General features: G+C 35.4%; 58 protein-coding genes and 2 tRNA genes. 59 read left to right on the forward strand and 1 reads right to left on the reverse strand.

Going from position 1 to position 55,825, the window contains the following annotated elements; all coding sequences use genetic code 11:
• Positions 1-173: 173 nt before the first annotated feature.
• The 12 genes from BFA01S_RS07005 (at position 174) to rsmI (ending at position 8,164) form a co-directional block, all read left to right on the forward strand.
• Positions 174-518 carry a DUF805 domain-containing protein gene (locus tag BFA01S_RS07005; protein ID WP_066227523.1) on the forward strand — a complete coding sequence of 115 codons (345 nt, stop codon included), beginning with the start codon at positions 174-176 and terminating at the stop codon, positions 516-518.
• A gap of 212 nt (positions 519-730) precedes the next feature.
• Positions 731-934, forward strand: coding sequence for a sigma factor G inhibitor Gin (locus BFA01S_RS07010; RefSeq protein WP_066227526.1), 204 nt, complete (start codon positions 731-733; stop codon positions 932-934).
• A gap of 125 nt (positions 935-1,059) precedes the next feature.
• Entirely contained in the window at positions 1,060-2,484 is a 1,425-nt protein-coding gene (locus BFA01S_RS07015; protein ID WP_066227531.1) for an aminotransferase class I/II-fold pyridoxal phosphate-dependent enzyme, read from the forward strand.
• An 11-nt stretch (positions 2,485-2,495) separates the two neighbouring features.
• Positions 2,496-3,119, forward strand: a complete 624-nt coding sequence (tmk, locus tag BFA01S_RS07020) for a dTMP kinase (RefSeq protein ID WP_066227534.1) — start codon at positions 2,496-2,498, stop codon at positions 3,117-3,119.
• Positions 3,120-3,216: 97 nt separating this feature from the next.
• A complete protein-coding gene (locus BFA01S_RS07025; protein WP_066227540.1) occupies positions 3,217-3,543 on the forward strand; it encodes a cyclic-di-AMP receptor in 327 nt (108 codons plus the stop codon).
• Positions 3,544-3,555: 12 nt separating this feature from the next.
• A complete protein-coding gene (locus BFA01S_RS07030; RefSeq protein ID WP_066227547.1) occupies positions 3,556-3,996 on the forward strand; it encodes a YaaR family protein in 441 nt (146 codons plus the stop codon).
• Between the two features lie 14 nt (positions 3,997-4,010).
• A complete protein-coding gene (gene holB / locus BFA01S_RS07035; RefSeq protein ID WP_066227550.1) occupies positions 4,011-5,003 on the forward strand; it encodes a DNA polymerase III subunit delta' in 993 nt (330 codons plus the stop codon).
• Between the two features lie 2 nt (positions 5,004-5,005).
• Complete coding sequence (locus tag BFA01S_RS07040; RefSeq protein ID WP_066227556.1) at positions 5,006-5,833, forward strand: PSP1 domain-containing protein; 828 nt, start codon at positions 5,006-5,008, stop codon at positions 5,831-5,833.
• A 13-nt stretch (positions 5,834-5,846) separates the two neighbouring features.
• Positions 5,847-6,212, forward strand: a complete 366-nt coding sequence (gene yabA, locus BFA01S_RS07045; RefSeq protein ID WP_066227558.1) for a DNA replication initiation control protein YabA — start codon at positions 5,847-5,849, stop codon at positions 6,210-6,212.
• Between the two features lie 68 nt (positions 6,213-6,280).
• Positions 6,281-7,024 (forward strand): tRNA1(Val) (adenine(37)-N6)-methyltransferase, encoded by a 744-nt coding sequence (locus BFA01S_RS07050; RefSeq protein ID WP_066227561.1) that lies wholly within the window; start codon positions 6,281-6,283, stop codon positions 7,022-7,024.
• Complete coding sequence (locus tag BFA01S_RS07055) at positions 7,011-7,286, forward strand: GIY-YIG nuclease family protein (protein WP_066227563.1); 276 nt, start codon at positions 7,011-7,013, stop codon at positions 7,284-7,286. The genes BFA01S_RS07050 and BFA01S_RS07055 overlap by 14 nt, the downstream gene beginning before the upstream one ends.
• Positions 7,283-8,164, forward strand: coding sequence for a 16S rRNA (cytidine(1402)-2'-O)-methyltransferase (gene rsmI, locus BFA01S_RS07060; protein ID WP_066227566.1), 882 nt, complete (start codon positions 7,283-7,285; stop codon positions 8,162-8,164). Before BFA01S_RS07055 ends, rsmI begins: the two co-directional genes overlap by 4 nt.
• A gap of 25 nt (positions 8,165-8,189) precedes the next feature.
• On the opposite strand, the gene abrB is transcribed toward rsmI, so the two are convergent.
• Positions 8,190-8,471 (reverse strand): transition state genes transcriptional regulator AbrB, encoded by a 282-nt coding sequence (gene abrB, locus BFA01S_RS07065; protein WP_066227569.1) that lies wholly within the window; start codon positions 8,469-8,471, stop codon positions 8,190-8,192.
• 646 nt (positions 8,472-9,117) lie between these two features.
• Here abrB and metG point away from each other — a divergent pair.
• The 47 genes from metG to lysS all read left to right on the forward strand — a co-directional run bounded on the left by metG (position 9,118) and on the right by lysS (position 55,635).
• Positions 9,118-11,100: a methionine--tRNA ligase gene (gene metG / locus BFA01S_RS07070; RefSeq protein ID WP_156483554.1), complete on the forward strand. Its 1,983-nt coding sequence runs from the start codon at positions 9,118-9,120 to the stop codon at positions 11,098-11,100.
• Positions 11,101-11,198: 98 nt separating this feature from the next.
• The gene (locus BFA01S_RS07075) at positions 11,199-11,966 is read left to right on the forward strand and encodes a TatD family hydrolase (RefSeq protein WP_066227575.1); all 768 of its coding nucleotides are present in this window, start codon (positions 11,199-11,201) and stop codon (positions 11,964-11,966) included.
• A gap of 246 nt (positions 11,967-12,212) precedes the next feature.
• A complete protein-coding gene (locus BFA01S_RS07080) occupies positions 12,213-13,403 on the forward strand; it encodes a G5 and 3D domain-containing protein (RefSeq protein WP_066227578.1) in 1,191 nt (396 codons plus the stop codon).
• Between the two features lie 298 nt (positions 13,404-13,701).
• Entirely contained in the window at positions 13,702-14,262 is a 561-nt protein-coding gene (rnmV, locus tag BFA01S_RS07085; RefSeq protein ID WP_066227581.1) for a ribonuclease M5, read from the forward strand.
• Entirely contained in the window at positions 14,259-15,146 is an 888-nt protein-coding gene (gene rsmA / locus BFA01S_RS07090; protein WP_066227584.1) for a 16S rRNA (adenine(1518)-N(6)/adenine(1519)-N(6))-dimethyltransferase RsmA, read from the forward strand. The genes rnmV and rsmA overlap by 4 nt, the downstream gene beginning before the upstream one ends.
• Before the next feature lie 109 nt (positions 15,147-15,255).
• On the forward strand, positions 15,256-16,140 hold the full coding sequence (yabG, locus tag BFA01S_RS07095; protein WP_066227587.1) for a sporulation peptidase YabG: 885 nt from the start codon (positions 15,256-15,258) through the stop codon (positions 16,138-16,140).
• A 383-nt stretch (positions 16,141-16,523) separates the two neighbouring features.
• Entirely contained in the window at positions 16,524-16,793 is a 270-nt protein-coding gene (gene veg, locus BFA01S_RS07100; protein ID WP_066227589.1) for a biofilm formation stimulator Veg, read from the forward strand.
• A 114-nt stretch (positions 16,794-16,907) separates the two neighbouring features.
• The gene (locus tag BFA01S_RS07105; RefSeq protein WP_066227592.1) at positions 16,908-17,081 is read left to right on the forward strand and encodes a small, acid-soluble spore protein, alpha/beta type; all 174 of its coding nucleotides are present in this window, start codon (positions 16,908-16,910) and stop codon (positions 17,079-17,081) included.
• 250 nt (positions 17,082-17,331) lie between these two features.
• Positions 17,332-18,201, forward strand: a complete 870-nt coding sequence (gene ispE, locus BFA01S_RS07110) for a 4-(cytidine 5'-diphospho)-2-C-methyl-D-erythritol kinase (RefSeq protein ID WP_066227595.1) — start codon at positions 17,332-17,334, stop codon at positions 18,199-18,201.
• Positions 18,202-18,257: 56 nt separating this feature from the next.
• Complete coding sequence (purR, locus tag BFA01S_RS07115) at positions 18,258-19,112, forward strand: pur operon repressor (RefSeq protein WP_066227601.1); 855 nt, start codon at positions 18,258-18,260, stop codon at positions 19,110-19,112.
• 1 nt (position 19,113) lies between these two features.
• The gene (locus BFA01S_RS07120) at positions 19,114-19,488 is read left to right on the forward strand and encodes a RidA family protein (RefSeq protein WP_066227604.1); all 375 of its coding nucleotides are present in this window, start codon (positions 19,114-19,116) and stop codon (positions 19,486-19,488) included.
• A 169-nt stretch (positions 19,489-19,657) separates the two neighbouring features.
• On the forward strand, positions 19,658-19,948 hold the full coding sequence (spoVG, locus tag BFA01S_RS07125) for a septation regulator SpoVG (RefSeq protein ID WP_066227607.1): 291 nt from the start codon (positions 19,658-19,660) through the stop codon (positions 19,946-19,948).
• Between the two features lie 317 nt (positions 19,949-20,265).
• Entirely contained in the window at positions 20,266-21,642 is a 1,377-nt protein-coding gene (gene glmU, locus BFA01S_RS07130; RefSeq protein WP_066227609.1) for a bifunctional UDP-N-acetylglucosamine diphosphorylase/glucosamine-1-phosphate N-acetyltransferase GlmU, read from the forward strand.
• A 19-nt stretch (positions 21,643-21,661) separates the two neighbouring features.
• Positions 21,662-22,615 (forward strand): ribose-phosphate diphosphokinase, encoded by a 954-nt coding sequence (locus BFA01S_RS07135; protein WP_066227612.1) that lies wholly within the window; start codon positions 21,662-21,664, stop codon positions 22,613-22,615.
• A 90-nt stretch (positions 22,616-22,705) separates the two neighbouring features.
• Positions 22,706-23,314 (forward strand): 50S ribosomal protein L25/general stress protein Ctc, encoded by a 609-nt coding sequence (locus BFA01S_RS07140; protein ID WP_066227615.1) that lies wholly within the window; start codon positions 22,706-22,708, stop codon positions 23,312-23,314.
• 310 nt (positions 23,315-23,624) lie between these two features.
• On the forward strand, positions 23,625-24,182 hold the full coding sequence (pth, locus tag BFA01S_RS07145; RefSeq protein ID WP_066227618.1) for an aminoacyl-tRNA hydrolase: 558 nt from the start codon (positions 23,625-23,627) through the stop codon (positions 24,180-24,182).
• A gap of 70 nt (positions 24,183-24,252) precedes the next feature.
• Complete coding sequence (gene fin / locus BFA01S_RS07150; RefSeq protein WP_066227621.1) at positions 24,253-24,483, forward strand: anti-sigma-F factor Fin; 231 nt, start codon at positions 24,253-24,255, stop codon at positions 24,481-24,483.
• A 416-nt stretch (positions 24,484-24,899) separates the two neighbouring features.
• Positions 24,900-28,430: a transcription-repair coupling factor gene (gene mfd, locus BFA01S_RS07155; protein WP_066227623.1), complete on the forward strand. Its 3,531-nt coding sequence runs from the start codon at positions 24,900-24,902 to the stop codon at positions 28,428-28,430.
• Between the two features lie 192 nt (positions 28,431-28,622).
• Positions 28,623-29,159, forward strand: coding sequence for a stage V sporulation protein T (gene spoVT, locus BFA01S_RS07160; protein ID WP_066227626.1), 537 nt, complete (start codon positions 28,623-28,625; stop codon positions 29,157-29,159).
• A 523-nt stretch (positions 29,160-29,682) separates the two neighbouring features.
• Positions 29,683-31,278, forward strand: coding sequence for a putative polysaccharide biosynthesis protein (locus BFA01S_RS07165; protein ID WP_066227630.1), 1,596 nt, complete (start codon positions 29,683-29,685; stop codon positions 31,276-31,278).
• A 9-nt stretch (positions 31,279-31,287) separates the two neighbouring features.
• A complete protein-coding gene (gene yabN / locus BFA01S_RS07170; protein ID WP_066227632.1) occupies positions 31,288-32,751 on the forward strand; it encodes a bifunctional methyltransferase/pyrophosphohydrolase YabN in 1,464 nt (487 codons plus the stop codon).
• Entirely contained in the window at positions 32,752-33,018 is a 267-nt protein-coding gene (locus tag BFA01S_RS07175; RefSeq protein WP_066227633.1) for an RNA-binding S4 domain-containing protein, read from the forward strand. It abuts the gene before it with no gap.
• A 115-nt stretch (positions 33,019-33,133) separates the two neighbouring features.
• Complete coding sequence (gene yabP / locus BFA01S_RS07180; protein WP_066227636.1) at positions 33,134-33,442, forward strand: sporulation protein YabP; 309 nt, start codon at positions 33,134-33,136, stop codon at positions 33,440-33,442.
• A complete protein-coding gene (yabQ, locus tag BFA01S_RS07185) occupies positions 33,439-34,074 on the forward strand; it encodes a spore cortex biosynthesis protein YabQ (RefSeq protein ID WP_066227640.1) in 636 nt (211 codons plus the stop codon). Before yabP ends, yabQ begins: the two co-directional genes overlap by 4 nt.
• A gap of 15 nt (positions 34,075-34,089) precedes the next feature.
• The gene (locus BFA01S_RS07190) at positions 34,090-34,464 is read left to right on the forward strand and encodes an FtsB family cell division protein (RefSeq protein ID WP_066227644.1); all 375 of its coding nucleotides are present in this window, start codon (positions 34,090-34,092) and stop codon (positions 34,462-34,464) included.
• Positions 34,465-34,565: 101 nt separating this feature from the next.
• The gene (locus BFA01S_RS07195; protein ID WP_066227647.1) at positions 34,566-35,000 is read left to right on the forward strand and encodes a S1 domain-containing RNA-binding protein; all 435 of its coding nucleotides are present in this window, start codon (positions 34,566-34,568) and stop codon (positions 34,998-35,000) included.
• Between the two features lie 216 nt (positions 35,001-35,216).
• Positions 35,217-35,290 (forward strand) — tRNA-Met (locus BFA01S_RS07200).
• Between the two features lie 41 nt (positions 35,291-35,331).
• A tRNA-Glu gene (locus BFA01S_RS07205) sits at positions 35,332-35,403 on the forward strand.
• A gap of 244 nt (positions 35,404-35,647) precedes the next feature.
• Positions 35,648-38,128: a stage II sporulation protein E gene (gene spoIIE, locus BFA01S_RS07210; RefSeq protein ID WP_066227650.1), complete on the forward strand. Its 2,481-nt coding sequence runs from the start codon at positions 35,648-35,650 to the stop codon at positions 38,126-38,128.
• 138 nt (positions 38,129-38,266) lie between these two features.
• Positions 38,267-39,004 (forward strand): VWA domain-containing protein, encoded by a 738-nt coding sequence (locus tag BFA01S_RS07215; protein ID WP_066227652.1) that lies wholly within the window; start codon positions 38,267-38,269, stop codon positions 39,002-39,004.
• Positions 38,973-39,992: a protein kinase domain-containing protein gene (locus BFA01S_RS07220; protein ID WP_235842982.1), complete on the forward strand. Its 1,020-nt coding sequence runs from the start codon at positions 38,973-38,975 to the stop codon at positions 39,990-39,992. Before BFA01S_RS07215 ends, BFA01S_RS07220 begins: the two co-directional genes overlap by 32 nt.
• Positions 39,993-40,107: 115 nt before the next feature.
• A complete protein-coding gene (gene tilS, locus BFA01S_RS07225; RefSeq protein ID WP_066227654.1) occupies positions 40,108-41,484 on the forward strand; it encodes a tRNA lysidine(34) synthetase TilS in 1,377 nt (458 codons plus the stop codon).
• Between the two features lie 21 nt (positions 41,485-41,505).
• A complete protein-coding gene (gene hpt / locus BFA01S_RS07230) occupies positions 41,506-42,051 on the forward strand; it encodes a hypoxanthine phosphoribosyltransferase (RefSeq protein WP_066227657.1) in 546 nt (181 codons plus the stop codon).
• A 98-nt stretch (positions 42,052-42,149) separates the two neighbouring features.
• On the forward strand, positions 42,150-44,066 hold the full coding sequence (ftsH, locus tag BFA01S_RS07235; protein WP_066227659.1) for an ATP-dependent zinc metalloprotease FtsH: 1,917 nt from the start codon (positions 42,150-42,152) through the stop codon (positions 44,064-44,066).
• A gap of 372 nt (positions 44,067-44,438) precedes the next feature.
• Positions 44,439-45,209: a type III pantothenate kinase gene (locus BFA01S_RS07240; protein ID WP_066227662.1), complete on the forward strand. Its 771-nt coding sequence runs from the start codon at positions 44,439-44,441 to the stop codon at positions 45,207-45,209.
• 14 nt (positions 45,210-45,223) lie between these two features.
• On the forward strand, positions 45,224-46,105 hold the full coding sequence (gene hslO / locus BFA01S_RS07245; RefSeq protein ID WP_066227667.1) for an Hsp33 family molecular chaperone HslO: 882 nt from the start codon (positions 45,224-45,226) through the stop codon (positions 46,103-46,105).
• Positions 46,106-46,129: 24 nt separating this feature from the next.
• Positions 46,130-47,029: a peptidyl-prolyl cis-trans isomerase gene (locus BFA01S_RS07250; RefSeq protein ID WP_066227670.1), complete on the forward strand. Its 900-nt coding sequence runs from the start codon at positions 46,130-46,132 to the stop codon at positions 47,027-47,029.
• Positions 47,030-47,115: 86 nt separating this feature from the next.
• Entirely contained in the window at positions 47,116-48,039 is a 924-nt protein-coding gene (gene cysK, locus BFA01S_RS07255; protein ID WP_066227672.1) for a cysteine synthase A, read from the forward strand.
• A gap of 224 nt (positions 48,040-48,263) precedes the next feature.
• A complete protein-coding gene (pabB, locus tag BFA01S_RS07260) occupies positions 48,264-49,676 on the forward strand; it encodes an aminodeoxychorismate synthase, component I (protein WP_066227674.1) in 1,413 nt (470 codons plus the stop codon).
• A 10-nt stretch (positions 49,677-49,686) separates the two neighbouring features.
• A complete protein-coding gene (pabA, locus tag BFA01S_RS07265) occupies positions 49,687-50,274 on the forward strand; it encodes an aminodeoxychorismate/anthranilate synthase component II (protein ID WP_066227677.1) in 588 nt (195 codons plus the stop codon).
• Position 50,275: 1 nt separating this feature from the next.
• Positions 50,276-51,136: an aminodeoxychorismate lyase gene (pabC, locus tag BFA01S_RS07270; protein WP_066227679.1), complete on the forward strand. Its 861-nt coding sequence runs from the start codon at positions 50,276-50,278 to the stop codon at positions 51,134-51,136.
• A gap of 12 nt (positions 51,137-51,148) precedes the next feature.
• Positions 51,149-52,003: a dihydropteroate synthase gene (folP, locus tag BFA01S_RS07275; protein WP_066227682.1), complete on the forward strand. Its 855-nt coding sequence runs from the start codon at positions 51,149-51,151 to the stop codon at positions 52,001-52,003.
• The gene (folB, locus tag BFA01S_RS07280; protein WP_066227694.1) at positions 51,996-52,358 is read left to right on the forward strand and encodes a dihydroneopterin aldolase; all 363 of its coding nucleotides are present in this window, start codon (positions 51,996-51,998) and stop codon (positions 52,356-52,358) included. The genes folP and folB overlap by 8 nt, the downstream gene beginning before the upstream one ends.
• Positions 52,355-52,882 (forward strand): 2-amino-4-hydroxy-6-hydroxymethyldihydropteridine diphosphokinase, encoded by a 528-nt coding sequence (gene folK, locus BFA01S_RS07285; protein ID WP_066227685.1) that lies wholly within the window; start codon positions 52,355-52,357, stop codon positions 52,880-52,882. The genes folB and folK overlap by 4 nt, the downstream gene beginning before the upstream one ends.
• A complete protein-coding gene (locus tag BFA01S_RS07290; RefSeq protein ID WP_066227686.1) occupies positions 52,834-53,043 on the forward strand; it encodes a helix-turn-helix domain-containing protein in 210 nt (69 codons plus the stop codon). The genes folK and BFA01S_RS07290 overlap by 49 nt, the downstream gene beginning before the upstream one ends.
• A gap of 26 nt (positions 53,044-53,069) precedes the next feature.
• Entirely contained in the window at positions 53,070-54,071 is a 1,002-nt protein-coding gene (gene dusB / locus BFA01S_RS07295; protein ID WP_066227689.1) for a tRNA dihydrouridine synthase DusB, read from the forward strand.
• A 64-nt stretch (positions 54,072-54,135) separates the two neighbouring features.
• On the forward strand, positions 54,136-55,635 hold the full coding sequence (gene lysS / locus BFA01S_RS07300) for a lysine--tRNA ligase (RefSeq protein WP_174521586.1): 1,500 nt from the start codon (positions 54,136-54,138) through the stop codon (positions 55,633-55,635).
• Positions 55,636-55,825: the final 190 nt, after the last annotated feature.

Here is a 55,825-nt window from a genome sequence, read left to right on the forward strand (position 1 = left end):
TCTTTTTATTTAACCTTTTTAGCTTAGAAACTTTAAAATGATAAGTCTTTCGATGTATATAAATTGTAAATTTATATATAAAAATGGTAATACAGGACCATTATTTGGATTTATATACATGATATACTAAATCCATTAATGTAATTATTATTTATTCTATTGGAGGACTAGAAATGAAATGGTATTTAAAAGCATTCCAGAAGTATGCGATATTTCAGGGAAGAGCAAGACGGAAAGAATATTGGATGTTTTTCCTTATTCATTATATTATTCTGCTAGCACTTATAATAATACAAGAAGTTGCAGATATTTCTTTCTTATTTGTAGTATATTTTTTAGCTACTATATTACCAACCTTAGCTCTTTCAGTTCGTAGATTGCATGATATTGGAAGGAGTGGATGGTGGATTTTAATATATTATGTTCCATTCGGTACTATTGTTCTACTCGTATTTGCTTGCCTGGATAGTCAGGAAGGCGACAATCAATATGGTCTAAATGCTAAAGTTCCAGCTTAAAAATAATCGTCCTATTAATGGGACGATTATTTTTTATTAAAACAGAATACATTAATTCATTTAATATAAAATTAATTTTAAAATGATTTGAAATAGACATACACGGATAGTTATTAGTCACATAAAATATGAAATATGTAATTAATTAATCTTAGAATTCTGTATAAGGTTCACCTTTTTGGGCAGACTTTAAATATGGAGGTGGAGAGAAAGTGAATTCTAATAATCTAATAAAACAAACTAGGGAAGTATGTATTATTTGTGAGAAGAAAAAGGAAAAGGGGATTCATCTTTACACAAGCTTTATCTGTACGGATTGTGAAAGAGAAATGTTAGCAACAGAAACATTTGATCCAAAATATAAGTTTTACTTAGAAAAATTAAAAAGGGTAAATACCCCTCCTCTTTATTCCTAAGATCTGTGATAAACAGGTCTATTTTTTATAGTTATCATGACTCTGTACTGTTTATCGATATAACTATTGTTATAATATATATTAAGGAAAGAAAATGCAGTTAATTTAAGAAAGGTAAGTTTGACATGGAAACTCCACTATTCTCTGCTTTAATAAAACATAAAAGTAGATATCCTGTTTCTTATCATGTGCCTGGACATAAAAATGGTGAAGTTTTTATTAATGAGGCAAGAGAAGTATTTCAGGAAATTTTAAAGATAGATGTGACAGAGCTTAATGGCTTAGATGATTTACATGATCCACAAGAAGCAATTGCGGAGGCACAAAGTCTGGCAGCAGCTTTATATGAGGTAGATAAGACATTTTTTTTAGTTAACGGTTCTACTGTCGGAAATCTTGCGATGATTATGGCTTGTTGTAGCGAAGGTGAACCAGTGCTCGTACAAAGGAATTCTCATAAGTCTATTATGCATGGTGTACAATTAGCAGGGGCAAAACCTGTTTTTTTATCCCCTGTTTTTGATGAGCAGTATAAAGTTCCAGCTTATGTGGAATATGAGACAGTTAAGGAAGCTATTTTACAGTTTCCTAATGCAAAGGCTCTCATTTTAACAAATCCTAATTATTATGGATTATCAACTGATTTAACGGAAATTATTAATCTAGCTCATCAATATAAAATACCTGTGCTGGTAGATGAAGCACATGGTGCTCACTTTGTATTGGGGAAAGAGTTTCCGGTCTCATCTGTTAAATATGGGGCGGATGTTGTCGTACATTCGGCACATAAAACGCTTCCTGCCATGACGATGGGCTCTTTCTTACATGTAAATAGTAATCTTGTTGATATAGATAAAGTGACTTGGTATTTATCCATCCTTCAAAGCAGCAGCCCTTCTTACCCAATTATGGCTTCTCTTGATTTGGCAAGGGCATATTTAGAAGAATGTAAGCAATCGATGCAAGAAGAGATTATACAGGCAGTGAATAAATTCAAAGAGCAAATAGGCAGTCTCTCAGGAATTAAATTAATAACTTCAAAGGATAAAAATATAAAAACAGATCCACTGAAGGTGACTATTCAATCAACAAATGGACTGACAGGTTTTGAATTGCAATCCATATTTGAAACTACTGGGGTTTATTGCGAACTTGCCGATATATATAATCTATTATTTGTTCTTCCGTTGAAAGATATTGACTTATTATCTGAAAAGCTGACATTATTAGAGCCTTTATTAAGAAATAAAAAAGGCTTAAATAATTATCATTGTTATACTTACCAAGCAGATAGAAAAATAATTTCATTGGAAATACCATATTCTCACTTTAAAAATTGTAAAAAAGAAGTTGTCAATTTTGCTGATGCAGCCGGGCATTATGCTGCGGAATCTATTATTCCATATCCACCCGGAATACCATTTATTATGGCGGGAGAAAAATTAACAGAGAAATTAATAGAAGAATTGATCAATTTAATAAATCTAGGAATTAATATTCAAGGCGATCAACATATAAGCTATGGAGAAATTGCTGTTTATCGAAAGTAAGGGTGAAAAGAATGAATGGTTTATTTATTACATTTGAAGGTCCTGAAGGTGCCGGTAAAACGACAATCTTAAATATGCTGAAAAATTATAATTTTGGTAGAGAAGTTGTTTTTACGAGGGAGCCTGGCGGTATTCATATAGCAGAAAAAATACGAGAAGTCATCCTGGATAAAAATCATACTGAGATGGATGCAAGAACGGAAGCACTATTATATGCAGCTGCGAGAAGACAGCATTTAGTCGAAAAGGTTATTCCTGCATTAAAAGATGGGAAGATTGTTATTTGTGATCGCTTTATAGATAGTTCATTAGCTTATCAAGGGTACGCGAGAGGACTTGGGATTGATGAAGTTCTATCAATAAATGAGTTTGCAATAAACGGTGTTATGCCTGATTTAACTTTATATTTTGATATCGATCCTGAGGTTGGATTAAAGAGAATTGCTGACAGTGAGATTCGTGAAGTGAATAGATTGGACTTAGAAAAGTATAGTTTTCATGTAAAAGTACAAGAGGGATATCAAAAGGTTATAGAACGCTTCCAGGACCGAATTATTAAAGTACAGGCAGATCAGTCTGTAAACGTTGTTTTTGAAGAGGTAAATAAAATATTAGCACAATATATTTGTGATTGAAATTATTAAAAATACCAAATTCTGATATAATATAATTACCATAAATCAAGCAATGATATAGAAAGATTTGCATGTTACAATAAAGGGGCTCGTACTTATGAAATTAATTATTGCTGTCGTCCAAGATAAAGATAGTAATAAACTATTAAATATACTTACGGAATATAACTTTCGTGTAACAAAATTAGCTAGTTCTGGCGGCTTTTTAAAATCTGGCAACACAACGTTCATGATCGGAACGGAAGATATCAGGGTACAAAAGGCACTCGATATTATTAAAGAGAATTGTCAATCTCGAAAACAGTTTGTAACACCTGCTACTCCATTAGGTGGAAATGTGGATTACACAACTTTCCCAGTAGAGGTTGAAGTAGGGGGAGCAACTGTTTTCATTCTACCAGTTGATCATTTTGAACAATATTAGAGGAGATAAATGATGAAAATTAGTCAAGATATTCGGACGATGATTGAGAAAAGAGGAGTAGAACAAAGAGGAACTGCGATATCATCAAAAGGTTTCCAAGATCTTATCCAAAAACAGGGGAATAAATTACAAATAGAACAGTTGAATAAATTGATGGTTGATATTGATGGTGCTGGACGACGTCTGGCAAAATCGAGGAATTTCAATGAACTGTCTAAATATAAAGTGTTAGTAAAGCGGTTTATTCAGGAGGCTGTAGAATTTGGGATGAGTACAAAACAATCCTACAGTTGGGATATGAACGGAAACAGCAGATCATTGAAAATTGTAGAGCAAGTTGACCAGACTTTAATAGAATTAACAGATGAAATTGTAAATAAAGAGCAATCATCAATCGATATTCTTGCTAAAATAGGAGAAATTAAAGGATTGTTAATTAATCTGTACGTATAGAAAGTGGTTTTGATATGACGAGTACATGGAATGAATTAGCTGTCTATCAGCCTAAAGTGTTAAAATTATTAGCAAACAGTATTCAGAAGAATAGATTAGCGCATGCGTATCTTTTTGAGGGAAGTAAAGGCACGGGGAAAAAGGATATTAGTTTATTATTAGCTAAGCGTTACTTTTGCCAAAATCCGAGTGGATATGAGCCTTGTCATATATGCAGAAATTGCAGACGAATCGACACAGGAAATCATCCTGATGTACACATTGTGCAGCCGGATGGTCTGTCTATTAAAAAATCTCAGATTCAGGCATTACAAGAAGAGTTTTCAAAAGCGGGCGTTGAATCAAATAAAAAGCTGTATATTATTGAACATGCTGACCGTATGACAGTCAACGCGGCAAATAGTTTGCTGAAATTTTTAGAAGAACCAAGTTCCAGTACAATTGCTATTTTAATTACAGAACAGGTTCATCGTATTATAAATACGATTCTTTCAAGATGTCAGACCTTATCTTTTCAGCCAATTCCTCCAAGCGCTATAAGAGAAGAGCTCGAAAAGCATGAGGTACCGAGCAGAATTGCTCATCTTGTTTCTTATTTAACAAATGATGTAGAGCAAGCACTCGAAATAAGTCGAGATGATTGGTTTGCAGAAGCAAGAGTGATAGTGATAAAATTGTATGAGGTATTGTGGGATCGTAAAGGACAAGCACCATTAATGATCCATACACAATGGATGCCGCATTTTAATGATAAAGAAAAGCAAGATATCGGTTTAGATTTACTGTTATATATATATAAGGATTTATTATCTGTTCAGATCGGAAATGACAAGCAGGTTGTTTTTCAAGATTTGTTACAGCAATTAAAGCAGCATTCCCTTCAAATAACTCAAAGAAATTTGCTTAAGAAAATAACATTAGTATTAGATGCTAAGAGAAAGCTTCACGCCAATACGAATCCGCAGTTATTGATGGAACAGTTGGTTTTAACATTGCAGGAGGGATGAGTTTGTACGATGTTGTAGGTGTCCGCTTCAAAAAAGCAGGCAAAATTTATTACTTCGATCCGAATGATCTCCAAATCCAATCTGGTGATTTTGTTATCGTCGAAACGATTAGGGGAATTGAATACGGAAAAGTAGTTCTTAATAATAAGAAAGTAGAAGAAAACGATGTTGTATTACCGTTGAAGAAGGTCATTCGTTTAGCGGATACAAATGATCAAATAATGGTCAAGGAAAATCAACTTGCTGCACAGGAAGCTTATAATGTTTGCCAGCAGAAGGTGGAAGAACATCGTTTAGATATGAAGCTTGTTGATGTAGAATATACATTTGACCGTAATAAGGTTATTTTCTACTTTACGGCTGATGGAAGAGTCGACTTTCGGGAGCTCGTAAAAGATTTAGCTGCTATTTTTAAGACAAGAATTGAATTAAGACAAATTGGAGTACGTGATGAGGCCAAAATGCTCGGCGGAATTGGTCCATGTGGCAGGATGCTTTGCTGTTCAACATTTTTAGGCGATTTTGAGCCAGTATCAATAAAAATGGCAAAGGATCAAAACTTATCATTAAACCCAACGAAAATCTCTGGATTATGCGGCCGCTTAATGTGCTGTTTAAAATATGAAAATGATGAATATGAATCAGCAAAAGAGATGCTGCCGGACTTGGGAGAGGTTATCGGAACTCCTAACGGAATTGGAAAAGTAGTTGGGCTTAATATTTTAGAACGTGTGTTACAGGTAGAGCTTGTCGAACGGGAGCGCGTTGTTGAATACACTTGGAGTGAATTACAGGAAGAAGGCGTAGTTCCAATGCAATCCACAGATTAATGGGGTGGAACAAGTGAATAAAAAAGAGATATTTGAATCGGTTAGCAGTATGGAAGAACAAATCGGTTCTTTGTACACTCAATTAGGCGCATTAAAACAACGCCTGGGTGATCTTATGGAAGAGAACCATCATTTACAAATTGAAAATGGTAATTTACGTCGAAGACTAGATTTGGCAACATTAGTCGAAAAAGAGAATAAAGGTAGTAAAACTGATAAACAAAAAGAACAAAAACAAAGCTTAATTGATATAGGCGAAGGCTATGATAACTTAGCTCGTCTTTATCAAGAAGGTTTTCATATTTGCAATGTTCATTATGGGAGCATTCGTAAAGAGGGAGACTGCTTATTTTGCTTGTCTTTTCTAAATAAAAAATGAGGAAGGACTGACCCGTTTATTTAAGGGATCAGTCCTATTTTATATATAAATAAAAGGAGAATTAGTTTATGGTTGAGCTAAAGGATGACGAGCGCCTGGACTATTTATTAGCTGAAGATTTACGTATTATTCAAAGCCCATCTGTATTTGCTTTTTCACTTGATGCAGTTTTACTGTCTAAATTTGCTTATTTGCCGATTCAAAAAGGGAATATTATCGATCTTTGTACAGGGAATGGAATTATTCCATTACTGCTTAGTACAAGAACGAAAGGTAAAATAACTGGTGTGGAAATTCAAAAGAGACTATATGATATGGCAACAAGAAGTGTTGCCTATAATAGATTGGATGGGCAGATTGATATCATTCATGGCGACTTAAAGGAAATGCCAAAGCAATTAGGTCATAGTAAATATGATATTGTTACTTGTAATCCACCTTATTTTGTTACACCAAAGGAAGGTAAAAAAAATGAGAATGAACATTTTGCCATTGCAAGACATGAGATATTATGTACTTTAGAGGATGTTATTCGTGTTAGCAGCCAATTATTACGTCAAGGTGGTAAATTTGCAATGGTTCATCGTCCGGGCCGCTTTCTTGAAATTATTGAACTAATGAAGAAATATAGACTTGAACCAAAGCGTGTTCAATTTGTTCATCCTAATAAGGAAAAGGAAGCAAATACATTATTAATAGAAGGAATAAAAGATGGCCAGCCAGATTTGAAAATTTTAAAACCCCTTTTTGTTTATAATAAGCATAGTGAATATACAGATGAGATAAAGGAAATTTTATATGGAGAAAAATAATCATTTTTTCTATGTATTAGAATGTAAGGATGGGAGTTACTATGCTGGATATACAGTTGACTTGGCAGCAAGAGTAGAAAAACATAATGCTGGAAAAGGAGCTAAATACACAAGGGCAAGAAAACCAGTAAAGCTTCTTTATAATGAAAGATTCGAAACTAAAAGTGAAGCACTGAAAATGGAATACTCCTTTAAAAAACTATCCAGGATAGAAAAGGAAAAGTATATAAGAAAAAATAGAAAGGAGGGATTACATAAATGAATAGCCAAAAAAGCTTTATAAATGATAATGAAAAAGGTGAATTATATTTAGTCCCTACACCAATCGGTAATTTGGAAGATATAACATTCCGTGCACTTAATATTTTAAAAGAAGTAGATGCCATTGCCGCAGAGGATACAAGGCAAACGAGAAAACTATGTAATCATTTTCAAATAGAAACACCGGTTTTTAGTTATCATGAACATAATAAAGAAGTTAGCGGAACACGCATCCTTGATATGATGATGGATGGTAAAAGAGTTGCTCTCGTAAGTGATGCCGGTATGCCGACAATTTCTGATCCTGGAAGTGAGCTGGTCAAACAAGTACTGAGCTTGAATGCAAAAGTCATTCCGCTTCCAGGAGCAAATGCTGCATTAACAGCATTAATAGCATCAGGAATTAGTCCGCAGCCTTTTTATTTCTTTGGATTTTTGGACCGGCATAAGAAAGAAAAGAAAAAACAATTAGAACAATTGAAAAGCATGAGGGACACATTGATTTTTTACGAATCCCCGCATAGATTAAAAGATACATTAAATCTTATGTATGAGTACTTTGGTAATAGGATGATCTGTCTATCAAGGGAGTTAACGAAGAAATTTGAAGAGTTTATTCGTGGAACTCTGGAGGAAGTAATAAAGTGGTCTGAAGAAAATGAAATCCGTGGAGAATTTTGTATAATAATAGAAGGAAATACTAATGAGGAAATAGAGGATCCAGACAATATATGGTGGAATACATTGGGATTAGCAGAACATGTAGAACATTATATAGAAAATGGATTAAAAGCAAAAGATGCTATTAAACAAGTTGCAGTAGATCGTGAAATGGCAAAAAGAGATGTTTATCAAGCATATCATATTAATGAAAAATAAAAATGCCCCTGTAATGGGGGCATTTTTATTTTTCAACTAATTGACTTTGAATTTCAGCAAGGATTTGTTCTGCACCTTCACGGCTAAGTACAAGTTTACCATTACCAAGTGTGAAATTATCATCAGATACTTCACCAGTTACTTGGCAAGTCATATTAGGTTTATATTTTTTTAAGATGATTCTTTCATCATCAACATAAATTTCTAATGCATCTTTCTCAGCAATACCTAAAGTACGGCGTAATTCAATAGGAATAACGACACGGCCTAACTCGTCAACTTTACGTACAATTCCAGTAGATTTCATAATTCTTTCTCCTCTCAATATAAAAAAAATATCTCTATTTTTAATTTCAAACTTCGTCAATATAAGTCAAGATTCGACAAAAACTGCTTGCTCTATTAGAATATCAGTGTTTCCAATAAACGTCAATCATTTTTTTGAAGAAAATTTGAAAAATAGTAAAAAGATTGATAGATAAAGGGATTGAAGTATCTATTAGTAGATGAATATTTACCATTAAATTCATAAAAAGGAAATTTAAAAACATTTAATTACTTTTTTTTGAAATATTTCTGATTCTTATTATACAATATATTCGACAAAATTTAAATAGTTCAAATATCTGTATATTCCAATAGAACTATTTTAACTTGAATGATAAAAAACAATCTGATTATAGTATTTCTTTCTAAAAGAAAAGCAATTTGTTTATGTATATTTTCTTGATATTAAGGGTTAAGATGGTATCATAGAAATTATAAATAATAATGTTGAAAAAGTATTATTTCATTAGATTTTAAACAATATAATAGTTTCGTAAAAGCGCTCTCGTCCTTTAGGGCGAGGGCTTTTTTATAAAGCAAGCGTCTCTCTAGCCGCTTTGGGTTCTTGCCAAGGGCTGTTTAAGACGCTTTCGCTTTTCTTAACTGCTTTAAAGGAGGACACTATGGTGGAAAACCAACAAAAATCATATTATATTACGACACCAATTTATTACCCAAGTGGAAGGCTGCATATTGGACATGCATACACAACAGTTGCGGGAGATGCGATGGCACGCTATAAAAGGATGCGTGGATATAATGTTATGTATTTGACAGGTACTGATGAACATGGACAAAAAATTCAGAGAAAAGCTGAAGAAAAGAATGTGACACCAATACAATATGTAGATGAAATTGTTTTTGGTATCCAGGATTTATGGAAGAAAATGGATATATCTTATGATGATTTTATCCGTACTACGCAAGATCGACATAAAGAAGTAGTAGAGAAGATCTTTACACAGTTAGTAGAACAAGGTGATATTTACTTAGATGAATACGAGGGATGGTATTCTGTTCCTGATGAGACATATTACACAGAACTTCAGTTAGTTGATCCGATAAAAGAAAATGGGAAAATTGTTGGCGGGAAAAGTCCAGACAGCGGACATCCGGTTGAACTAGTAAAAGAAGAGTCATATTTCTTTAAGATGAGTAAATATGTTGACCGATTATTGGAATACTATGAACAAAATCCAGAATTTATTCAACCTGAATCTCGTAAAAATGAAATGATTAATAACTTCATTAAGCCAGGTTTAGAAGATTTGGCTGTATCTAGGACAACATTTGACTGGGGAATAAAAGTACCTGGGGATCCAAAACATGTTATTTATGTATGGATTGATGCACTTTCTAACTATATAACAGCTTTAGGATATGGCACAGAAAATGATGAAAAATATAAAACATACTGGCCTGCTGATGTTCATCTTGTAGGTAAGGAAATTGTTCGTTTCCATACGATCTATTGGCCAATTATGCTAATGGCTTTAGATTTGCCATTGCCTAAAAAGGTATTTGCACATGGATGGTTATTAATGAAAGACGGAAAAATGTCTAAATCAAAAGGAAATGTCGTTGATCCCGTTACATTAATTGACCGCTATGGTTTAGATGCACTTCGTTATTATTTATTAAGAGAAGTTCCATTTGGTTCTGATGGAGTATTTACTCCAGAAGGTTTTGTTGACCGAGTTAATTTTGATTTGGCAAATGACCTAGGTAATTTATTAAATCGAACAGTAGCAATGATTGAGAAATATTTTGAAGGTAACATTCCGGAATATAGCGGCTCAGTAACAGAATTTGATGACAGCTTGAAAAACTTATCCGAAGAGACAATTAAAAAGTATGAAGAGTCAATGGAAAAAATGGAATTCTCAGTTGCGTTATCAACTGTTTGGCAATTTATAAGCAGAACGAATAAATATATAGATGAAACACAGCCTTGGGTGCTTGCAAAAGACGAAGAGAATCGTGGGAAATTAGCATCTGTAATGACTCATCTTGCGGAATCTTTGAGAATAACCGCTGTATTATTGAAACCGTTTTTGACACAAACACCGAAGCAAATATTTAAACAATTAGGTGTGAATGACGAAAATCTACACAGCTGGAATAGCATTGAAAATTTTGGCCAGTTATCATCTGCTAAAGTATGTAAAGAAGCTCCGATTTTTCCTAGATTAGAAGTAGAAGAAGAAATCGAGTACATAAAAAATCAAATGCAAGGTTCAGAACCACCAGCAGAAGAAGTGAAAGTAGAAAAAGAAGAATCTTTAGAAGAGATTACAATCGATGATTTTATGAAAGTCGAACTTCGTGTAGCAGAAGTTCTTCATGCTGAGCCGATTAAAAAAGCAGACCGCCTTTTAAAAATTCAGCTTGATTTAGGATATGAAAAGAGACAAGTTGTATCAGGTATTGCAAAATATTATAAACCTGAGGAGCTTGTAGGAATGAAGGTAATCTGTGTAACGAATTTAAAACCAGTAAAACTTCGTGGTGAACTATCGCAGGGAATGATTCTTGCAGGTTCAAAAGATGGGAATTTGGCACTTGCGACAGTAGATTCTAGTCTTCCGAACGGATCACAAGTGAAATAATTGTATATAAATGGGTGTTCCACGTGTAACATTTTGTAGAACACCCATTTGTTTTGTCAATTATTAGATGAAAATTAAGCCAAAAGGAGTTGTATGGAATGTTGTTTGATACACATGCACATTTAAATGCTTTGCAATATGAGAATGATGTCGAAGAAGTCGTTCAAAGAGCTCTTGACGAAGGGGTATCTGAAATTGTTGTTGTAGGCTTTGATAGAGAAACAATTGAGCGTGCAATGGAATTAATAGAAGAATATGATTTTATATATGCTGCAATTGGCTGGCATCCTGTTGATGCTATTGATATGACTGATAAGGATTTACAATGGATAAGAGAATTATCAGAACATCCAAAAGTGGTAGCAATAGGTGAGATGGGTCTGGATTACTATTGGAATAAGTCACCAAAGGATATCCAAAAGGAAGTTTTTCGTAAACAGATAGCATTGGCAAAGGAAGTAAAGTTGCCAATTATTATTCATAATCGCGACGCAACAGCTGATGTTGTTGCTATTTTAGAAGAAGAGGGCGCGAGTGAAGTCGGGGGTATTATGCATTGTTTTACAGGCAGCTTAGAAGTTGCTAAACAATGTATGGATATGAATTTCTATATTTCGTTTGGCGGGCCTGTCACGTTTAAAAATGCAAAAAAGCCCAAGGAAGTTGTCCAGGAAATACCGCTGGATCGTTTGTTAATTGAGACCGACTGTCCATATTTAACTCCACATCCTTTTAGAGGAAAGCGTAATGAACCTGGTTATGTAAAATATGTAGCAGAAGAAATAGCAAAATTGAGAAACTTGTCGTATGAAGAGATAGCAAAAAAAACTTCCGACAATGGAAAGAAAATATTCGGCATAAAGTGATAAAAAACGATACCAATTTGTGGTGATTACTATGACCAAGGGAATAAAAATCAAAAGGTTCTACACGTCTCATCTCCTTCATAGGGTAACTTTGTCGATAAATTATCCTTCACTTTTCCAATACTTTTAAGCATAATGATTATTGTGTTGGAAAAATAGGGTAGTCCCAAGATGCTTGACAGAAAGCAATATACTCTATTATAATCCACGAAGGAGAAGGAGGCGTTTTTCATTTTATTAAATGATATGAAAAAGCTGTTTTCTAAAAAGCTGTTAAAGAACAAATATGTCCTAACTGCAGCAGGTGTACTTTTCATAGGATCTGGTACTGCTTATGGTACATATGAAGGGACGAAGGACACTGTTAAGTTGAGCTTAAACGGTGAACAACAGAGTATACGCACACATGCTGATACTGTAAATGATGTATTAGAAGAGTATGAGGTTGATATAAGAAAAGAGGATCATATTTCACCATCCCCGTCTTCGAAAATCAAAAATCAGATGGAGATTGAATATGAGGCTTCAATACCTGTGGAAATTACATTAGATAATGAACGAAGGACAATTTGGACAACAGCTGAAACAGTTAAAGATTTAATCGAAGAAGAAAAAATAGCAATAGCAGAACATGATAAGGTAAGTTCATCATTAGATACAAAAATTAAAAAGAATATGGCAATTAACATAGAAAAAGCAATTTCACTCACTTTAAATGTTGGTGGGGAACAGCAACAAGTTTGGACAACTTCGACTACTGTCGCTGACTTTTTGAAGGAAAAAAACGTAAAGCTAAACGACCTGGACAAAATCGAACCAGCGTTAACTGAGAAGTTAAATGGAAAAGATGTAATAACAGTTACACGCGTAGAAAAAGTCACCGATGTTGTGGAAGAACCAATTGCTTTTAATACAGTTACTAAAAAGGATCATAATATTTCCAAAGGAAAAGAAAAGGTTATTGATCCCGGCGAAAAAGGAAAACAAGAAAAACATTATGAAGTTATTATTGAAAACGGGAAAGAAGTATCCCGAAAACTTATAAAGATGGAAAAACTAAAAGATAGTAAAGACCGTGTCGTTGCCCAAGGAACAAAGGTAGAACAGCAGGCAACCCAAGTATCCCGTGGAGGCACCTCCTCCGGTGGGAAAGAAATGTATGTGACTGCGACAGCATATACAGCGAGTTGTAATGGGTGCTCTGGTACAACGAGAACAGGTTTAAACTTAAGAGCAAATCCTAATGCCAAAGTAATCGCAGTTGACCCTAGTGTCATTCCGCTTGGATCAAAAGTCCATGTAGAAGGCTATGGTTATGCTATTGCTTCAGATACTGGCGGAGCGATAAAAGGGAATAAAATTGACGTGTTTGTCCCGGATACAGCTACGGCATACCGCTGGGGTAATAAACGTGTTAAAATAAAAATAATAAATTGATCTTCATGCAGAGGGTTTTTGCCCCTCTGTTTTTTTGCGTTATAATGAAATGAGAAAAGTGAAATATCTTATCAGGGTGGAAAGCATTACGGCAGGTATCCTTTAGTGTTCAAATTCAGAACGGCTTATAACCAGAGGAGCTGTATATCAAACCCGGTTGGAAATTCATATCTTCTTATCATTTAAGCAAAATGGTTATCACTTAATATAGTAGAAAGTGGATTTTTTGGTTGTTTATCTTACTTCAATATATAGACGATTGAAGATACATAAAGGTTTCATTAATTTGGAGGAAAAGATGAAAATAAAAGAAATTATTGTTGTTGAAGGAAAAGATGATACAACAGCTATTAAAAGGGCTGTTGATGCGGATACAATTGAAACAAATGGTTCAGCAATTGATGAAGGGATTATTGAACAAATACGCTTAGCGCAACAAACAAGGGGAGTTATTATTTTCACTGATCCGGACTTCCCGGGGGAAAAGATAAGAAAAACGATTACGAATGAAGTTGCCGGCTGTAAGCATGCATTTCTGTCAAAGGAGGAGGCAAGGCCGAAAAACGGGAAAGGCATTGGTGTAGAACATGCTTCGGTGAAAGCAATTCAAGAAGCGCTGGAAGCTGTTAAAGAAGAAATGGAAGCCTATGTATCAGATATTACATTTGATGATTTAATAAATGCAGGATTAATTGGCGGAACAGATGCTAAATTAAGAAGAGAGAAGCTTGGACTTCACTTAAAAATCGGCTATACGAATGGGAAGCAATTGCATAAAAGACTGCAAATGTTCCAAATTACGAAGGAACAGTTTTTACATGCGATGGATGTTATTTTAGAGGAGGAACAAGCGCAATGATAAAAGATATAGCAACTCCAGTTAGAACGAAAGCTATTTTAGAGAAGTATGGTTTTTCCTTTAAAAAGAGCCTTGGGCAAAACTTTTTAATCGAGCCGAATGTATTAAGCCGGATCGTAGACCATGCAGAAGTAACAGAAAGTACAGGAGTTATTGAAATCGGCCCTGGTATTGGGGCATTAACAGAACATCTTGCAAGAAGAGCTAAAAAGGTCGTAGCATTCGAAATTGATCAAAGACTTATTCCAATACTAAAAGATACATTATCTCCTTACGAAAATGTAACGATTATTAATGAAGATGTATTAGAAGCTGATGTGAGTAAAGCAATAACAGAGCATTTTTCTGATTGTGAGGAAATAATGGTCGTTGCTAATTTACCTTATTATGTAACAACACCGATTATTATGAAATTATTAGAAGAGAAGCTTCCTCTAAAAGGAATTGTTGTCATGCTTCAAAAAGAAGTAGCTGACCGGATTGCTGCTAAGCCATCAACAAAGGAATACGGCTCACTTTCAATAGCGGTTCAATATTACACAGAAGCAAAAACAGTTATGACTGTTCCAAAAACGGTTTTTGTACCTCAGCCGAATGTTGATTCAGCAATCATTCGTCTTTTGGTACGTGAAGAGCCGATTGTAGCAGTGAAAAATGAATCATTCTTTTTTGAAATTGTTCGTGCGAGCTTTGCGCAAAGACGAAAGACAATTTTAAATAATCTTGTTCATTTTCTAGCGAACGGCAAAGAGCTTAAACAAAATATTGAAGAAACTTTGACATCTGTTGAAATTGACGGAAGAAGAAGGGGAGAATCGCTCTCTATCGCAGAATTTGCTAGGTTAAGCGATGCTTTATATGAAGCCTTCTCCAAAGATAAGTAATAATTCTTAATAAAATGCATAATCACCAATTACTGAAATTCACATAGGCTAGAAAAGGATACATTATTACTTGCAGTATCCCAGAAGTCAGTTTTGTGGAGTGAAGCTTATGCAAGTGAAGATTGGTGATATCGTAGGTCGTAGATCATATAAATGCGATCTCTTATTTCGTGTTATCGATATAAAAGAAAATGATGCAGGGGAAAGAATCGTTATTTTATATGGGGAAGATGTACGGCTAATAGCAGATGCTATATACGATGATTTAGTTATTGTTGATCAAAATGAGAGAGATAGCCGAAAGAAGAAAGAGGACGCAAAGCTGGAACACTCTTTATATTTACTCAGGCAAGATTATGAACTATTAAGGGAGAAACAGGAGTATGTAGCGACATCAAGTTATAATTACAAAGAGGATTTCTTTTATATTCCTGGAAGAGTGCTCCACTTAGATGGTGATAAACACTACTTACAAAAATGTTTAGCACTTTATGAAAAAATAGGTGTACCTGTTAATGGGATTCATATGAGTGAAAAGGAGATGCCTAATACCATCATAGACTTGTTGGAAAGCTATCGTCCTAATATTCTTGTTGTGACAGGGCATGATGCTTATTCAAAGCATAAAGGTGATATAAATGATCTAAATGCATATCGGCATTCTAAACAATTTGTTGAAACCGTACGCAATGCGAGAAGGAAGATTCCTCACTTAGACCAACTTGTTATTTTTGCTGGAGCATGTCAGTCCCATTTTGAATCACTCATTCGTGCTGGAGCAAATTTCGCCAGTTCCCCTTCAAGAGTGAATATACATGCTTTAGACCCTGTTTATATCGTCGCAAAGATTAGTTTTACTCCTTTTATTGAGAGAATTAATGTTTGGGATGTGCTGCGGAATACTTTAACACGAGAAAAAGGACTTGGCGGTGTCGATACAAAAGGTTTGTTAAGGACAGGAATGCCATATAAAAAAGAACCAATAGAAGAATAAAAAGCTGCTTATGAAAAATAAGCAGCTTTTTATTTTTCAATTATAAATAAAGCATGATTATTCCATGCTTTATTATATCTAAATACACTTTAGAAAACAGGGAATTACTAATGAATATCCATTTCAAAATATTAATTTAAGCTTTTGGAAAAGCTCCTTCACTTCGTCATAAAATATAATAAAATGAATCTTTCGACAATTACTATTTAAATAAAACGATGTTTCATACATAAAATACATATTTATTGAACACAATATACAAGGAATGATGAATTTTGTTGAAAATAATTTATTGACAATAAGGTTTTAACGCTGTTATAATTTTAGTTTTATTTGACTTACATAGCATAAAGTTGTATACTTATATTAGTGAGGTGGATGCAATGGGAAAAACTTTATTAGATATTAAGAGGTCCCTTGATTCAAATCTGGGTAGACGACTTACTTTAAAAGCAAATGGTGGTCGGAGAAAGACGATTGAACGTTCTGGAGTACTTGCAGAAACCTATCCATCTGTGTTTGTAATAGAATTAGATCAAGATGAAAATTCATTTGAACGTGTATCTTACAGTTATGCAGATGTACTAACTGAAACAGTGGAATTAACATTCTTTGAGGGTACAACAGGTTCAGTTGCAGTTAGTGGGCAGTAAACTAATAAGGTTTACTGCCTTTTTGTGTTATCTATAAGGCAGCGGATAAATTAATCGTATCCTTCAAATAATAAAAATACCGCCTATTATTATTTGAAGGGGAGTGTCGCTTTTATGAGCAAACGCCGGAGCATGATGTCAGAAAGCTTTAAATATGAATTAGCAAAAGATTTAGGGTTTTATGATACGGTTAAAAAAGACGGATGGGGAGCTATCCGTTCAAAGGATGCAGGAAATATGGTTAAACGTGCTATTGAAATAGCACAATCACAGTTACCTAAAAAATAATGAGTGAAAAAATATTCGTAGCCGAGGCATTTTGCTTCGGCTATATTAATCCTTAATATAATATTGTCTCTTAAAACAACTTGACTGTTTCATAAAAAAAATTGCATACTACAACGTGAAAGTATATGTACTTAGATAAGATTTTATCCACATAAAATACATAAAAAGGTGTTTTGAAAAAAACTATATTTCATCTGCTTTTATGGTACAATGTGGATACAATTTTAGATCGTTAAAGTAGGTGAAGAATTTGCGGATTTTAGAAAAGGCGCCAGCAAAGATAAATCTTTCATTAGATGTTTTACATAAGAGGGATGATGGATTTCATGAAGTAAAGATGATTATGACAACGATTGATTTAGCCGATCGAGTTGAAATAAGAGAGCTAAGCATCGATCGGATTGAAATTATTTCTCATAATCGTTTTGTTCCTGATGATCAACGAAACCTTGCTTACCAGGCAGCTAAAATATTGAAGGAAAGATACAATATAAAAAAAGGTGTAGCTATCTATATAACAAAGTCTATTCCGGTAGCGGCTGGACTTGCTGGTGGAAGCAGTGATGCTGCAGCAACACTCAGGGGCTTGAATAGATTATGGAAATTAGGGCTGAGCTTAGATGAATTGGCAGAGCTGGGCTCAGAAATAGGTTCAGATGTATCCTTCTGTGTTTATGGAGGGACAGCTTTGGCAACAGGCAGAGGTGAAATTATTCAGCATATAAGTCCACCGCCGCACTGCTGGGTTGTGCTTGCAAAGCCGACAGTCGGTGTATCAACTGCAGATGTTTATAAAAATTTAAACTTAAATGCAGTCGATCATCCAGATGTGGGAGGCATGATTGATGCGATAAATAAAGGTCAGTATGAGAAGATATGTGGTCTTTTAGGTAATGTCCTTGAAAGTGTTACATTAAAAATGCATCCGGAAGTGGCAAATATTAAAGATCAAATGAAGCGATTTGGAGCAGATGCTGTATTAATGAGCGGCAGTGGTCCTACAGTATTTGGATTAGTACAGTATGAATCAAGATTGCATCGTGTTTACAATGGATTAAGAGGATTTTGCGATCAGGTTTTTGCTGTGCGTATGTTAGGCGAACGAAACATTCTTGATTAGAGGCGGATATTAAGTTATATTTACTATAATAATATTCGGATTTTGGAGGTTATTCCATGAAATTTCGTCGGAGTGGACGACTTGTTGACATGACAAATTATTTACTGCATCATCCTCATGAACTCGTCCCTTTAACATACTTTTCGGAAAAATATTTATCGGCTAAATCTTCTATTAGTGAGGATTTAGCTATTATTAAAGATACGTTTGAACAACATGGAATAGGTACTTTGCTGACAGTTCCGGGAGCTGCAGGCGGGGTGAAATTTATTCCTCAGGTTAGTAATGAAGAAGCGAAATTATTTATAGAAGAACTTGTTGACCTTATTGCTAAGTCGGATCGCCTATTACCTGGAGGCTATTTATATTTAACAGATATTCTTGGCAGTCCAAGTATTGTAAATAGAATTGGCCGCCTTTTCGCAACAGTATTTAAAGACAGAAAGATTGATGTTGTCATGACAGTAGCAACTAAAGGTATTCCATTAGCCTATGCGGTAGCCAGCCAATTGGACGTTCCGGTTGTTATTGTAAGAAAAGACAGTAAAGTAACGGAAGGGCCGACTGTCAGTATTAACTATGTATCAGGTTCATCTAAAAGAATCCAGACGATGCTTTTAGCGAAAAGAAGTTTAAATGAAGGATCGAATGTATTAATTATTGACGACTTTATGAAGGCTGGTGGTACAATAAACGGTATGATCGGCTTGTTAGAAGAGTTCCGTGCAAATGTAGCTGGAATAGGTGTTTTAGTTGAATCGGAAGGTGTAGAAGAAAGACTGGTCGATGAGTATATTTCTTTAGTAAAATTAACAGATGTGGATGTCAGGGAAAAAGAGATCCATGTTAAGGAAGGGACATACTTCCATTTTATGAAAGAAAAAGAAACAAAATTAGGAGTTGAAGAGTAATATGGAAATAGTAAAAACAAATGGTGCACCACAAGCGATAGGTCCTTACTCACAAGGTATTATCGTAAATAATATGTTTTACAGCTCAGGTCAAATTCCATTAACACCTGAAGGAGAAATGATTCAAGGTGGAATTGAAGAGCAGACACATCAAGTATTTTCTAACTTAAAGGCTGTTTTAGAAGAAGCAGGAGCTTCATTTGAAACTGTTGTGAAAACGACTGTGTTTTTAAATGATATTAATGACTTTGTAGCTTTTAACGAAGTGTATGCACAGTACTTTTCAGAACATAAGCCGGCTCGTTCTTGTGTGGAAGTTTCACGTATCCCTAAAGATTCTCTTGTTGAAATTGAAGTTATCGCGTTAATTAAATAAATGCTAAGCCAGACTATTTAATAGTCTGGCTTTTTTATTGAAAAAAACAACAAAACAACCTTAAGTATCCCTAATTTAGAAAAAGTTTCTAAACATTTGCAGGAATAAGGAAAAACCTGTTGAATTTAGTTAATTAAGTTTTCTATATAGGGAAAAGGTGGTGAACATAATGGAAGTTACAGACGTAAGATTACGCCGCGTTAATACCGAAGGCCGAATGAGAGCAATTGCGTCTATTACACTTGATCATGAATTTGTTGTACATGATATTCGTGTAATTGATGGAAATAACGGTCTCTTTGTTGCAATGCCAAGTAAAAGAACTCCTGATGGAGAATTCCGTGATATTGCACACCCTATTAATTCGGGTACTCGTGGGAAAATTCAAGATGCTGTATTAGCTGAGTATCATCGTTTGGGTGAATTAGAGGTTGAATTTGAAGAAGCAGGAGCTTCATAAAATATGATGAAAGAGGGACTTTGTCGGACAAGCAAAGTTCCTTTTTTTATGCACAAATATTGTGCTGACATGTGTTAAAATTATAAATATGCCTAACTTTCTGTTGTATCCTTGAAATAGGTCGTTATTTGATATATATTTTGTATGAAAGAAAGGGAAATAGAGCTGTGTGAATGTTAATATATTCCCTAATTGAAAGATAGGAATCAATCTATACAACTTTAACTTCTCCTTTAGCATTATTTCTTTATCCAGTTAATTATATACTTTGAATAATGAGGATTTTCTTAATTTTTTATGAAAATGGAGGCTAATATATGGATAAGCGCTATGCAGTAATACTTGCTGCTGGACGTGGTACTAGAATGAGGTCATCCCTTTATAAAGTGTTGCATCCAGTTTGTGGGAAGCCTATGGTCCAGCATGTTATTGATCAAATTTCACAGTTATCTATTGATAAAATTGTAGCAGTAGTAGGGCATGGTGCAGAAAAGGTGAAAGCTGAGCTTGGTGAGAACTGTGAGTATGCCCTGCAAACGGAGCAGTTAGGAACAGCACATGCAGTTATGCAAGCGGGTGCTGCTTTAGAAAATTTAGATGGAACAACGATTGTAATATGTGGTGATACGCCTCTAATAACAGCGGATACGATGTCTGCTTTGCTAAAGCATCATAAAGAAACAAATGCAAAAGCTACTATTTTGACTGCAAAGGCCGATGATCCAACAGGATATGGGAGAATCGTTAGAGCAGATGGCTCTGTAAAGAAAATAGTAGAACATAAGGATGCGAATGCAGATGAATTGCAGCTGACGGAAATTAACACAGGTACATATTGCTTTGATAATAAGGAATTATTTAAGGCACTTAAAAAAGTATCTAATGATAATGTCCAGAGTGAATACTATTTGCCTGACGTCATTGAAATCTTAAAAAATGAAGGGGAAACGGTTTCTGCTTATCAAACAAACTCCTTCGATGAAACTTTAGGTGTTAATGACCGAATAGCTTTGTCACAAGCTGAGAAAATTATGAGAGAAAGAATTAACAAGCTCCATATGAAAAACGGTGTCAGCTTAATTGATCCAGACAGCACTTACATATCTGCCGATGCAGTGATTGGTGAGGATACGGTTATTTATCCCGGGACAATGATTATGGGTGAAACAGAAATTGGAAGCAATTGTACGATTGGTCCCCATACAGAAATTAAAGATTGTAAAATACTGAATGGTACAACAATTCGTCAATCAGTTTCACATGATAGTGAAATTGGGAATAATGTAGCAATCGGACCTTTTGCTCATATAAGACCACTATCTGTCATTTCTGACAAAGTAAAAGTTGGAAACTTTGTAGAGATTAAGAAATCAACAATGGGAGAAGGAAGTAAAGCATCGCATCTAAGCTATATTGGCGATGCAGAAGTTGGAAGGGATGTAAATCTTGGCTGTGGTTCGATTACTGTGAACTATGATGGTAAACATAAGTTTTTAACAAAGATTGAAGACGGTGCTTTTATTGGCTGTAATTCTAACTTAATTGCTCCAGTTACGATTGGTAAAGGAGCATATGTTGCAGCTGGCTCTACTGTTACAGATGATGTTCCAAGTGAAGCACTTTCTGTCGCAAGAGCTAGACAAGTTAATAAAGAAGGCTATGTATCTCGTTTAAAAATGAATAAAAATTCCTAATGGAGGTTTTCCTTTTATTATGCCTAATCGCTATGGTGATTCAAATTTAAAAATATTCTCATTAAACTCTAATCCGACTCTTGCAAAGGAAATTGCAGATGTCATTGGTACAGACTTAGGTAAAAGCTGTGTTACTCGTTTCAGTGATGGAGAAATTCAAATCAATATTGAGGAAAGTATCCGTGGCTGTGATGTGTATATCGTTCAATCAACGAGTGGCCCTGTAAATGAGCATATTATGGAATTATTAATTATGATTGATGCTCTAAAACGTGCATCAGCGAAGACAATTAATATTGTTATGCCTTATTATGGATATGCTCGTCAAGACCGTAAAGCACGTGCTCGTGAACCAATTACAGCTAAGCTTGTTGCTAATTTACTTGAAACTGCTGGTGCAACAAGAATGATCACGCTTGATCTGCATGCTCCGCAAATTCAAGGATTCTTCGATATTCCAATCGATCATTTAATGGGAGTACCGATTTTAGGTACGTATTTTAATAATAAAAATTTAGATGATATCGTTATTGTTTCTCCAGATCATGGTGGAGTAACACGTGCACGTAAACTTGCGGATAAATTAAAAGCACCCATTGCGATTATTGATAAGCGCAGACCAAGACCAAATGTAGCGGAAGTAATGAATATCGTTGGCAATATTGAAGGTAAAACGGCTATCTTAATTGATGATATTATCGATACAGCCGGTACAATTACACTTGCTGCAAACGCATTAGTTGAAAATGGTGCTCGTGAAGTGTATGCTTGTTGTACACACCCTGTCCTTTCAGGTCCTGCAATTGAAAGAATTCAAAATTCAAAAATTAAAGAACTTGTTATTACAAATTCAATTGCACTTCCAGAAGAAAAGAAAATCGACAAGTTAGTTGAGCTTTCTGTTGGACCTTTATTAGGAGAGGCGATTATTCGAGTACATGAGAAGCAATCTGTTAGTACTCTTTTTGAATAAAATGTGAAATCATGTTTAGACTGTTTTAACGTTAGGGTATTTATATATTTACAAAATATATGAATAAATAATTGTTAGGAAGGTGCGGGCATGACAACTTTACAAGCGCAAGAAAGAACTGAATTTACTAGTTCTGCAAAGAGAAGAATCAGAGAGCAAGGACAGATCCCGGCGGTTGTATACGGGAAAGAGACAGAGAGTAAGTCTGTTTCTTTAGATGCAGGAGAATTACTTAAAAAGCTTAGAGATGAAGGCAGAAATGCAATTTTACAGTTGCATGTAGGAGATGCTTCACACCCTGTTATGCTAAGTGATTATCAGATGGACCCGATCAGAAATCAGCTTGTACATGCTGACTTTCAAATTGTAGATATGCAATCTGAAGTAGAAGTAGAAGTACCTGTTAATCTCATCGGTACATCACAAGGGGTAAAAGACGGAGGAGTTCTGCAGCAGTCACTCCACCAGATTTTGGTGAAGGCAAAGCCTGGTGATATTCCTCAAACAATTGATGTTGATGTCTCTAATTTAGGCGTCAATGAAGTGATTTCGGTAAAGGATATTTCCAGCAGCGGAAATTACTCACTTGTACAAGATGAGGAGCAAGTAATCGCCTCTATTCTTCCGCCACAGCAGGAAAAGGAAATTGACAGTGGTGAAGAACAAGAGCCAGGTGAACCAACGAATCAAGAAGGTTAAGGAACTCGTTTAATATAATTAAAAGGGAGCTGTCTCTACATATGAGTATCATACTTTCAGCTAATTTATGTATATATTATTGCTGAAAGTATGAGCTTATGAGACAGTTTTTTTTATCGTGAATAATACACAGGCACATCCTCTCTGAGCAAATGAGAATAAAGAAGAATTAAAAGTAAGTATGGTAATTAATTCATACTTATATATGCAAAACTTTGGAAATTATGATATTGTTATAAGGTGGAAATTTTTAAAAAAGACTTTGTGACGATCGTTAAATAATGTTGGAGTCACGAAGGAGGTTTATACGTTGAAACTTATTATCGGTTTGGGGAATCCCGGAAAACAATATGAGTCAACAAGGCATAATGTCGGCTTTATGGCTGTTGATCAACTTTCTGATCGTTTAAATATCCCGCTTGATCGGACGAAATTTAATGGCTTATATGGTATTGGGCATATTTCAGGTGAGAAAGTCATATTATTAAAACCACTAACATATATGAATTTATCTGGTGAATGTATACGTCCGCTTATGGAATATTATGAGGTAGATGATAATGAGATTGTTGTTATTTACGATGACCTTGATATACCAACTGGGAAAATCCGTCTTCGTACGAAGGGGAGTGCAGGAGGGCATAACGGAATAAAATCAATGATACAGCATCTCGGTACACAGCAATTTAATAGAGTCCGGGTTGGAATTGATAGACCAAGTAATGGAATGACTATAACAGACTATGTTCTTGGTCGATTCATAGAAGAAGAACAAGCAGATATACAGAGTGCAATTAAGCAATCTGCCGAAGCTTGTGAGAAATGGTTAACGGCAGACTTCAATCAAGTGATGAACGAATTTAATTAGACTCCTAATGTATAGCCTATCTGCAAACGGTTCATACTACTAGCATTAAAACCTTTGTAGGAGGCATAAAATGGCTCTTCACTATTATTGCAGACACTGCGGTGTTAAAGTAGGAAGCCTTGATCATGTTAATTTATCTAGTGATCATTTAGGGTTTAATCAATTAACTAATAATGAACGTCAAGAAATGATTTCATATGAACAAAATGGAGATGTACATGTGAAAATAATTTGTGAAGATTGTCAGGAAGCTTTAGAGAGGAATCCAGATCTTCATCAATATGATAATTTTATACAGTAACAACGCTTTGGATAAAACCAAGGCATTTTTCTGTTTTGTACAGCAGTTGAATTTTCAATACAGGATTTCAACACTAAATGACTGACTTTTAACAAAGTTTCATATTAAAACCTTATGGATTTTTGACTTATCCATTTACGAGCTCTGTCTGTAAATGATCTCTTTAATCTTAGCTAAGTCAGATGAATTAAGATCGCGCAAAATATTAAATTTAACGAATAGGGGCTGTCCGATAAGTCCCTAATAAGTTTGAAAAGCTGAAAGGACCCCCTTCACAAAATCCTTAATTTTACTGGATTCTCCTAAAGGGGTTTTTGAGGAGGATGTCTAGAAGGGGTCGCCTTTTACCCCTTTTAGGCACCCTCGTAGAGAAGTTTCATTATATATTTCTATTATTTTTGAGAAGAGGGCTAAGTTTGCATAGTTTACATCAATATTTTTATGAAACTGATGATTTTAAAACAATTATTTCGGGACTGGAGGAAGGGTTAAAAGAGCAGCTTGTAGCTGGTCTATCAGGCTCGGCTAGAACAGTCTTTATTGCATCTTTATATAAGGAGACAAAAAAACCTCTTTTAATCGTGACACATAATCTGTTCCAAGCTCAGAAAGTCTATGAAGATATGGCAAGTCTACTGAATGAAAATGTGTATCTTTATCCCGTTAATGATTTAATCGCATCTGAACTTGCCATCTCTAGTCCGGAATTAAGAGCACAAAGGATGGAAGTGCTTAACAGCTTAACAGAAGGTGGAAGTCCAGTTGTTATTGCGCCAGTAGCAGCACTTAGGAGACTGCTCCCTCCTAAGGAGCTATGGAGAGAATATAAGCTCCGTATTGGATTAGGAGAAGACCTTAATCTAAACGACTATATTACAGATCTCGTTTCTATGGGCTATGAACGAGTTGATATGGTTGGGGCACCCGGACAGTTCAGTTTACGCGGTGGTATTATTGATATTTATCCGCTTACAGAGGAAAATCCTATTCGAATTGAATTGTTTGATACGGAAGTAGATTCTATTCGTTCTTTTGATATTAACGATCAGCGCTCCATTGATATGCTGAAAGAAGTGATAATTGGTCCTGCAACAGAGCTGGTTCTTACAGAAGAGTTAATTAACAGCTGTGTGACAAAAGTCGAAGCTGGGCTTGCAACAAGTTTAAAGAAATTTAAAGATGATAAACAGAAAGAGCTATTATTAGAAAATATTCAACATGATATTGAAAAGTTAAAGCAAGGACAAATTGATCATGAAATGTTTAAATATTTATCGTTATTTTATGAGAAGCCTGCTAGTTTACTAGACTATTTTGAAGAAGAAGCAATTGTTGTACTTGATGAGGTCGGTAGGATTCATGAAATGTATGATCAGCTTGAAAAAGAAGAAGCAGACTGGTATACAGGATTATTAGAGAGCGGGCACATTATTCATGATGTGAAAATATCACACACATACACAGATGTGATTTCCAAAGCGAAGCATCCGCTTATTTATTTATCTCTCTTTTTACGCCATGTACCACATACAAGTCCGCAAAATATTTTAAATATCTCATGTAAACAAATGCAAAATTTCCATGGGCAAATGCATGTTTTGAAGTCAGAGCTTGAACGTTGGGTGAAATCGAAATTTGCGGTTGTTTTTCTCGGTGTTGATAAAGAGAGGCAAAAGAAGCTGCAAAATGTCCTAGAGGATTATGAGATAGAAGCAGACATTAAAAATAATGGAGAATCCATACAAGCTGGAAAGCTACAAATTATAGAAGGCGATCTTCAAACAGGCTTTGAATTACCAATGCAAAGGATTGCTATTATTACAGAAGAAGAGCTCTTTAAAAAGAGAGTAAAAAAGCAGGCGAGAAGACAAAAGCTGTCGAATGCTGAAAGAATTAAAAGTTATTCAGAACTTCAAGTCGGTGACTATGTTGTTCATGTTAATCACGGAATAGGGAAGTATTTAGGAATTGAGACACTTGAAATAAACGGTGTTCATAAAGACTATTTAAATATTAAATATCAAGGCAGCGATCAGCTGTATGTTCCAGTTGAGCAAATTGATCAAGTCCAAAAATTTGTCGGTTCTGAAGGGAAAGAGCCGAAGATTTATAAACTTGGCGGCAATGATTGGCGCAGAGTGAAGAAGAAAGTAGAATCTTCTGTCCAAGATATCGCTGACGATCTAATTAAACTATATGCTGAACGTGAGGCAAGTGAGGGGTATGCATTTTCACCTGATGGAGAGATGCAAAGAGAGTTTGAAGCATCGTTTCCATATCAGGAAACAGAAGATCAGATCCGTTCTATTAATGAAATTAAAAAGGATATGGAACGCCTGCGGCCAATGGACCGCTTATTATGCGGTGATGTTGGATATGGAAAAACAGAAGTAGCTATTCGGGCTGCATTTAAAGCAGTAGCAGAAGGCAAGCAGGTAGCTTTACTCGTACCAACAACAATCCTTGCCCAGCAGCATTTTGAAACAGTGAGGGAAAGGTTTCAGGATTATCCGATGAATATTGGCTTATTAAGCCGCTTTAAAACGAGAAAAGAGATGAATGAGACGCTAAAGGGCCTAGCAAACGGTACTGTTGATATGGTAATAGGTACTCATCGCCTCTTATCAAAAGATATAAAGTATAAAGACTTAGGGTTATTAATTATTGATGAAGAACAGCGTTTCGGTGTGACACATAAAGAAAAGATCAAACAATTAAAAGCAAATATTGATGTACTAACATTGACAGCAACACCAATTCCAAGAACACTCCATATGTCTATGCTTGGTGTACGTGATTTATCAGTTATAGAAACACCACCTGAAAATAGGTTCCCAGTACAAACCTATGTTGTTGAATACAATGGTGCGCTTATCAAGGAAGCGATTGAACGGGAGCTTGCCCGCGGGGGACAGGTTTATTTCTTATATAATCGCGTGGAAGATATTGAGCGTAAGGCTGAGGAAATTTCAATGCTCGTACCAGATGCGAGGATAACCTATGCGCATGGCAGAATGACAGAAAATGAACTTGAAACGGCAATGCTGAACTTCCTTGAAGGAGAGTTCGATGTTCTTGTCAGTACAACAATTATTGAAACTGGTGTTGATATTCCTAATGTGAATACGTTGATTGTTAATGATGCAGACAGAATGGGACTTTCACAGCTGTATCAGCTTAGAGGACGTGTCGGTCGTTCTAACAGAATTGCGTATGCTTATTTCACTTATCGTAAAGATAAAGTACTAACTGAGGTTGCCGAGAAGCGTCTCCAGGCAATTAAAGAATTTACAGAGCTTGGGTCAGGTTTTAAAATTGCGATGCGCGATTTATCAATAAGGGGTGCTGGTAATTTATTAGGTGCCCAGCAGCATGGATTTATCGATTCAGTCGGCTTTGATTTATACTCTCAAATGTTAAAAGAGGCAATTGAAGAAAGACAGGGTGATAAAGCAGCTGAAAAACCATTTGAAGTGGAAATTGATTTAGAAGTTGATGCATATATCCCTCAGGATTATATTTCTGATGGCCGTCAGAAGATTGATATGTATAAACGCTTTAAAGCTATTACGAGCCTGGAAGATCTTGAAGAATTACAGGAAGAGATGATTGACCGTTTTGGAGAATATCCGAAAGAGGTAGAGCTATTATTAAAAATTGCTAAAATCAAAGTATTTGCGATGCAAGAGAAAGTGGAACAAATTAAACAAGATAAAGTTGCTATTACTTTACTTATTAATGAGCATGCAAGTAATTTTATTGATGGTCATAAATTATTCCAATTAAGTAATAAATTTAATAAAATTATTGGTTTGGGTATGGATGGAAATCGATTAAAAATAACAATTGAGACAAAAAATAAAAAATCAGATGAATTATTAGTCATTATATTGGAACTGCTAAATGGATTAGCAGGAACAAAAAAAGAAGAAATTTCAATGAATTAACGTTTATATAAAGATTTTCTTGGCAAGGCTGATAAAGTCATTATTATGTAAAAAGTAAAAAAATGCTTTCATCGTGTATATTACGTCTATTGTGAAGGATACTAATTTCAACAAATGGTGATTGTTACATAATTAGGAACTTAAACGATCACCTTTTAATCCTATCATCAGATGAAAGTGAGGCAACATAAGATGAAAGCAACTGGTATTGTTCGTCGTATTGATGATTTAGGTCGAGTAGTTATACCTAAGGAAATTAGAAGGACACTTCGAATCCGTGAAGGAGATCCTTTGGAAATTTTCGTTGATCGTGATGGTGAAGTTATACTGAAAAAATATTCACCGATTAGCGAATTAAGTGATTTTTCAAAGGAATATGCAGATGCACTGTATGACAGCTTAGGACATCCTGTTCTAATTTGTGATCGTGATGTGTTCATTGCGGTTTCTGGAGGCTCTAAAAAAGATTATTTGAACAAAAGTATAAGTGATGCTGTTGAAAAAGTAATGGAAGAACGCAATTCACATTTACAAGCAGAGAATGGAAATATTCAGCTTATCGATGGAATAGATGAAGGGATTCAATCGTATGCAATCGGACCGATTGTTGCAAATGGTGACCCGATTGGAGCTGTCATTATCTTTTCTAAGGATCAATCAATTGGTGAGGTTGAGCATAAGTCAGCTGAAACAGCTGCAGGATTTTTAGCCCGCCAAATGGAGCAGTAATCATTCTTATATTATTTGTTGGAAGAAGGCGGCGAATGCTGTCTTCTTTTTTGTTTTTATGTGAATGATGAACTTTGTTGAATAATTGATATATTTTGTTTTTCCAGGATAAGTGATTACTGCTAAATCTTCATTTTGGACTTATATTACAAAAAAATATATAAATAGGCATATATATGTATGTTACTTCATTTTTTTTACAGGAGTTATTTAAACAAAATTGCTGTTTCTAAACATGAATTTATTGCCATACTAAGTTGATTTTTGGCTCATTTCATTTGCAAGCTTGCTTGCAAATGCCTTTCAGCTGAAGCTGAAAGGAGCCTAAATTTATAAAAGGAAGAAGAAAAGCTCGCTTTTCTCTCTCCTTTTATAAATTTAGGCTAAATGAGCCAAAAATCGTGCACCAGACTGGGTTTTTATTAAATATTCTTGGAAAACTAAATTACATATATAGTTCAGAACATTCACAGCACTTGTGTTTTTTATCTGCTATAATAATTTTCGGAAGGGGACTAGGTAAATGGAAATTCCGAAACGAACGAATGGTGAGATAATAAAAGGCGCTTTGATTTTAACAATGGCAGCCCTTTTTATAAAAATTTTAAGTGCTGTTTACCGGGTTCCATATCAAAATATAGTCGGAGATATTGGTTTTTATATTTATCAGCAAATCTATCCGCTATATGGAATTGCTGTTATGTTATCGACTGCAGGATTTCCCGTCATCATATCTAAAGTGATGAGTGATTATAATGAACATGGTAAGGCGATAAAAGAAAAAGTACTGACGATTACATTGTTATTTCTTCTTGGAGTCGGCATATTTCTTTTTCTAGCTTTATATATAAACGCTGAAGCGATCGCATATTTAATGGGGGATTTGGAGCTTAAAAAGCTTATTCAAGTGACAGCATTCTCCTTTTTGCTCATTCCTTTCACCTCTTTTTTCAGGGGGTATTTTCAAGGTGTTGAGCAGATGGAGCCGACAGCCTTCTCCCAGGTGACTGAACAGGCAGTACGAGTAGGCGCTATCCTTCTCGTATCTTATTTCCTTATTCATAATGGGTATACTTTATATGAAGCAGGAGAAGGTGCTTTTTTTGGTTCTGTAGTTGGTATTATTGCCGCACTTATTATACTGATAAAATTTTGGGTGAAGGAAAATAGGAAAATATCTTTTAGGTGGAATTTAAGTGGACAGCTTAAGGCTAAAGGGGTTATATGGAAACTAATTAAATATAGTTTAACAATTGGTTTTAGCAGCTTGCTATTATTATTTATTCAGCTGATTGACTCTTTTAATTTATATTCCCTCCTCATTCTGAATGGGCTGGATGAAAATAGTGCCAAAATGACAAAAGGCATTTATGATAGAGGTCAACCGCTTATTCAGCTGGGAACAGTTGTGGCAACATCTATCGCTTTATCAATCGTACCGTCCATATCGAATGCAAAGAAGATGGGGAATGAGAATTTAATTTCGAAAGAGATAAAATATACGTTAAAAATATGTTTTGTCGTCGGAGTTGGTGCAACTTTTGGATTAATGTTCATTATTAAACAGGTTAATACCATGCTTTTTAGAAATCAGCTAGGCTCTGATGTGTTAATGATATTAACGATTTCTATCTTATTTACTTCACTTTCACTAACAGTGATTGCGATATTGCAAGGACTTGGACATACAGTATTTCCAGCATTGTCTATTTTTATTGCGCTTTTAGTAAAATATATAGTTAATATAATGCTGATCCAAAAATTTGGAACGTCAGGTGCAGCGATTTCTACTGTTATTGCATATTTGATTGTTGCTTTACTGAACTTAATTTACTTGAGGAAACTTAAGTATCAATTAATAAACATATCTGTTTTCTTGAAGATTATTTTATCAGCATTTTTTATGATCGCAGCTTTATTCCTTTTTCAAAATGTAATTGAACCTTTCATATTTGAGCGTTTTCGACCTAAAGCAACCTTTCTTTCCTTAACAAGTGTGCTGATTGGTGGTCTCGTGTACGTATTTAGCATTATAAAACTGCAAGTATTTACAGAAAATGAGCTAAAATTAATACCATTTGGAAATAAAGTTATGAAATTACTTAAATTACAAAAGTGAGGTACTTGAATGGCTAAAAAAATTACTGTTATTGGTCTTGGTGCAGGTGATATAAATCAGCTTCCTCTTGGGATTTATCGGCTAATAACAACAGCAGAACATTTATTCTTAAGAACAGCTGAACACCCTGTTTTCAATGAGCTTTCATCAGAAATAACTTCTTACACATCATTTGATGAAGTGTATATGAAAAATAATGGATTTGAAGCTGTTTATACAGAAATTGTGAATCGGCTTTATGAGGAAGCTCTTACGAAAGATATTATTTATGCCGTACCAGGTCATCCTCTCGTAGCTGAACAAACAGTACAGCTTTTGCTTAATGAGGGAAGAGAAAAGGGCTTTGAAATTGAAATTGTAGGAGGCCAGAGCTTCCTCGATGCTACTTTTGGGGCCCTTGAGATTGATCCAATTGAAGGCTTTCAACTTCTTGATGCACTAACATTAAGCAGTGAGAGCCTTCAATTAAATGGACATATCGTAATTACCCAAGTGTATGATCAGTTTGTAGCATCAGATGTAAAATTGACACTTATGGAACAGCTTCCCGATGAATATGAAGTAACAGTAGTGACAGCTGCAGGCAGCAAAGAGCAAAAGCTGACAAAAGTTCCATTATATGAATTAGACAGAGTGACATCTGTTAATAATTTAACAAGCGTTTATATTCCACCGGTTAGCGACCAGTCACTTTTACATCATCAGTTTGCATCATTCCGTCATGTAATTGCTGAACTAAGGGGTCCGAATGGATGTCCTTGGGACCAGAAACAAACACATGAGTCATTAAAGAAATATTTAATTGAAGAGTGTTATGAACTGATTGATGCAATTGATAAAGAAGACTTTGATAATATGATTGAAGAGCTTGGAGATGTGTTATTACAAGTTGTTCTTCATGCTCAAATAGGTGAGGACGAAGGGATCTTCTCAATGGAAGATGTTATACGGAGTGTAACAGAAAAAATGATACGCAGGCACCCTCATGTTTTTGGAGAAATATCTGTTGAAAATACAGAAGAAGTTTTAATAAATTGGGAGAAAATAAAGGAAGAAGAAGGAAAATTAGCTGAACATCAATCATTATTAGACTCAGTAAGTAAGGCTCTCCCTGCATTGTCCAGAGCTTACCAGCTGCAAAAAAAGGCTGCAAAAGTTGGATTTGATTGGCCTAATGTAGACGAAGCCTGGGTAAAGGTAGAAGAAGAGCTAAATGAATTGAAAATGGAAATTGGAAATAATAATGAACAGTTTATTTTAAAAGAATTTGGTGACTTGCTGTTTGCAATTGTTAATATTGGCCGTTTTTATAAAATTGAGCCAGAGGAAGCACTTCTTTCTACAAATTTAAAGTTTTATGAGAGATTTATGTTTATTGAAGAAAGAGCAAGGGAAATAAATAAATCTTTAACAGAAATGACACTTGATGAGATGGATAAATACTGGGATGAAGCAAAAAAAGGAGAAAAATAAATGAGATTAGATAAATTTTTAAAGGTTTCCAGACTTATAAAAAGACGAACATTAGCAAAAGAAATTGCAGATCAAGGAAGAATAACAATTAATGGATTAACAGCTAAGGCTAGTTCGAGTGTGAAAATTGGAGATGAACTTCTTATTCGTTTTGGACAAAAATTAGTTACCGTTCGCATTGAAGATTTAAAAGACACAACAAGAAAAGAAGATGCGGCGAATCTATATACTATTGTGAGCGAAGAAAGAATTGCTGAGGAAATTTAATAAATAGTATAACCCCATAATATGAAATCTAGTTAAACAGGGCTCGTTCTAAACCGCATTTTTGTTTCATACATATTTAAAAGATAAATCCTTAACAAGAATGCGGGGGTTAATGATGAGTCAATATTATGATAATAATTCGACCGTAAATAAAAGCACAGTACAGGAACATGATGTCATTATGAGGGGTCGTAAATTATTGGAGATTACTGGGGTAAAGCAAGTTGAAAGCTTTGATAACGAGGAATTTCTATTAGATACGGTAATGGGTGCTTTAGCGATTCGCGGTCAAAATTTACAAATGAAGAATTTAGATGTTGATAAGGGGATTGTTTCGATTAAGGGGCGGATTTACGATCTCATTTATTTAGATGAACAAAATGGGGAGAAGGCTAAAGGTTTCTTTGGCAAGTTATTTAAATGACGCTTACGACACAATTCTATACGATGCTTGCGATGGTAGGCATGGGAGGATGGATCGGCTTAGCCCTTGATACACATGGCCGCTTCTTAAAGCGGCCTACCAGGGCAAGATGGTTTGTATTTATTAATGACCTTTTGTTTTGGATTGTACAAGGCCTCATCTTGTTTTATTTACTGCTGCTCGTCAATGAAGGCGAGTTAAGAGTTTACCTCTTCCTTGCTTTAGTCTGTGGATATGCAACATACCAAAGTTTGCTGAAAGGTCTCTATTTAAAAGTATTAGAGATTCTTATACATGCTGTATTAGTAGTTTATGATTCTATTATTGGACTTGGAAAATTATTAATTATTAGGCCTTTTGTAGGATTACTTAATTTGATAATTACAATAATATTAGGATTGTTAGGCTTTTTTTGGAGCTTAATAAAATGGATTTTAAAATTTGTATATTCATTAATCAAAATTCTATTGACACCTGTTCATTGGATTTTGAAATTAATTTCAAAAATGATTCCATTAAAAATTAGAAATATTTTTACAACAACTAGTCATAATATTAAAGGATTTTTTGATAATATAAAGAATAAGCTTACTAACATACTTTCACGGTGGAAGCAAAGATTTAGAAAGTAGGGAGGGACAATATAGATGGGGATTGAAAAAAAGAAGAAAGTTGCCAAGCTTGAGTCACAGTATGTAATGCAGCAGGAGAGAAACCAAGAAGCTCTCAACAGACGTAAAAAAGGTTTAATGAGAAGGCTAACAATATTCGCCGTTCTTATTGTATCTTCATCTATATTTATTTTGTCTACTTTATTTTCCCAATCAGGTGCTATAGAGGAAAAGGCTAAGGAACAGGAAGTACTGGCAGATCAATTAAAGAAACTGAAAAAAGAAGAGAAAATTTTGAATGAGGAAATTGTCAAACTTAATGACGATGAATATATTGCTAAGATCGCACGCAGAGACTATTTCCTATCTAATGAGAATGAAATTATTTTTAATATTCCGGATGAAAATTAGCTTTGTTTGACACTATAATTTTTATTTATGTATAATAAAGCAAAGACTGTATGACTTTTAAAGAATGACTTTTTAAATGTTTAAGGAGGAGCAGTATTTTTATGTCGATTGAAATTGGCAGCAAGTTACAGGGTAAAGTAACAGGTATTACTAATTTTGGCGCTTTCGTGGAGCTACCAGGAGGCTCAACAGGACTCGTTCATATTAGTGAGGTAGCTGATAACTATGTTAAGGACATTAATGAGCATCTTAAAGTTGGAGATGAAGTAACTGTTAAAGTCATTAACGAAAAAGATGGTAAAATTGGACTTTCCATCAAAAAGGCTATAGATCGTCCAGAACGATCTGAACGTCCAAGAAGTACAGAGCGTCCAAGAAATACAGACCGCTCAAGACCGAGAGCTAATGACTTCCGAAACAAAGAGAACTTTGAGCAAAAGATGAGCCGTTTCTTAAAAGATAGTGAAGATCGCTTATCATCACTGAAACGCAATACAGAATCAAAGCGTGGAGGTCGTGGCGCAAGAAGAGGTTAAGCTTGCTGCTATGAGAATATAAAATTTTAAAAGGCTTTCCTAAGATGTTATTTTAGGTTGCCTTTTTCTTTATGTAAATTATAGGCTAAATTCATGAGTATCCTTAATCCAGGAACAGAATAATATTTTATTTATTAATCTATATAAATAATTGTTGACGTAAGATAAATATGTATGTATTATATAAATTGTGTCTTCTAGACATATTCTTATTATGGCGGCGTAGCTCAGCTGGCTAGAGCGTACGGTTCATACCCGTGAGGTCGGGGGTTCGATCCCCTCTGCCGCTATCAAAAGAGATTGGTATTTTTGCCAATCTCAAAATATTTTTGGCCCGTTGGTCAAGCGGTTAAGACACCGCCCTTTCACGGCGGTAACACGGGTTCGAATCCCGTACGGGTCATCATGATAAAAAGGCTGGTTTCATTTTTATGAAACCAGCCTTTTTTGTTGTTTTGACATAATCTTTTTATATATATAAAAAGATTGCCGAAAATAACTTAGGAAATAAATAATAATCTTAGTATTTGTCATATTCTTCAAAAACCGTCGAACTGTTTTTAGTTATAGCCCTGTCCGTTTGACAAAAATTCCTAAAATCATTCGTTATAATAACTAGCAACATGATTTAAGTGGGGGAATGAAAAATGGAAAAAATCGAGAGAAGATTAATGGAGCCTATCTCTGAATTGAACATGGCGACACAGCAGTTTTTCAGTCGTTTCTTTCACCGTTTTTCATCAAGATTACAGTTACTCCTTTTGCATAAAGGGTTAATTTATGTATTAATCGGAATCTTATTAGGACGAGCAGTTATTTTAACAGAAATATTGCCATTTGCCTTGCCATTCTTTGGAGCCGTCTTTCTAATGAAAAAGGACAAGGCTTTCTTTGCGGCTCTTTCTTTAATAGCAGGCGGATTAACAGTCTCAATAGAAGCTTCCTTACTGATTATGACCTCAATCATTCTTTTTCTTATCGTTAATAGAATAATATCCCATTTCTTTAAAGATAAACTTAAAAATCTCCCTTTCACTGTTTTTTCTTCAATGGCAATTTCGAGAATAATGTTTTCTTACATGACTAGCACAGAAGTGACAGTTTACGATTATATGATGACTGGTGTTGAAGCAGGACTTGCTTTTATTTTAACGCTAATTTTCTTGCAAAGCATTCCACTTATTTCTGCAAGGAAATACCGCCAATCTTTAAAAATTGAAGAAATCATTTGCATCATGATTTTATTAGCCTCTGTTATGACAGGTTTAGTAGGTATTAGTTATTTCAATCTTCAGGCAGAACATATTATGTCCCGCTATCTTGTTCTTCTCTTTGCCTTTGTTGGAGGTTCAAGTATTGGCTGTACGGTTGGAGTTGTAACCGGTTTAATTCTGAGCCTTGCTAATGTCGGCAATCTTTATCAGATGAGCCTCCTTGCTTTTTCAGGATTACTAGGCGGCCTTTTAAAGGAAGGGCAGAAAGTTGGGGCAGCAATTGGGTTGCTGTTAGGCTCAGTATTAATCTCCTTATATGGAGAAGGCTCTGCTGAATTAATGACAATTTTAATTGAATCGATGATTGCGATTCTTTTATTCATCCTAACACCGAAAGCGATTACTGCTAGTTTAGCAAGACATATTCCAGGAACGAATGAGCATGCACAGGAACAGCAGCAGTATGTAAGGAAGGTTCGTGATGTAACAGCATATCGCGTTGATCAATTTTCACAAGTATTTAAAGCTTTATCTGAAAGCTTTACAACATTCTATGAGAAGAAAGAGGGCAGTGATGAAGAACGTGAGACAGATCTGTTTCTTAGTAATATTACGGAAAGTACTTGTCAGAATTGTTTCAAAAAAGAAAAATGCTGGGTTGATAACTTTGATACAACATATGACTATATGCAGAGAATTATGAAGGAAACAAAGGAAAATACGTATCAATATAATCTAAAACTGAAAAAAGACTTTGAAAGACATTGTTCAAAATCCAAGCGTGTAGAAGAATCAATTGAGGAGGAAATTAATTATTTCACTGCAAGTCAGAAGTTAAAACAAGATGTTCAGGAAAGCAGAAGGCTTGTAGCAGAGCAATTACTCGGCGTTTCTGAAGTAATGGCGGATTTTTCAAAAGAGATTAGACGGGAAAGAGAAAATCATTTTGTACAAGAGGAACAGATTTTAGATGCGCTGCAAAACTTTGGTATCGAGATTATTCATGTTGATATATATAGTCTTGAGCAAGGGAATGTAGACATTGAAATGAGCATTCCATATTGTGAGGGACACGGGGAATGTGAAAAAATAATTGCTCCGATGCTTTCAGATATTCTTGAAGAATCAATCATCGTAAAACATGAGGAATGTGCGAATTATCCAAATGGATACTGTCATGTTTCCTTTGGTTCTTCCAAGGCGTTTAGAATTGATACTGGTGTTGCTCATGCAGCTAAAGGAGGAGGACTTGTTTCAGGTGACAGCTTCTCAACAATGGAGCTTGGTGCCGGCAAATATGCTGTTGCGATTAGTGATGGGATGGGCAATGGGGAAAGGGCACATTTTGAAAGTAAAGAAACGATTAAGCTTTTACAGAAAATACTGCAATCCGGGATTGAAGAAAAAGTTGCGATCAAAACGATTAACTCTATTTTATCGTTGAGAACAACAGATGAGATCTTCTCTACATTGGATTTAGCCATTGTAGATTTACAGGACGGAAACTGCAAATTTATTAAAGTTGGTTCTACTCCAAGCTTTGTAAAGCGCGGCGATAAAATTTTAAAAGTCCAGTCTAATAATCTCCCGATTGGTATCATTGATGATTTTGATGTTGATGTAGTAGGCCAGCAGTTAAAAGCGGGTGATTTACTAATTATGATGAGTGATGGAATTTTTGAAGGGCCAAAGCATGTAGAAAATCATGACGTATGGATGAAGAGAAAAATAAGTGAAATTAAAACAGACGACCCGCAAGAAATAGCTGACTTAATTATGGAGGAGGTTATTCGGACAAGAGCTGGAAAGATTGAAGATGATATGACAGTTGTTGTTGCAAAAATGGAACATAATACGCCGAAATGGGCATCGATTCCAATGTCTAAATACTATGATAAAAAAAGAACGGGTTAAGGTAATAAATATTCAAGCAGGAAGCCTTCATTCTATCGTATAAATAATAACCTTTCTGGCGAGGATGGTAATAAACATCTTATACATTAGCTTGTTTAGAATGTATAAAAAATCGGCTTTCTCTCTAGGAGGGTAATTATGACAAGAGGTCACTTGAAGCAAATTTTATTAATTACTGATGGCTGTTCAAATCATGGTGAAGACCCCATTGCTATGGCTGCATTAGCATATGAGCAAGGGATAACTGTAAATGTAATAGGTATTGTTGAAGAAAATGTAATAGATCAGCAAGCAATTCAGGAAATAGAAAACATTGCTATGTCTGGCGGCGGAGTTCACCAAATTGTCTATGCGCACCAGCTGTCACATACAGTACAGATGGTAACAAGAAAAGCAATGACACAAACTTTACAAGGTGTTGTTAATAAAGAGCTGCAGCAAATTTTAGGGAAAAATATATCAATGGAAGAATTACCTCCTGATAAAAGAGGAGAGGTGATGGAAGTCGTTGATGAACTGGGGGAAACAGCAAGTTTAGAAATATTAATTCTTGTTGATACAAGTGCCAGCATGAAACCGAAGCTGCCAACTGTTAAAGAAGCATTGCTTGATTTATCAATCAGTTTGAATTCAAGAATAGGTGCAAATCAATTCTCTGTTTCAGTATTTCCTGGGAAAAGTAATGAAGTGGAAACAGTACTTGATTGGACACCAAAACTTGATTCATTATCTTCCATCTTTCCGAAATTATCAACAGGGGGCATTACTCCAACAGGGCCTGCAATTCGAAATGCCATCCGGGATTTTCAAAATAGAAGTTCATTGAGAAATGATTTAAGAGAAGATGAGCAATATTATGATGAATCAAGCTTCTAACGTTAAGGTCGGGACGACAATTATTGGAAAGTGGAATGGAAATCATTATAATGTGATGAAATTGCTTGGCCAAGGAGCAACGGGAAGTGTATATCTCGCTAATAGTAAGAATGGGAAAGCTGCCATTAAGTTAAGTGAAAACAGTATGGCGATAACTTCAGAAGTAAATGTGTTAAAACATTTTTCAAAGGTCCAAGGCTCAACACTTGGACCTTCTTTGCTTGATGTTGATGATTGGAATAATAGAGATAATAAAATGGTCTCATTTTATGTTATGGAGTATATAAATGGAGAATCATTTTTAGATTTTATAAAAAGGAGAGGAATTGAATGGGTTGATGTATTAATTATCCAACTATTATCCAATCTTGAAGAACTTCATGAAAAAGGCTGGATATTTGGCGATTTAAAGCCGGATAACTTATTAATTGCTGGTCCGCCTCATAAGATCAGATGTATTGATGTTGGAGGAACGACACAAATAGGAAGATCAGTTAAAGAATTTACGGAATTTTTTGATCGTGGATATTGGGGGCTTGGAAGCAGAAAGGCAGAACCATCTTATGATTTATTCTCTGTTGCAATGATTATAATTAATGCGGTATATCCTAAGCGCTTTCCAAAAAAGACTAATGGGATGGAAGGAAGAAATCAATTAATTGAAATTATTAACAGTCATGCTTTTTTAAGAAAACACAAGAAGTTGTTAATAAATGCAATATTAGGGAAATACATAAGTGCAGAAGAAATGAAAAATGACCTTTTGGGAATTATAAGTAATAGCAATCATCAGTCGATAAAAAAGAAAAGCAGTGTGAAACAGCAAAGCAGTATTCATAATGGAAAACAAAGTAAAAGTCATATGAGCCGTAAGCAGTTAAAGCAGAAAAGGAAACGGAAAAAATATGGTGGTTTGATTGAGACGGTCGTCATATTAGTTAGTGTTTTTATTATGTATTCACTTTATGTGTTTCACTATTTAATGTAATTATGATGAATATGTGAACATTGACTTCTTCTTTGCAGTCTGTTTATAAAAAGTGGTAGGATATTTATATGAAATTTTAAAGTCAAATGATCTTTAATTCAGATGAGGGAGTCAAATGCATAACTTCCAGCTTTTTATAAAGAAAAATATAATAAAAGGTTCAACAGTAGTAGTTGGAGTTTCTGGAGGGCCGGACTCTTTAACTTTATTACATCTTTTTTTAAGTATAAAGGAGGAATACAGCCTAAAGATTGTCGGTGCTCACGTTGATCACATGTTTAGAGCAGAACAATCAGAAGAAGAAATGTTGTTTGTTAAGGATTTTTGCTATCAATATAATATCCCTTGTGAGGCGAAACAAATTGATATCCCAGCATATTTGAACAGGAATAAAATAAGTTCCCAGGCTGCATCAAGAGAGCATCGTTATAACTTTTATAAAGAAGTGATGGATACTTATAATGCAAATTATCTCGCTTTAGGTCACCATGGTGATGATCAAATTGAAACAATATTAATGAGAATGGTTAGAGGCAGTACTGGTGAAGCAATGGCAGGGATGAAGGCAGTGCGGAAATTCCATAATGGTTATATTATTAGGCCGCTCTTAACAGCATCAAAGGAAGAGATTTTACAATATTGTGATCTGAATGGATTAGAGCCTCGTTTTGATCCGAGTAATGAAGAGAATAAATATACACGCAATCGCTTTAGAAATACTGTTCTTCCTTTTTTGAAAAGTGAAAATCCTTTAGTTCATGAGCGATTCCAGTATTTTAGCGAGACCTTTTTAGAGGATGAACTGTACTTGAAGGAATTAACAAAGGAGAAAATGAATACAGTATTGAAAAGAAAAGAAAAGTCAGAAGTAGAGATGGATACTAAATTATTTCTAAACCTACCTTTGCCTTTACAAAGAAGATGTATTCAACTAATATTAAACTATCTTTATGAAACCATTCCATCTTCACTTTCTTCAATACATATAGAGAGTTTGCTCAACCTGCTCTCACGAGATCATCCTTCTGGCTCACTTGATTATCCAAATGGTTTAAGAGTAATTAAGTCATATGATAATTGTTTATTTACCTTTGATTATGATAAATCTTTGCCATATGAAATTCCATTAAGTATTCCCTCCACAATTGTATTGCCCAATGGTTCTGCTATTGATTGTGGAATTTTAAAGAAACCCCATTTTTTAAAAAGAGGGAACGATGTATTCTCATTAAGTGTTGAAAGGCTGAAGGAGCCTCTTACGATACGTTCAAGGAAGCAAGGGGATAAAATAAAGCTAAAAGGCATGAATGGTACTAAAAAGGTGAAAGATATATTTATTGATGAGAAAATACCATTGCATAATCGGGATATTTGGCCAATTCTAGAAGATGGTGATGGGAATATTCTTTGGGTTCCAGGTCTGAAAAAATCAGCTTTTGAAGAGGCTGATTGTAATGGAGATTATATATTTCTACAATACAAGGAGCTTTGATGTTTTGGGGGGCACTTATTTATGAAACAGGATATTGAAAAAGTTTTGATTACTGAAGAAGAATTACAAGAGAAAGTAAAGCAATTAGGTGAAGCTTTAACAGCACAATATAAGGATAAATATCCGCTTGTTATTGGCGTATTAAAAGGTGCAATGCCATTTATGGGTGATTTGATTAAACGCATTGATACATATTTGGAAATGGATTTTATGGATGTATCAAGTTACGGTTCATCAACTGTTTCGTCAGGGGAAGTGAAAATTGTAAAGGATTTAGATACTTCTGTTGAAGGAAGAAACATCCTTATTATCGAAGATATTATTGATAGCGGATTAACATTAAGTTATCTTGTTGAGCTGTTTCGCTATAGAAAAGCAGAATCAATCCAAATTGTTACGCTGTTAGATAAACCAGCCGGCAGAAAAGCAGATATTGAAGCAGACTATGTTGGTTTCGAAGTTCCAGATGAATTTGTTGTTGGTTATGGATTAGATTATGATGAAAGATATCGTAATTTACCGTATATAGGTGTTTTAAAACCAGAGGTATATGAGAATAAGGAATAAGTGGCAGGTTTTACTCAGATTGGCTAATTTGTTGTATTAGTACAATTTTCTATGATACTATTTAATATAATTGTGTTTACCGTGGGAGGAGGTAAGGAATGAATCGGATCTTCCGTAATACGATATTTTATTTACTTATATTTTTAGTTGTAATAGGGGTAGTAAGTTTCTTAAATGGAAATAACCCTAAAACTGAAAAAATGGCGTACAATACTTTCATTTCTCACTTAGAAAAAGGAGAAGTAGAAGAAGTTTCTGTACAGCCCTTACGTGGTGTATTTGAAGTAAGAGGTCAATTAAAGAATTATAAAGAAGATGAAAGCTTCTTAACTTATGTTGCAGGTCAACAAGGATTAGATAAGATCGATAAGGCAATTGCTGATAACAAAGTGAAAAATGTAGACTATGCACCAGCCGAAGAAACAAATGGATGGGTAACATTCTTTACATCTATTATCCCGTTTGTCATTATCTTTATTTTATTCTTCTTCTTGCTCAACCAAGCCCAAGGTGGCGGAAGTAGAGTAATGAACTTTGGTAAAAGTAAAGCAAAGCTCTATAGCGAAGAAAAGAAAAAGGTTAAATTTAATGATGTAGCTGGGGCAGATGAAGAGAAGCAGGAATTAGTCGAGGTAGTTGAATTTTTGAAAGACCCTCGTAAATTCTCTGAATTAGGTGCAAGAATTCCAAAAGGGGTATTATTAGTAGGACCTCCAGGAACTGGTAAAACACTTCTTGCAAGAGCTGTTGCTGGAGAAGCAGGCGTGCCATTCTTCTCTATAAGTGGTTCTGATTTCGTTGAAATGTTCGTCGGTGTCGGTGCATCGCGTGTTCGTGATTTATTTGAAAATGCTAAAAAGAATGCACCGTGTATTATTTTTATCGATGAGATTGATGCGGTTGGCCGTCAGCGTGGAGCTGGACTTGGCGGTGGTCATGATGAGCGTGAACAAACGCTGAACCAATTGCTCGTTGAAATGGATGGATTCGGTGCTAATGAAGGTATTATCATTATTGCTGCAACAAACCGTCCGGATATTTTAGACCCTGCATTATTACGTCCAGGCCGTTTTGACAGACAAATTACTGTTGATAGACCTGATGTAAATGGTCGTGAAGCGGTATTGAAAGTACATGCACGTAATAAACCGCTTGATGAGTCTGTTAATTTGAAAGCAATCGCAATGAGAACACCAGGTTTCTCAGGAGCCGATTTAGAAAACTTATTAAATGAAGCGGCATTAGTTGCTGCAAGACAAGATAAGAAGAAAGTAGATATGACCGATGTTGATGAAGCAACAGACCGCGTTATTGCTGGTCCAGCTAAGAAAAGTCGTGTCATTTCTAAGAAGGAAAGAAATATCGTTGCCCATCACGAAGCAGGTCATACAGTTATTGGACTTGTTTTAGATGAAGCTGATGTGGTTCATAAAGTAACAATTGTTCCGCGTGGTCAAGCTGGCGGTTATGCGGTTATGCTTCCTAAAGAAGACCGCTACTTTATGACAAAGCCAGAACTACTGGATAAAATTACTGGCTTGCTTGGCGGACGTGTTGCAGAAGAAATTATGTTCGGTGAAGTAAGTACGGGAGCACATAATGACTTCCAGCGTGCAACAAATATAGCTAGAAAAATGGTTACTGAATATGGTATGAGTGATAAGCTTGGACCACTTCAATTTGGCCAGGCACAAGGCGGCCAAGTGTTCTTAGGACGTGACCTTCATAATGAACAAAACTATAGTGATGCAATTGCATATGAAATTGATTTAGAAATTCAGAAGTTTATTAAAGACTGTTATGCGAAAGCAACACAGATCCTCACTGAAAAACGTGATAAACTTGAATTGATTGCACAAACATTGCTGGAAGTTGAAACGTTAGATGCAGAACAAATTAGATATCTATATGATCATGGAACACTTCCTGAACGTTCAGTGTCCAGTGAAGAGAACGATGTGAAAGTGAACATCCTGACGAAAAAGGATGACGAAGATAAGACAGATAAAGAATGATTTTTAAAATTAGACAGCTGATTTTCCGGCTGTCTAATTTTTTTCGCGTTATAAAGTGAAACTTCCATTAGTGGTGGTTTTTTCATCCTCCGCTGATGGTTAATTGAGGCCCGCACGATATGGGTCACACATACGTTGCTCGCATAAAGTGGCGAATTTAGTATGTGTTATATTGTTCAGACCTTTATGGGCAGTTGATCTTCCACTTAACTTCCTCGAATTGTTAGAACTTTGAAATGGAAATCTTACTGCCTGTTAAGGCTGGGATAAAAACTTATGAAATAACGGAACCTAATCTATGCCTATCATTATCATTTAGTGATAAAATATTTAAGTGAAAAGAGAGAAAATAATAAGTGTGGTGTAGTCAGTATGATCTTAGTTTTAGATGTTGGAAATACAAATACAGTATTAGGTGTGTATGAAGGAAAAATATTAAAACACCATTGGAGAATTGAAACAAGCCGCAATAGAACGGAAGATGAATACGGAATGATTATAAAAAATCTCTTCCGTCATGTGGAAGTAACATTCGACATGATTGAAGGAATTATTATTTCCTCCGTCGTACCTCCGATTATGTTTGCCCTTGAAACAATGTGCAAAAAATATTTTAATACAAAGCCTTTAATTGTTGGACCTGGAATAAAAACAGGTTTAAATATAAAATATGAAAATCCGCGGGAAGTTGGTGCGGACAGAATTGTAAATGCAGTTGCAGGCATACACGAGTATGGAAGTCCGTTAATTATTGTGGATTTTGGAACAGCAACGACCTACTGTTATATTAATGATGAAAAACAGTATATGGGAGGAGCTATTGCTCCTGGTATCAATATATCAACAGAAGCACTTTATTCAAGAGCTGCTAAATTACCGAGGATCGAAATAACAAGACCTGAAAATGTAATTGGAAAAAATACAGTTAGTGCAATGCAGGCGGGAATAGTATACGGATATGTTGGCCAAGTGGAAGGAATAGTAAGAAGAATAAAAGATCAAGCGAAGACAGATCCGAAAGTTATTGCAACCGGCGGGCTTGCAGAATTAATTTTTGAAGAATCAAGCTGTATTGATATTGTAGATCCTTTTCTAACGTTAAAAGGACTGCAACTTATATATGAAAGAAATACTGCTATATAAAAGGAGTGTAAACAATGGATTATTTAGTAAAGGCTTTAGCATTTGATGGGCAAGTTCGTGCATATGCGACGAGAACGACTGAAACCATTTCTGAAGCACAGAGAAGACATCAAACATGGCCGACGGCTTCTGCAGCTTTAGGAAGAGCGATGACTGCAGGACTAATGCTCGGTTCTATGATAAAAGATGAGGCGAAGCTGACAATTAAAATAGAAGGCGGCGGCCCGATCGGGGCAATACTTGTAGATAGCAACGGAAAGGGAGAAGTGAGGGGGTATGTCACCAATCCGCAAGTGCATTTTGATTTGAATGCTAAAGGAAAATTAGATGTTGCACGCGCTGTCGGTACAAACGGGTTCTTAACGGTTGTAAAAGACTTAGGATTAAAAGAGAACTTCTCGGGACAAGTACCAATCGTTTCTGGTGAATTAGGAGAAGATTTCACATACTATCTCGTAACATCGGAGCAAGTCCCTTCATCTGTCGGTGTCGGTGTTCTCGTTAATCCGGACAACACAATCCTAGCTTCAGGAGGTTTCATTATTCAATTAATGCCTGGAGCTGAAGAAGAGACTATTCTTGAGATTGAGAACCGTTTAAATACAATTGAACCTGTCTCAAAGCTTATCCAAAAGGGATTAACACCTGAAGAGATTTTACAAGAAGTTTTAGGTGAGGAAAATGTAAAGATTCTTGAGAAGCAAGAAGTTCGTTTTCATTGTCCTTGCTCAAGAGAAAGAATTGAAAGTGCCATTATCAGCTTAGGAGAACAGGAGATCCAAGCAATGATTGAGGAAGATGGCAAGGCTGAAGCACAATGCCATTTCTGTAATGAGTTGTATCACTTTAATCTAGAAGAGCTGGAACAGATTAAGAAGATAGCGGCAGAACGCTGATCTTTTAGGAGTGATTTGGGGAAAGTGAATGCTAAAACTTTATGGAGTATTATATTCACGCTGGTCGTTGTAAACTGTTTTACAATTGCTTTCTTTTTAACGAAAAATAACTCTGTCCATACTAACAGCTTGGGTAAATATGATGAGGCAATCGCAACAATTGGTACATCGACAACCATTTCTCGAGAAGAATGGCTTTCTGAATTGGAGAAACGATTCGGTAAAGAAACACTGGAGCAAATGATAAATGAAGAAGTTGTTAATGAACTGGCTGCAAAACATAAAATTGAAATATCTGAGGAACAAATTGATCGTGAATTGACGATATTTAAGTCAATGTATAATACGTTAAGCAATGAGAGATTTGGAGAAGAAGAGGATTGGCAAAAACAAATTAGATACAGCATTTTATTAGAGGAATTGCTTACGAAGGATGCCTCGGTTTCTGAAGAAGAGCTGCGGGCTTTTTATGAAAGTAATAAAAATTTATATGAAGTAGAAGATATGTTTCGCCTGGCACATATTGTTGTTAAAACACAAGCTGAAGCAAACAAAGTAATAGAGGAGCTAGAGGGCGGATCAAGTTTTGAAGCATTGGCATTAGAAAAGTCAATTGATGAGTTTTCAGCTAATGAAGGCGGCGAAATTGGTTTTGTTTCAACTAAAGATGAATTTGTGCCAAAAGAATATTTTGAAATCGTTTCACAACTGGATGAAAAACACTGGAGCAATCCGATAAAAGTGGATACTGGATATGCAATTATTTTATTAAAAGAAAAACAAGCAGGAATCTCTTACTCATTCGGAGAAGTAAAGAGTCAGATTAGAAGACAAATTGCACTTGAACAAATGGAAGGCTCGATTTCGGTAAACCCCCTTTGGGATGAAATCAGTGTAAAATGGTTTTATGAAGAAAAGAAGTAAATTGATTGACAAGTCGAAAAATTATTGCTAAATTTATTTTAATAATACCAATAAAATTACTCGGGAATAGAGGAGGAGTCATACATATGGCGCGTGTAGCAAATTCAATTCATGAACTTATTGGAAATACTCCAATCGTAAAACTAAATAGACTTGTAGACGATAATAGTGCAGATGTTTACTTGAAATTAGAATTTATGAACCCAGGAAGCAGTGTTAAAGACAGAATTGGTCTTGCGATGATTGAGGCTGCTGAGAAACAAGGGAATTTAAAAGCTGGCGATACAATTATTGAGCCAACAAGTGGAAACACAGGTATTGGTCTTGCAATGGTGGCTGCTGCAAAAGGACTTAAAGCGATCTTAGTAATGCCTGATACGATGAGTATGGAGCGTAGAAATCTTCTTCGTGCATACGGTGCGGAACTTATTCTTACTCCTGGTGCTGAAGGTATGGGAGGAGCAATTCGCAAGGCGGAAGAGCTTGCTAAAGAACATGGTTATTTCATGCCGCAACAATTTAAAAACGAAGCAAATCCTGAAGTTCACCGCTTAACAACAGGTAAAGAAATCGTTGAGCAAATGGGCGACCAGCTTGATGCTTTCATTTCAGGTATTGGTACTGGCGGTACAATTACAGGAGCTGGAGAAGTTCTTAAAGAAAATTATTCATCAATCAAAATTTATGCTGTAGAACCTACAGATTCACCAGTTTTATCAGGTGGAAAACCAGGTCCGCATAAAATCCAAGGAATTGGAGCGGGATTTGTTCCGTCTATTTTAAATACAGAAATCTATGATGAAATTATTACTGTTAAAAACGAAGAAGCTTTTGAAACTGCAAGAAGAGCAGCTAGAGAAGAAGGAATCCTTGGCGGAATTTCATCTGGAGCAGCAATTTTTGCAGCGTTAAAAGTAGCGAAAGAATTAGGTAAAGGTAAGAAAGTATTAGCGGTTATTCCAAGTAATGGTGAGCGTTACTTAAGTACTCCACTTTATCAATTCGATTAATAATGAATAATAAAAGAGTCTGACCCCAAAGCTAAATATTAGCTTCGCGGGCTAGGCTCTTTTTGTATTGGATAATAAAGCAAAGAGTAAAATTAAATATGGATGATAGACTGCAGACTATTCGTGTTATTAATTCTAAAAATTTAACAATTAATAAATTCTTTATGTCATCTCTCTTATTATCATGTAAAATATAAATACAAGCAGTATAAGGAGAGGATCGAATGAATTTTACTCGATCATTGTTATCGACAAAGTTCGATTATAATAAAGATTTCTTTAAGCAATTTCAATATTTATCGAAGAGTGAGACCCATCACGCTTTTTTAGAAAGTGGTCGAGGGGGAAGATATAGCATTGCCGGAATTAAACCAGTGGCAATTATAACTGGGAAAGATTCTTCTTTATCGGTTGTTATGAATGACACTGAACAAACATTTCAAGGGAATCCGATTGAGAATTTCCGTCAATGGTTTCAAGGTTTCCAGACAGAACATGACCCATCTCTGCCCGATTTCCAGGGTGGAGCAATTGGCTTTTTTAGCTATGACTGTGTGAGATACTTTGAAAAGATACCGAATATAGCAAAGGATGATCTTCATTTCCCGGATCTCTATTTCCTTCTATTTGATGACATTGCTATTTTCGATCATGAAAGTTCAACAATCACTTTAATTACTCATTATTATAATAATGAAGATGAAGATAAAGCAGCAAAAAGACTTGAATGCATGAAAGATGCATGGCTTACTCATTTTACTGATGAACTTATATATGAAGTAAGTACAGCTGATAAAAAGACGCCTCTTTCATTTAATGAACAAACATTTAAAGAAGCGGTGGAAAAGGTACAAGCTTATATTGCGCAAGGGGATGTTTTTCAAGTGAATTTATCGACCCGCCAGCATGTTAAGCTTGAATGCCATCCGATGCATATTTATGAAACATTGAGAAAAGTGAATCCATCTCCGTATATGGCCTATTTGCATTTTCCGGAATTTCAAATCGTTAGCGGATCTCCAGAACTTCTCGTTAAAAAGCAGGGGATGACGGTTAGTACGAGACCCATTGCAGGAACAAGGTCCAGAGGGAAAGATGAGGAAGAGGATTTAGCACTTGCAAATGAGTTGATTGAAAATGAGAAAGAGCGGGCAGAACATGTAATGCTCGTTGATCTGGAGAGAAATGACCTTGGACGAGTTTGTAAGTACGGGACAGTTCATGTGGATGAATTTATGGTTATTGAAAAATATTCGCATGTGATGCATATCGTTTCCAATGTTAAGGGAGAGCTGCAAGAAAATTATGATTATGCGGATCTTATAAGAGCAACTTTCCCGGGAGGAACAATTACTGGTGCTCCTAAAATTCGGACGATGGAAATTATTGAAGAGCTTGAACCGACACGCAGAGGTATTTATACTGGTTCTATTGGATGGATTGGCTATGATGGCAATATGGAGCTAAATATTGTTATCCGGACATTGCTTGCTCATACTGGTGTAGGGTATATCCAATCCGGGGCAGGTATTGTCATTGATTCCAGTCCGAAGCATGAATATGCAGAATCTTTAAAAAAGGCAAAAGCTTTACTAAGAGCAGTAGAGTTGAGTAAAGAAGAGAAAACTTTAGTATGAGGTGAGAATAGTGATTTTAATGATTGATAATTATGATTCATTTACATTTAATTTAGTACAGTATTTAGGGGAATTAGGGGAAGAACTTCTCGTAAAGCGTAATGATGAAATAACAATTGCCGAAATTGAAGAGCTTAATCCTGATTTTCTTATGATTTCTCCGGGACCATGTAGTCCAAATGAAGCGGGAGTCAGCTTAGATGTAATCGAATATTTTGCAGGTAAAATTCCGATATTCGGTGTTTGTCTCGGCCATCAATCAATTGCCCAAGTATTCGGAGGGGATGTTGTCCGAGCTGAGAAATTAATGCACGGAAAAACATCGGAAATGCACCATAACGGCGAGACAATTTTTGAAAATATGGAGAACCCTTTTGTTGCAACGAGATATCATTCATTAATCGTTAAAAAGGAAACATTGCCAGATTGTTTAGAAGTGACAGCATGGACGAAAGATGATGAGATTATGGCCCTCCGCCATAAAACACTTCCGATTGAAGGAGTGCAGTTCCATCCTGAATCAATTATGACTACTTTTGGGAAACAAATATTAGAAAACTTTATTTCCACATATAGAAAAGCGGAAAAGAGTGTCTAATTTGTATATTTATTTAAACTCCGAATTTATAAAGGATACAGAGGCGAGAATTTCTCCATTTGATCATGGTTTTCTTTATGGTCTAGGTGTCTTTGAAACATTTCGAGTGTATAAAGGTTTTTCCTTTTTATTAAAAGATCATATAGAGAGACTAAATCAATCGCTTGAGCAATTAAACATTCATTATAAAGCAGATGTGGATGAGGCAATACAAGTGATTGATCGTCTCTTATTTTTAAATAAATGTGAGAATAAAGATGTCACAATAAGATTAAATGTTTCAGCGGGAAATGGAGAGGTTGGCAAGTTAACGGAATCTTATTTTAAACCAAATGTTATGTACCTTCTAAGACAAGCTCCTCCCAATAACGATATAGAGAAAAATATTGCTATCTTGCAAACGAGAAGAAATACTCCTGAAGGATCTTACCGTTTAAAATCCCATCATTATTTGAATAATATATTAGGAAAGCGTGAACTTATCGAAACTCCCGAATTAGAAGGCATTTTCTTAACGGAGAAAGGATATGTTTCAGAAGGAATTGTTACAAATGTGTTCTGGGTGAAGAAAGGTATTGTGTATACACCTTCCCTTGACACCGGTATTTTAAATGGGATTACGAGACAATTTATTATGAGATGTTTATCAACGCTCGAAATTCCTTTTCAGGAAGGACAGTATACACTTGATGAAATGATATGTGCAGATGAAATTTTCTTAACGAATTCTACTCAAGAAATTTTACCGGTTAAAGAGATGGGTGAACATCTTTATCCGGGAAATGAAGGGGCAGTCGTAAATAAATTAAAAGGTATGTATAAGCATTATCATTCAAAGCTTTTAACAATAGAAGAGCTGTAAGGATTGATTAATATGATAAATACATTAAAACAAAAACAAGTGGTTACTTGTGGTAAATATACTCTCGATTATAGTAAGAAAACTTATGTCATGGGAATTTTAAATATGACTCCAGACTCTTTCTCTGATGGGGGAAGATACGTCGATATTGATAAGGCAGTGGAACATGCTAAGGAAATGATCGAAAATGGTGCTGATATTATTGATGTCGGCGGAGAATCAACAAGGCCGGGTTTTGATGCTGTAACAGCGGAAGAAGAATTAGAAAGAGTTGTTCCGGTTATAAAGAGGCTAGCTAAAGAAATTGATGTTCCGATTTCAATTGATACTTATAAGGCTGAAGTAGCGGAGAAAGCAATAGAAGCAGGGGCCACAATTATTAATGATATATGGGGAGCAAAAGCAGATCCTGAAATGGCATCTGTTGCAGCGCGATTTGATGTTCCAATTATATTAATGCATAATCGTAATAATAAGAATTATGGACATTTAATTAAGGACATGATTTCTGATTTAAAGGAATCAATCTCAATTGTTAAACAAGCTGGAGTAAAAGATGAGAAAATTATTTTAGATCCAGGTATCGGTTTCGCGAAAACAATGCAGGATAATTTAGCAGTTATGAATCATCTACATGAGTTTTCTGAGTTAGGGTATCCGGTTTTATTAGGAACATCAAGGAAAACTTTTATTGGTCATGTTCTAGACTTGCCGCCTAATGAACGTGTAGAAGGAACGGGGGCAACAGTTTGTCTCGGTATTGCGAAAGGATGTCAATTTGTTCGAGTGCATGATGTCTTAGAAATAACAAGAATGACGAAAATGATGGATGCAATGCTTGGTAAGGGAGTGGAGAATCATCGATAAAATCTTTGTAAAAGGCATGGAATTTTACGGTTATCATGGTGTTCTTGAAGAAGAAAATAAGCTTGGTCAACGTTTCCGAGTAGATTTAACTGTTGAAGTCGATGTAAAAAAGGCTGGGGAAACAGATGATCTTAGAGAAACAGTTAATTATGCTGAATTGTATGAAGAGTGTAAAAAAGCGGTAGAAGGAAAACCTTATAAGCTCGTTGAAGCAGTTGCTGAACTAATTGCAAATAAAATTTTAAGCAATTTCCCTATTGTTCATGCATGTACTGTAAAATTAATAAAGCCAGATCCACCGATACGAGGGCATTATGAACATGTAGCAGTAGAAATTAAAAGGGGAAGATCATGAAATTTGAAGCCTATTTAGCACTTGGTTCCAATATGGGTGATAGAGAATTTTATCTTATGTCGGCTATAAAAGAACTTCAACAATATAAAGAGATTTCCATTGAAAATATTTCCTCTATATATGAAACAGATCCAATCGGATATACAGATCAGGATCAGTTTTTAAATATGGTTATTCAAATAAAGACTAATTTAACAGCATTTGATTTGTTGAATGTTACACAGCAAATTGAGAAAGAGCTTGGACGGAAGCGTGAAGTGAAGTGGGGACCTAGAACTTTAGACCTTGACATTTTACTGTATAATAATGAAAATATTGAAGCAGAACACCTCATTGTTCCACATCCAAGAATGTTAGAACGTTCTTTCGTTTTAATTCCTTTAAAGGAATTAAATCCAGATATCAATATTCCGAATAACGAAACATCCATTTCGGTTATCATAGATCAACTACTAGACAAAAAAGGAGTTCGAATATGGAAGCAGAAAAATGGGGAAGACGTATTCGCGCTTATCGGAAATTAAAAGGATATACCCAAGAGACTTTCGCGAAAAATCTTGGTGTATCTGTTTCTGTCTTGGGTGAAATAGAAAGAGGAAACCGCTTGCCTAGCGATCAATTTATTCAAGGTGTAGCACAGGCGTTAAGTATAACGGTAGAGGAGCTCTCTCCTGGTGAGGAATAGTAATAGATAATTAAGGAGGGTGAAGGGTGTTCAAAATTGGAGATATAGAATTAAAAAATAGAATCGTGCTCGCTCCTATGGCTGGTGTATGTAATTCAGCATTCAGACTTACGGTGAAAGAGTTTGGAGCGGGATTAGTGTGTGCCGAGATGGTTAGTGACAAGGCGATTTTATTTAAAAATGCAAAAACAATGAACATGCTTTATATAGATGAACGTGAGAAGCCGCTTAGTTTACAAATCTTTGGCGGCGAAAAAGAGAATTTAGTAGAAGCTGCTAAATTCGTTGATAAAAATACGACAGCTGATATTATTGATATTAATATGGGATGTCCTGTACCAAAGATTACAAAATGTGATGCTGGGGCAAAATGGTTGTTAGATCCTAATAAGATTTATGAAATGGTTTCAGCTGTCGTTGATGCTGTTGATAAGCCGGTAACAGTAAAAATGCGTATAGGCTGGGATGATGAACATATTTTTGCTGTTAAGAATGCCCAAGCTGTTGAAAGAGCAGGTGCACAGGCTGTTGCGGTGCATGGCCGTACTCGTGTGCAAATGTATGAAGGTTATGCTAACTGGGATATTATTAAAGAAGTCAAACAGTCTGTTAATATTCCTGTCATTGGAAATGGTGATGTCCAAACTCCTCAAGATGCAAAAAGAATGCTTGATGAGGTAGGTGTAGACGGAGTTATGATTGGTCGTGCTGCACTTGGAAACCCTTGGATGATTTATCGTACTGTTAAGTTTTTAGAAACAGGGGAATTGATGGATGAGCCGAATGTTCGAGAGAAGATGGACGTTTGTAAGCTTCATTTAGATCGCCTGATTGCACTCAAAAATGAAGATGTTGCTGTAAGAGAAATGAGAAAGCATGCTGCATGGTATTTAAAAGGTATTAAAGGGAATGCAACAGCGCGTAACCAAATCAATATTGCAAATACAAGAGATGAATTTGTTGAACTGATAGATAACTTAGTTGAGGATGTAGAAGCAAAGCAGGCAGATGCTGCGCAAGTTGGATAATAACACTGCCAGTCTAGACTGGCAGTTTTCTACTTTTATTATTTGAAAAATGGAGATGAATAATGTGAGCCAAGAAGAATTAAATCATGAAGAATTAAATGACCAGCTTAGAGTGAGACGTGAGAAGTTAAATAGCTTAAGAGAGAAAGGTTTAGACCCTTTCGGGAAACGTTTTGAAAGAACAAACCAAACAGCTGAATTATTTACTACATATAATGATTTATCAAAAGAAGAACTTGCTGAAAAAGAAGTTAAAGTGACAATAGCTGGTCGTATCATGACAAAACGCGGTAAAGGTAAAGCTGGTTTTGCTCATATTCAAGACTTATCAGGCCAAATTCAAATTTATGTACGAAAAGATGCTGTTGGAGATGAAAGCTATGAAATCTTTAATACAGCTGACTTAGGAGATATTATCGGTGTTTCAGGCACAGTTTTTAAAACACAAGTTGGGGAACTTTCTATTAAAGCTGAAACATTTGAACTGTTAACGAAATCGTTGCGCCCTCTTCCTGATAAATTCCATGGTTTAAAAGATATTGAACAGCGTTACCGCCAACGATACTTAGATTTAATTGCAAGTCCAGAAAGCAAGAAGACATTTATTGCACGTAGTAAAATTATTCAATCTATGCGCAGATACTTAGATGATAATGGATATTTAGAAGTAGAAACGCCAATGATGCATTCTATAGCTGGTGGTGCCTCTGCAAGACCTTTCGTTACACATCATAATGCATTAGATATGCAGCTTTATATGCGTATTGCAATTGAATTACATTTAAAACGTTTAATTGTCGGCGGATTAGAGAAAGTATATGAGATTGGCCGTGTTTTCCGAAATGAAGGAGTATCTACACGACACAATCCCGAGTTCACGATGATTGAATTATATGAAGCATATGCCGATTATAAAGATATTATGGAATTAACTGAAAATTTAATTGCTCATATCGCTAAAGAAGTACTAGGTACAACGCAAGTTACTTATGGTGAATATGAAGTGAACCTTGAGCCTAAGTGGACAAGACTTCATATGGTAGATGCAATTAAAGAACATACTGGTGTTGATTTTTGGAAAGAAATGAGTGTGGAAGAAGCCCGTACTCTTGCTAAAGAACATGGGGTAGAGATCAATGAGCATATGCAATATGGTCATATCGTGAATGAGTTCTTCGAACAGAAAGTAGAAGAGAAATTAATTCAGCCTACATTTATTTATGGTCATCCGGTAGAAATCTCTCCATTAGCAAAGAAAAATGAGGAAGACCCAAGATTTACAGATCGATTCGAATTATTTATCGTAGCGAGAGAGCATGCGAATGCCTTCACTGAATTAAATGATCCAATTGATCAGAGGGAACGTTTTGAAGCACAGCTTCAGGAGAGAGAGCAAGGTAATGATGAGGCGCATATGATGGATGACGATTTCGTAGAAGCACTTGAATATGGAATGCCTCCAACAGGTGGTTTAGGAATCGGTATCGACAGATTAGTTATGCTTTTAACTAATTCTCCGTCTATTCGCGATGTTCTGCTTTTCCCTCAAATGAGACAGCGTTAAGCTTAAGAGATACAAAAAGGTCAACCTTCATTGCGTTGACCTTTTTGTTTTAATTTTCACCTTCTATAAATAAGTTTTAAAATTTACTTTGTTTTTTTAAAAAAAGTACTTGCTAACAAGTATATACGGTGGTATATTAGATAACGTTGCTGCTGAGACATGCTAGCAGCGAGAAAGAACTTTTAAAAAA

Source organism: Metabacillus fastidiosus NBRC 101226, assembly GCF_001591625.1.
GTDB lineage: Bacteria > Bacillota > Bacilli > Bacillales > Bacillaceae > Metabacillus > Metabacillus fastidiosus.

Bases quoted from the DNA above. Each gene is read 5' to 3' on its own strand.
- purR (WP_066227601.1), top strand. From the start codon at position 18,258: ATGAAATTTCGTCGGAGTGGACGACTTGTTGACATGACAAATTATTTA.
- BFA01S_RS07105 (WP_066227592.1), top strand. From the start codon at position 16,908: ATGAGCAAACGCCGGAGCATGATGTCAGAAAGCTTTAAATATGAATTA.
- hslO (WP_066227667.1), top strand. From the start codon at position 45,224: ATGGATTATTTAGTAAAGGCTTTAGCATTTGATGGGCAAGTTCGTGCA.
- BFA01S_RS07055 (WP_066227563.1), top strand. From the start codon at position 7,011: ATGGAGAAAAATAATCATTTTTTCTATGTATTAGAATGTAAGGATGGG.
- yabG (WP_066227587.1), top strand. From the start codon at position 15,256: ATGCAAGTGAAGATTGGTGATATCGTAGGTCGTAGATCATATAAATGC.
- folK (WP_066227685.1), top strand. From the start codon at position 52,355: ATGAAATTTGAAGCCTATTTAGCACTTGGTTCCAATATGGGTGATAGA.
- cysK (WP_066227672.1), top strand. From the start codon at position 47,116: ATGGCGCGTGTAGCAAATTCAATTCATGAACTTATTGGAAATACTCCA.
- BFA01S_RS07290 (WP_066227686.1), top strand. From the start codon at position 52,834: ATGGAAGCAGAAAAATGGGGAAGACGTATTCGCGCTTATCGGAAATTA.
- tmk (WP_066227534.1), top strand. From the start codon at position 2,496: ATGAATGGTTTATTTATTACATTTGAAGGTCCTGAAGGTGCCGGTAAA.
- spoIIE (WP_066227650.1), top strand. From the start codon at position 35,648: ATGGAAAAAATCGAGAGAAGATTAATGGAGCCTATCTCTGAATTGAAC.
- BFA01S_RS07050 (WP_066227561.1), top strand. From the start codon at position 6,281: ATGGTTGAGCTAAAGGATGACGAGCGCCTGGACTATTTATTAGCTGAA.
- yabQ (WP_066227640.1), top strand. From the start codon at position 33,439: ATGACGCTTACGACACAATTCTATACGATGCTTGCGATGGTAGGCATG.
- yabP (WP_066227636.1), top strand. From the start codon at position 33,134: ATGAGTCAATATTATGATAATAATTCGACCGTAAATAAAAGCACAGTA.
- spoVG (WP_066227607.1), top strand. From the start codon at position 19,658: ATGGAAGTTACAGACGTAAGATTACGCCGCGTTAATACCGAAGGCCGA.
- BFA01S_RS07190 (WP_066227644.1), top strand. From the start codon at position 34,090: ATGGGGATTGAAAAAAAGAAGAAAGTTGCCAAGCTTGAGTCACAGTAT.
- fin (WP_066227621.1), top strand. From the start codon at position 24,253: ATGGCTCTTCACTATTATTGCAGACACTGCGGTGTTAAAGTAGGAAGC.
- BFA01S_RS07215 (WP_066227652.1), top strand. From the start codon at position 38,267: ATGACAAGAGGTCACTTGAAGCAAATTTTATTAATTACTGATGGCTGT.
- BFA01S_RS07135 (WP_066227612.1), top strand. From the start codon at position 21,662: ATGCCTAATCGCTATGGTGATTCAAATTTAAAAATATTCTCATTAAAC.
- BFA01S_RS07120 (WP_066227604.1), top strand. From the start codon at position 19,114: ATGGAAATAGTAAAAACAAATGGTGCACCACAAGCGATAGGTCCTTAC.
- yabN (WP_066227632.1), top strand. From the start codon at position 31,288: ATGGCTAAAAAAATTACTGTTATTGGTCTTGGTGCAGGTGATATAAAT.
- BFA01S_RS07015 (WP_066227531.1), top strand. From the start codon at position 1,060: ATGGAAACTCCACTATTCTCTGCTTTAATAAAACATAAAAGTAGATAT.
- BFA01S_RS07195 (WP_066227647.1), top strand. From the start codon at position 34,566: ATGTCGATTGAAATTGGCAGCAAGTTACAGGGTAAAGTAACAGGTATT.
- abrB (WP_066227569.1), bottom strand. From the start codon at position 8,471: ATGAAATCTACTGGAATTGTACGTAAAGTTGACGAGTTAGGCCGTGTC.
- BFA01S_RS07165 (WP_066227630.1), top strand. From the start codon at position 29,683: ATGGAAATTCCGAAACGAACGAATGGTGAGATAATAAAAGGCGCTTTG.
- BFA01S_RS07080 (WP_066227578.1), top strand. From the start codon at position 12,213: ATGAAAAAGCTGTTTTCTAAAAAGCTGTTAAAGAACAAATATGTCCTA.
- rnmV (WP_066227581.1), top strand. From the start codon at position 13,702: ATGAAAATAAAAGAAATTATTGTTGTTGAAGGAAAAGATGATACAACA.
- glmU (WP_066227609.1), top strand. From the start codon at position 20,266: ATGGATAAGCGCTATGCAGTAATACTTGCTGCTGGACGTGGTACTAGA.
- BFA01S_RS07140 (WP_066227615.1), top strand. From the start codon at position 22,706: ATGACAACTTTACAAGCGCAAGAAAGAACTGAATTTACTAGTTCTGCA.
- rsmA (WP_066227584.1), top strand. From the start codon at position 14,259: ATGATAAAAGATATAGCAACTCCAGTTAGAACGAAAGCTATTTTAGAG.
- BFA01S_RS07175 (WP_066227633.1), top strand. From the start codon at position 32,752: ATGAGATTAGATAAATTTTTAAAGGTTTCCAGACTTATAAAAAGACGA.
- BFA01S_RS07025 (WP_066227540.1), top strand. From the start codon at position 3,217: ATGAAATTAATTATTGCTGTCGTCCAAGATAAAGATAGTAATAAACTA.
- spoVT (WP_066227626.1), top strand. From the start codon at position 28,623: ATGAAAGCAACTGGTATTGTTCGTCGTATTGATGATTTAGGTCGAGTA.
- pabB (WP_066227674.1), top strand. From the start codon at position 48,264: ATGAATTTTACTCGATCATTGTTATCGACAAAGTTCGATTATAATAAA.
- tilS (WP_066227654.1), top strand. From the start codon at position 40,108: ATGCATAACTTCCAGCTTTTTATAAAGAAAAATATAATAAAAGGTTCA.
- folP (WP_066227682.1), top strand. From the start codon at position 51,149: ATGATAAATACATTAAAACAAAAACAAGTGGTTACTTGTGGTAAATAT.
- veg (WP_066227589.1), top strand. From the start codon at position 16,524: ATGGGAAAAACTTTATTAGATATTAAGAGGTCCCTTGATTCAAATCTG.
- BFA01S_RS07005 (WP_066227523.1), top strand. From the start codon at position 174: ATGAAATGGTATTTAAAAGCATTCCAGAAGTATGCGATATTTCAGGGA.
- hpt (WP_066227657.1), top strand. From the start codon at position 41,506: ATGAAACAGGATATTGAAAAAGTTTTGATTACTGAAGAAGAATTACAA.
- ftsH (WP_066227659.1), top strand. From the start codon at position 42,150: ATGAATCGGATCTTCCGTAATACGATATTTTATTTACTTATATTTTTA.
- rsmI (WP_066227566.1), top strand. From the start codon at position 7,283: ATGAATAGCCAAAAAAGCTTTATAAATGATAATGAAAAAGGTGAATTA.
- BFA01S_RS07075 (WP_066227575.1), top strand. From the start codon at position 11,199: ATGTTGTTTGATACACATGCACATTTAAATGCTTTGCAATATGAGAAT.
- holB (WP_066227550.1), top strand. From the start codon at position 4,011: ATGACGAGTACATGGAATGAATTAGCTGTCTATCAGCCTAAAGTGTTA.
- BFA01S_RS07030 (WP_066227547.1), top strand. From the start codon at position 3,556: ATGAAAATTAGTCAAGATATTCGGACGATGATTGAGAAAAGAGGAGTA.
- BFA01S_RS07220 (WP_235842982.1), top strand. From the start codon at position 38,973: ATGAGCAATATTATGATGAATCAAGCTTCTAACGTTAAGGTCGGGACG.
- BFA01S_RS07240 (WP_066227662.1), top strand. From the start codon at position 44,439: ATGATCTTAGTTTTAGATGTTGGAAATACAAATACAGTATTAGGTGTG.